The organism is Undibacterium sp. (assembly GCF_030683615.1).
GTDB classification, from domain to species: domain Bacteria; phylum Pseudomonadota; class Gammaproteobacteria; order Burkholderiales; family Burkholderiaceae_D; genus Undibacterium; species Undibacterium umbellatum.
The window spans coordinates 1-49,255 of record NZ_JAUXQE010000009.1; the positions used below are offsets into that span (position 1 = coordinate 1).

The window sequence follows — 49,255 nt, forward strand, 5'->3', positions numbered from 1 at the left end:
TATCGCCTTCCAGACCAATATCCTGGCCTTGAATGCGGCAGTGGAGGCCGCCAGGGCAGGTGAGCAGGGCCGCGGCTTTGCCGTGGTGGCGGCAGAAGTGCGCAACCTGGCGCAGCGTAGTGCCAGTGCTGCGAAAGAAATTAAATCGCTCATCAGTGATTCAGTAGACAAAGTCGATCAGGGTAGTAAGCTGGTAGATGAGGCTGGCAAGACCATGGATGAAATTGTCACCAGTGTCCAGCATGTGGCCGACATCATGAGCGAGATCACAGCAGCCAGCCAGGAACAAAGTTCAGGTATAGAACAAGTGAATCTGGCGATTACGCAAATGGATGAAATGACGCAACAGAATGCAGCCCTGGTTGAACAGGCAGCGGCTGCGGCAGAAAGCATGGAAGAGCAGGCTGTCGAACTGGCGCGTGCAGTGAGTGTCTTTCAACTGCCAAACCATCTGCAAGCTGCCGAAGGGGCTGGCTCGCAAGCACGTCGCTATACGCCCAGACAATTGGGGAATTAAGGTCAGACCTTGTCTCAATGTCTTGATGGGCGTTGAGACAATCTACAAAACCTTGCCGGGATTCATCAAATTCTGAGGGTCCAGCGCTACCTTGATAGCGCGCATCATGGATAATTCCAGATCAGATTTATACAGTTTGATCTCATCGCGCTTCAACATGCCCAGCCCATGCTCTGCAGAAATCGATCCTTTAAGTTGATGCGCGTGGTCGTGGACTATGCGATTGATGGAAGCTTGTTGCAGGATGAAGTCAGTATCGCTGCAGCCAACAGGTGCCGAGACGTTGTAGTGCAAATTGCCATCCCCCATGTGACCGAAGCAGACAATCTGGCAGCCTGGAAATGCTCTCTTTAATTCTGTATCTGTCACTTGGATGAAGCGGGGGATTTGCGAAACCGGGATGGCGATATCATGCTTGATGTTCTTACCTTCTTTGGCCTGTGCCTCGGAAATGTGCTCACGTAGCTTCCATAAAGACCTGGACTGGCTGATGGATGTCGCGCAGACGGCATCAGTGGCATGACCATCATTCATGGCCTGTTCCAGAACTTGCTCTATAAGTGCAATCGCATGGCTTTCTGATTCATGATCAGACATTTCCAGTAAAGCATAGTAGGGATAGCTGCGACCGAACGGATGCTGGAGTTGCGGGAAATGTTTAAGCACCAGTTGCAGGCTGAAATCAGATATCAGTTCAAACGCTGTCAGGGTAGGACCCAGTGCATATTGACTATGCTTGAGTAAGCCAAGCGCGGCATCTGGATTTTCCAGTGCCGCGAATGCAGTAATTTGCGCGCGTGGCTGCGGGAATAGTTTCAGCACGGCTGCCGTGATGATGCCCAGTGTGCCTTCTGCACCAATAAACAGATCGCGCAAATCATAGCCAGTATTATCCTTGCGCAAACCACGCAAGCCATCCCAGATTTCACCCTGGGCAGTGACGACTTCCAGGCCCAGGCATAACGCCCTGGTATTGCCATAGCGCAGTACAGCAGTGCCGCCAGCATTGGTTGAGAGGTTGCCACCTATGGTGCAGCTGCCTTCTGATGCCAGAGATAGTGGAAACAATCTGTGCTGTTCAATTGCTGCAGCCTGTACTTGCGCCAGCAGGCAACCTGCTTGCACGGTGATGGTGTTGTTGGCTACATCAATAGCCAACACACGATTCATGCGCTTCAGTGAAATGACCACAGCCTGCCCAGACTGATCTGGTACGCTTCCCAATACCAGGCCAGTATTGCCACCCTGGGGCACGCAGGCGACCTGATGCAAGGCGCATAACTGCACCAGACTGGATACCTCAGCGGTGGTTTGTGGTAAAAGTACAGCAAGTGCCTTACCCCGATAGCGCTGGCGCCAATCTATCAAATAGGGGTATTGGTTTGCTTCCTTAGTGATGACAAAATCATTTCCCAAAATGCTGATACAACTAGCAAGAAATTCTGTTTGCATGATGTCGCCCTCGTCTGCCTGTCTCACCGTTCTGTTGCCTCTGCTGCTTTCGCTTTCGCCAGCGCTTTAGCTGATTTTTTCAAAGGGCGTAAGTACAGAACGATGGCGATAAAAAATAGCAAGGACAGAGCAACTTCTGCCCAGGCCAGCGCCATGGACAAGGGTAGGCGGTCACTGTATGCCCTGACTACGCCTTCGGTGAAATACAGCCAGATAAGCATGGACGACCATTGCATGGTGTAGTTGTCGCGTTTTAGTACGCCGCGCAAAGGGATCAATAAAGGCAGGGCCTTGAGTATCATCCATGACCCGCCCTGGCGCAGTGGTGCCAAAAACCATTCCCAGCATATACATAGCAGTAATAAAGCGATCAGGCTGGCGGAAGCGAGCAGGTAATATTTTTTTTCTGTTGTTGCCGTGCTCATGCTGAAGCCTGTAATTTTTTGCTGACTTCAGCCAGACGTTTACCTAGTGCGACTGCCAGTTTGCGACTATCGTCCGAAATAGCTTGCGCACCATCCTGGCCTGCCCAATGGGTAGCGCCATAAGGGCTGCCACCGGTTGTTGTTGTCATCAGTTCGGGGTGGCTGTAGGGCAGGCCCAGCATCAGCATGCCATGGTGCATGAGTGGTAGCATCATACTGAGTAAAGTCGATTCCTGGCCGCCGTGCATACTGCCAGTGGAAGTAAATACACAGGCTGGTTTGCCAGTAAGGGTGCCAGATAGCCAGTCGGCTGCTGTGCCATCCAGAAAATACTTCAGGGCTGCAGCCATATTGCCAAAACGGGTGGGGGAACCCATGGCCAGTCCTGCACATTCTTTGAGGTCAGACAATTCCACATAGGGCGCACCTTCTGACGGGACGTCAGAGGCTGTTGACTCTGTCACTGTGGAAACGGCTGGCACAGTGCGCAAGCGGGCATTGCAACCGGGTACGCTTTCTATACCTTGAGCAATAAATTCTGCCATTTTTCTGGTATTGCCATGCCGTGAGTAAAATAAAACTAAAATCGTGAGTTCTTGTGTAGTCATGCTTGTATTATAGAAGTCTTTTTTCTTGGTCTCTCGTTAAAATCGAGGCATTTATATCTCTAGCTGCAAAAACTATGCGTGGTCTGTCGTGGAAACAAATATTCAATCTCTTCAAATTTGCCCTGCAACGCTTGCAGGAAGGTCGTTTACCACAGGTTGCAGGTAGCCTGACTTTTACCACTGTACTGGCTCTGGTACCGATTCTGACCGTGGCATTTGCCATTTTTACGGCTTTCCCGCTGTTCAATACCTTCCGCACTTCGCTGGAAGCGTATTTTATTCAAAGTTTGATGCCCAAGGGGATTTCCAATACCATTTTGGGTTATCTGACGCAATTTGCTACCAAAGCCACCCGTGTTTCTGCGATTAGTGGGGTAGCCCTGATGGTGACTGCCATTGCTACCATGGCAATGATAGACAAGTCATTCAACCAGATCTGGCAGGTCAAACGCTCACGCCCTGCCTTGCAGAGGCTGCTGGTGTATTGGGCTATCGTCACTTTGGGCCCCTTGCTGGTGGGCGTTTCCATTTCCAGTACTTCTTACTTGTTCACGGCCACCAGCGGTGTGGTGGGGGCTGTGCCGTTTCTGGGGGCGGTATTTTATACCCTGACTTCGATTGCGTTTACAACTGGCGCATTTACCTTGCTGTATCTGGTCGTGCCAAATCGCTCAGTTGAGTGGCGCGATGCTGCCTGGGGTGGCTTGTTCGCCGCGGTGGCATTTGAAATTGCCAAGCGTATATTTGCCAGCTTCGTCATACAGTTTCCTACCTATACCATTGTGTATGGTGCTTTGGCAGCCGTACCGCTATTTCTGGTCTGGATTTATGTTTCCTGGCTGATCATCCTCATTGGTGCAGTGATCGCTGCTGCTTTGCCTATTGTCAAATTTGAGCGCTGGTGGCATGTGCCTACACCGGGCAGTGCCTTCGAAGATGCGGTCAGTATCCTGCAGGTGCTGGTTGACGCGCGCCTGGCTGACACTACCGCAGCGGTCAGTGTCAATACCATCCGTACCGAGACCAGACTGGGTATAGATGAAATTGAAGGCTTGCTGGAACGTATGTCAGAAACCGGTTGGGCGGCAAGGGTGAATGTCAATACTACGGCTTCGCGCAGCCGCTTTTGGTTGCGCAAAAATGAAGCTGGAGCAGAATTGTGGATCATGCTGGTCAATCCTGCAAGTTTGCGCTTGTCGGATATTTATCGTCTGTTCGTCTTTGATGCTACCCGCCAGAGTCAATTATCCAGCCTGGTTGTCCAAAGTATAGAAAATGGTTTGCAACAAAGCCTGCAGACTTATTTTTATCCGTCGGAGCAGGCTTAAATGAAATTCCGTTTGATCAGGGCAAAAGAACTTGATGCGTCTTTGGCTGCGCGCTGGGCAGAGTTGCGCAGTCAAAACCTGATCTACGATAGTCCTTATTATGTGCCTGCATTCACTTCCATCATCGCCAATGCCCGGGAAGATGCCCGTATCCTGGAATGCGAAGATGCTGGCGTTGTCGTTGGTATCTGGCCCTTTCATGCGTTGAGTCGTTTTCGTGCTGTTTCCATAGGCGATTTCCTGGCTGATTATCAGGGGCCGATATGTGAAGCGTCTCTGGATTTGCAAATCAGTGAGGCCTTGAGCGCCATGCATTGTCGCTATTTTTCCTTTAATCATATGCCCAAGGAGTTGGGTAAATTCGGTCAATATGCCTGGGAGCATAGTCAATCGCATATTCTGGATTTGACGGGTGGTTTTGATGCATATGCTCAGCGCCTGACGGACAAGCGTGATGCCTCGTTATTGAAGAAGGTGGCAAGCAATGAGCGCAAACTCAGTAAGAAATATGGTGAGCTGCGTTTTGAGTTGCTAAGTAGCAGTGACGCAGATTTTGCAGCTTTGATAGCTGGGAAGAGCGATCAATTTCAGCGCACAGTTGGGGCTGAACACGATATCTTCAAGCTGGACTGGGTCAGGCAAGTAATGGATGAAATCAGGATGGTCGATACGCCTGATTTTGCAGGTATGTTATCGACACTGCATGCTGGTGACACCCTGATTGCGGCGCATTTCGGTATGCGTTCCAGTAAGGTATTCCATTACTGGTTTCCCTGGTATCACACTGACTATGCAGAGTATTCACCAGGCTTGGTATTGCTGGCGCAATGCGCCAGGTACGCAGCGCAAGCGGGTATAAGTACGATAGATTTGGGCAGGGGAGACCAGGCTTATAAATTGCGATTTGCCACAGGTGCACATCAGCTATGTGAAGGGGCTGTCAGTTCTCCTGCTGTCTTGCGCAGAGTGCCTGCGGGCCTCTATCATGGTAAACAAAAATTGAAAGCATCCAACCTGGGGCAATACTTGCTTAAATTGCGCAAGTCGCACCAAGGGATAAAATAAGTTTTGCTCAATAGGCGTTTTTATCGCCCAGCACAACCTTGACTGTGCGCCAGATAATGACGATGTCCAGCCAGACAGACCAGTGCTGGATATAGTAAAGATCATATTCAACGCGCTCTTCCATTTTTTCCAAAGTCTCGGTTTCACCGCGCAAACCATTGACTTGTGCCCAACCAGTGATGCCAGGTTTGATCTTGTGACGGAACATATAGCCACTCACCAGTTTGCGGTATAGCTCATTATGTTCAACCGCATGAGGACGAGGGCCAACCAGGCTCATTTCACCCTTGAGTACATTGAATAACTGCGGCAATTCATCAAGGGAAGAACGACGCAGGAAACGGCCAAACTTGGTGACGCGCGGATCGCCAACGGTGGCTTGTATCACACGCTCATTCGGGTTACTTTGACGCATGCTGCGAAATTTGTAGACATTGATGGGGCGGCCAGCTATCCCATACCTGACTTGTTTAAAAAGCACAGCACCTGGTGAACTCAGTTTGACGCCAATTGCTATCAGCAACAAAATTGGCGATAAAAAAATCAAGCCGAAGAACGAGCCGAACAAATCCAGTAGGCGTTTGGGTAAAGCTGCCAGGCCTATGAATGGGGTTTCTGTCGATGCCAGTACTGGTCGGCCAGCCAATTCACGCAGTTGTATGCCAGGCATGCCAAAAATCAGCGATTCAGGGACAAAGTAAGTGGATGCCGTGCTGTCCTCCAAAATGGCGATGATTTCTGCCAGTTCGGGCGGCTCTTTGGTGTTTAAGCCGATGAAGACCACGTCTACATTGACGCGCCCGGTATCGGCATCAACGATCCAGTCCGCCGCGTCACTCAAGTCTCCCAGTCTCTCCAGATTGCTGGGTGGGCGTGATTCATTCCTGTTGTCAAAAAAACCCACAAAATCAATCGCAGCCAGTGGCGTATTGCGGAGTGACTCTACCAGGTCGGCACAGGCAGAATTCGACCAGATCAGTACGGCCTTGCGTCTTCTAGTCGGATTGGAGTAATACAGCAACGCCAGCTTGCGCATGATCAGTGCGGTCAGCATGAGTGTAAAAGGCGTGCTGAATAGCCAGACCAGCATGACGGCACGTGACAGACGTTCGGTCGACTTGTCGACATAAGCGCTCAGTAATACCACCATGAAAACCACAAACCAGCGTGCCGTAATGCTGGGGAAAGCTGCAAAAATATGCTTTTCTTGCAGCGTCCCAAGTAGTTGTTGGCTGGAGAAAAGGATCATGCTGGTCAGGCAGGCGATCAGCATGCGCACACCAAATATCTCCGGGTCAGCATAGTCGGAATACAGAATGATTCCCAGAAGCGTCATGTAAGTCGTTGCGCCAAATGCAATGCCCGTCAGCGCAGCCAGAAGCTGTGCTGATTGTGAAGTGTTGGAGACGCGTGATGAGGCATTGAACATGGTCGTGGGGCTTTTCGCTTATATTTTTGTGCTATTGCTGAATTCAGTTTTTTTGCCCGGAAAAGAGTTTCTTGATCTGTCCTAACTGCCAGCGATGCAAGTGTTGGCGAAATTCCATATTGTCATATCTTGGGGCGCGTTTAATCGCTGCACCCAGGTAACCTGCAATGATGAGCAAGCCACCTATGACAAAAGGCTTTTCTCGCATACGAAAAACACCTGATGCCAGCGCATACAATGGGTGGTAGCCCATGAACCAGATGCCGCGTCCCCAGCGCAGGCGTCCGCGATACACATTTTTGTCGGACGAGCCCATCAAGCGATGATGCATGAGTATGGCGTCAGGATGTAAAAAACTCCTGGTCGTCCAGCCCTTCATGCGGGCTGTATGAACATCAATACCATCCCACAAGACTTCTTCGACAAAACCACCGATTTCTTCAAATGCTGTCCTGCGATACAGTTTGAACTGACCGGCGACATGTTCATCGATGATGATTTCTTCTATCTTTTGACCTTCTTCCTCACGAAAGACCTTGCCAGACACGGCTGCCAGCTTGGGTTCAAGGGCAAATTGTTCGAACATGCACTCCAGGTATCTGGGGCCAAAAGACATATCGCCATCCAGTTTGGCGATATATTCATAATCCTGATGCGCAATTTGCGTGATACCAAATTTAAATGCTGCCACTACACCGCCACCGACTTTGCGAAAACCACGGTCCGGGCGTTGCACCAGTCTGATAAAGGGATATTTGTCTGCATATTCGCGCACAATATCCGCCGTCCCATCCTGCGAGCCATCATCAACAATGATCCATTCGACCGGCTTGACGGTTTGTGCAACCATGGAATCAAGGGTTAGTTTGATTAAGTCGGCTTCGTCACGCACCGGCGCAATGATAACCAAAGGCACCACTGTTGCGGGAGCTGCTGATGGCTGTGCGGGCTGTGTGCTCAGGCTGGACATATTTTATCTTTCTTACTTGTAGTTGAATGTTAACTGAGCTTTGAGTTGCCCACAATTCAATAAAGGTTAATTTTTGTTATTAAATGGCAATAGTATTGTTGCTGGTATGGCACTGTTGCCGGTTTTGTTGTCCTGACAAAAATTTGCATCTATTCTTACTATTGCAATATAAAATGAAGTTCTTTCCATGAAATGTCTGAAGTCAGATGACAATTTGGTCCAAATTTTCTGCTCATCTTGAAATTGCCACCTGCAAACTGCTCTGTGCAGTGGCGGTGTTCGCTTTGGCCGGTCAGTTGCACGCACAAGAAGTCACGACTATCCCTGTCAATGGCATGAAACTGGAGAGCCAACTTTTACAGTTGCCTCAGACACCAGTAACGCAACCATCAGAAAAAACATCAATTCCAGCAAAGATAACTGATGATACTGTTAGCGAAGCGGCTTCCGATGTGATTGGTGAAGGCGATCAATTGCTGGTTACTGTCTTTGGCCAACCCGACCTTACTGCTGACGTCACCATAGGTGAAAGTGGTGTCATTACCTTGCCTCTGGTTGGTACTGTAGAAGTCAAGGGTAAAACTGCGACAGAAATTGCGTCTATCTTTGCAAAAAAACTGGAACAAGGGCAGTACATTAAAACCCCAAGGGTTTCCATCAAGGTCATACAGCAGCTTAGCAGGACTTTCTCTGTACTGGGGGAGGTATTGCGGCCAGGTCGTTATCCTCTGTTGGGGCAAATCAGTATTCTGGAAGCCCTGAGTCTGGCTGGTGGTGTTTCGCAAAAGGCCGAGAAAAGCTTGCGTATCTTGCGTCGCGAAGCCGGCAAGCCCGCTTCTGAGTTGCAGGAATACGCATCCATCAAGCTAGAGCTTGATGCCAGTAAATTGCCACCAGAACTGGCGCAAAAAATACAGCCGAATGATGTCTTGTTCGTGCCACAGCAGAAGAATTTTTATGTCTATGGAGAAGTGCGCCGTCCGGGCATCTACCCCATGGAGGAAGATTTGAATGTCATGCGGGCGCTATCCATAGGCGGTGGTATTACGGATAGGGGATCAGCAAGACGCATCATCATCCACCGCAAAACAGATGGTGGTGAATTGCGCGAAATCTCCGCAGGTATTGCCGACAGAGTCATGCCGGGTGATGTGGTGTTTGTCAAGGAAAGAATATTCTGACGCGTATGATAAAAACCTCTACGAGTGAATTGGTATTATCCTTTGCGCAAATTGGCGCAATGTTGCGCGCACGTCAGGTCTTGATTGCCGTGGTGATGATTGTTGCTGTTGTTGGGGCGGCGGTGACCAGTTTGATTTTGCCCAAAACTTATGTTGCGGTTGCTGATATTTTTATTGACTACCGCGTCAATGACCCTATTGGTGGCAGGCAGTTTCACCCCATGCAGGACGAAAGTTATCTGCAAACGCAATTTGATGTTATCAAGAGTGTACAAGTGGCTGAGCGTGTTATACAGGCGCTGGGCTTGCAGACAGCTCCTGAGGCCAAGCGCTTTGTGCAAAGATATGGCGAACAACGTGGTTTGCGGGCCCTGGCAGAAGCTATCGTCAGGAATACGGATGTAGCCCCACACAAGAATAGCCGTGTCATAGAAATTCAATATTCATCAGGTGACCCCAAGCATGCCAAGGATATGGCGAATGCCATAGTCAAAGCTTATATAGACTTGTCACTGGAGATGATGAATGCGCCTGCCAGGGCGCGCCGTGATCAATACAATGCGCAACTCGAATCCATGAGCAGGCAGATAGATGAATTGCAGAAAAAACTGACCGCCTATCAACAAGAGCACAAGATCGTCGATGTCGATGAAAGAGCGGACCTTGAGTCCAAGCAGATGAATGCGTTGAGTGTGCGTCTGATCGACATACAATTGCAAAGGGTTGAGGCGCAAGCCAAACGGCAGTCGCTGGAGAAATTGGTCAGGGAAGGAAGCCCCGAGTCAGATATCCCTGAAATTGCTGGCATAGGCCATATCTCGGGCTTGAAAGCTGCACTGATCTCACTGGATACGCAATTGGCGAATGCCAAAATCACTTTGGGTGCCCGTCATCCCAAATACATGGCAATCAATGATGAGCGCCAGGCCTTGATGGATAAGTTAAAGAGGGAGTCTGCCACCGCATTTGACATGCTGGGGGCGGCAGAGGCGCGTTTGATTCAGCAGGAAAAAGTCATAGAGTCAGAAATAGCCAGTTATCAAAAAAAGACCTTTGAAAATAAAATTCACAGGGACGTGATCAGTTCTTATCAGCGCCAGCTTGACAGCGTGCAAAAGATCTACAATGCCGCGATTCAAAAATTTGATGAATTGCTGATGACCAGTAATGTGGCAATCTCGAACGCTTCAGTCATGCAATGGGCTGAATTACCTGAGAAGCATGCTAAACCTTTGCTTCGCAATAATCTGGTGTTTGGCTTGCTGGCAGGATTGGTTTTTGGATTTGGTCTGGCTTTCTTGCTGGAGTTGATGAACCGGCGAGTGCGTTGTCTGGAAGATCTGGAACGTGAATTTGATGAACCCGTGATGGCAAAAATTGGATTTGATGAAAAACTGATAGGCAATGGACAAGGTGGTTTGCATGCAAGCAACTGAGCCCCTGAATCAAGCCGTTTCAAGAATTGGGCGACTCGGAGAGTTGTTCCTGCAAAAAGGTTTGCTCACACCAGAGCAAATCGATCAAGTTGCACAACTGCAAAAAGAAAAAAAACTCAGGTTTGGTGATGCAGCCCTGGCACTTGGTTATCTGAGCCAGACGCAGCTTGACCAGGCACTGGGCGAGCAATTCGGTTACTCAACCAAGGACTTGATGAACGGCAGCGCCGACAAGTCCCTGAAGTTTTTTTATTTTCCCTTCAGTAAAGAGGCTGAAGAAATTCGTCGCCTTCGCAGTGAACTGCTTTTGAAGTTCAGTGGTCAAGAAAAGATCAAGGTCACCCTGGTCAGCCCTGCGCGTCGCGATGGCAAGTCTTATATGGCGGCCAGTCTGGCGATCGCCTTGTCACAAGTAGGTAAGCGCACTTTGCTGGTCGATGCTGATTTGCGCAGTGGCAATCTGCATGAGTATTTTTCTCTCGGCAAGCCGGATGGTCTCTCGTCGGTGCTGGCAGGGCGCATCAAGGCAACTGATGCCCTGATACAGTTGATGCCGAATCTGTATTTCTTGCCTGCCGGACCACAGCCGCCAAATCCGCTGGAGATTTTACGCGCCCCTCGCATGCGTGAATTGCTGGAATCATGTTCCGAGCAGTTTGATGCGTTTGTCGTGGATACGCATACGGCGACTCTCGCATCCGATGCGCAAATGGTTGCCCATCAGACCGGTAGTGTCTTGCTGGTAGCCAGACAAGACCACACCTATGTCGATGAATTGCGTCAGGCAAAAGCAGATATGCAGGCTGCCGGTGTCGAAGTGTTGGGGACGATTTTCAATCAATATGAGTCTGCAGATGCAGCACACTTTGCCCCCTTTACCTGGGCATTGCGCTTGTTATCCAGATTGTTCCGTCGAAAAAACTGAGTTCGTATGACTGAACTCAGCATCTGTATTTGCACTTATAAGAGACCTGATTTATTGCGACGCTTGTTGCAAGCCATTTTGACGCAGACTTTGCGTGATGTAGCGATGGAAGTTGTGGTGGTGGACAACGATAGTCTGAAGTCGGCTTCTGCTGTGCTGAATGAAATGGTGGATAGCTTCGATGGTGCTCTAAAGGTATTGGCGCTGGCAAATTCAAATATTTCACTTGCAAGGAATGCTGCGATAGCTGCTGCCAGCGGTAACTGGATAGTCATGATCGATGATGATGAAGTTCCGGTGTCTGACTGGTTGGAGCAACTTCTGAATGTCCAAAAAACTGAGCAAGCCGATGTCGTGTTTGCGCCAGTCTTGCCTGAGTATTCTGAAGCCACGCCATTGTGGATACGAGAAGGTGGTTATTTTGACCGTCGCCGCATGCCCACCGGAACAAAAATTGACCACAGGGATGCCCGCAGCGGCAATGTCCTGATTCGTCGCTCAACACTGCAAGCTATCGCCGCATCGCAAAAAGATGGCATAGGCCCTTTTGATCCTGCTTATGGCACAACGGGTGGTGAAGATACCATGCTATTTCGCCGCCTGGATAAATTGGGAGCTGTCATGGTCTGGTGTGACGAAGCGCCAGCGCATGAATTTATTCCCGCTGAACGAGCCACGGCAAAATGGTTGTTGCAAAGGTCTTATCGTACCGGACAATTATTTATTCGCACTGAACTGGCGATGCAAATAGGTACAAGTAAAACCGCTGCCGCGCTGATGCTCAGTGCGCGTGCCTTTCTGCAATTTTTTCTCGCACTGCTGTTCGCATTGCTGCTATTGCCATTCAAGTCCTTGCGTAGCTTTACCTGGCTCAGAGTGGCCGCATCACAGTTGGGCAAGCTCAGCTATTTCTGGGGTGGCGTCGCGCATGCTTATGGCAACCTTGAAAAACAAAAAAAATCATAGCATTTTTCAATGCAAGCTTTTCCTCATTTGTGTAAGTAAGGTTTCAGTGCAGTGTTTTTTGCTGCGTTTTAATACCAGCCTGCGCTTGTAGTTTTAGTCTCCTGGTGGTGGAGGTAACCGCGACCATACTGAACATGAAGAAGACATTTTGAAAAACGAAACCACGGAATAAACTGCTTTCAGTGAAGTTCGTGGTGACGACGATGATCAGGATAGTGGTCCAGAATGCTGCTTGCTGGCGGTCAAGACGGGAGAGAACAACCAGTAGTCTCACCTGTGTTGCCAGTGTGAGTATCAGTAGTAATAAACCTATCAAGCCTTGTTCATTGAGTACGTCCAGATAGCCATTGTGTGACTGCAATGGTATCCAGTGCAGGGCATCAATGACAAATTGCGATAAGCTGTCTGGCCCAAGCCAGAATGCGCCATAGCCCAGCCCAATAAGATAGTGCTTGTTGATTTCCAGCCAGACCAGCTCCCAGATATCCGTCCTGCCAGTCAAATCCGTCCCCTTGCCAAACAAGCCGGCGATGGGGGATGCGGCTTCCTGCCAGGTTGGTAGGCGAGACTCCTGCATGAAGAATATGTAAATAATGACGACAAGCACGCAAAACAAAGCCAGCGCGGTCCTTGTCAGTGCATAGGACGACGACAAATAACGTTTGCGCAATAGATGAAATACGCCTGTTGCCATCAATGAAATAATCATACTGGTCGAACTTTTACTCATGACCAGCATAAAAAAGGAAAAAAGCAAGCCCAACATCAAGGGTTTGATACCCACGTTTTCGGTGCACGCCTTGACCTGCCATAAAAGTATGCTGAGTGCTGCGATCTGGCCCAATTCATTCTTTTGAGACAAGGCACCGCGCCATGCACCACCAAGCTCATAATCTACACCTATGCTGGGAATAGCAATCGCAATGAAAAAAGATAGCACCAACATGCACATCAAGGTGTACAAAATATGACTGACCATCATTTGTAGCGGCCGCGCGGCGAGTTGTATGCTCAAGCCTATCATGATCAGGCCATACAGTTGGATGGCGCGTTTGATGGTCGTAGCTGGCAAGGGCGACCAGATGCATGAGGCCAGGCACCAGATCAATACCAGCATGAGAAAGGGGTTCATGGCTCGTAAATCTAGCAAAGCCTCCGCCAGATGGCGGTAGAGTACGAAGGTGGCCAGCAAGAACAGGCTGCCCCACTGCAATTTGGTGGTCATTGACCCTTCCATTGTCAGCGCGGATGAGCCGCTATAGTCCCAGGAAATACCATAGGGCATCAAAGAAAAAACCACGAACAGAATGATCATCAGCCTGACGATTCTGGTTTCTAGCAGGCTCAGGCTGGTATTGCCGGGCAGTACGGGCAAATTTTGCATTTCTCAATACTAATGTCATGTGTTTGTGCGATATTCTAATGGCTACCTTGTCTGTTGCGACTCAAACTATGAAGTATTTTCAATTGCAGGTCATTTTGGTTTTCCGCTTGACGTTGCTGGGTCTCGTTAGTCTCTGTCCGTCTTTCGCGGCTGCTGGTGATATTGCCTGGTATCGTTTTGAAGTCAATGAAGATGCCTTGTCGCCAGTTGTGAGTTTTGCCGGTTTGAACCATGCTTTGGATGCTCGTGACAGGATATTCGTCAAAGAGGGGCATTTCTTCAAGGTAGGGGCGGATGGCCGACCTGGTACAAAGGACGATGCCCGCGTACGCTTCTTTGGCATCAGTTTTGCCAGCGCGGCCAATTTCCCTGAAGAGAAGGATGCGCAAAAAATTGCCCGTCGTTTGCGCAAGCTGGGATTCAATGCGGTGCGCCTGCATCATCTGGATAGTATCCTCAGCGATAGCCAGGATCAGCCCCGTGGTATTTTAACGACAGCAGCGTATCCTAGCTTCAACGAAACAGCTATGCGCCGTTTACGCGTATTTATTGATGCACTCAAGGCTGAGGGCGTGTACATCAATCTGAATTTGCATGTGGGTTATCAATTTCGCCCCGCTGTAGATCAGGTCACGCCTATGATGCCGGGTGAGAGGATGCCTTTCGCCAGCCATCCACTGCATTTATTTGAGCCGCGCATGATCAGCCTGCAAGCAGAATATGTGCAGCAACTAATGCGCAGGCTTGATCTCAGGGATGAGCCGGCACTGGCTATGGTGGAAATCAATAATGAATCTTCATTGTTGGGTGCATGGCAGCGCGGGCAGCTCGATGATTTGACTGGCGAATATGAAAGAGCCTTGCAACAGCTATGGCAAAAATGGATGTTGCGCCAACATGGTCACGCTGATAATGCCTGCAAGCTTTGGGATAGTTGTTCGTTGACGCGCAAGGGTGTTGTCAATGTCAAGTCATCAGAATCCGTCATACTTGAATATGGTGAGGGCTGGGTCGCCGGTATGCAGCGTTTTTCGCGGCGGGCTATTAATAAACTGGGGTGGGAGACTCCAGCCTCCTTACGGCAGCACTACCGTCCGCATCAACAGGGTAACGGGCGCAGGGTGCTGGATTACGTGCGTTTCTTATCTGATCTTGATCAGCAGTACTTAAATATCATCCGTAAGACCATCAGACAGGAAGCCGGTAATCTGGTGCCAGTGACGGGTACGCAGATGTACTACGGTGGTGTTGCACTTGCCGATGCGCAACAACACATGGATTATGTCGATGAGCATTTCTATGTTGATCACTATGATTTTCCGCATAAGGAATGGGATAGGAATGACTGGCGCATCCGCGATAGTTCGGTCTTGCGCGAAGGGTGGCAATCCTTGTTGCAGCGGGCTTTTGTGCGTGACGCGCGCAAGCCCTTCGTTGTCAGTGAATTCAATCAGGCTTTTCCGAATCGCCAGTCAGCAGAAATTTTGCCTGTCATGAGTGCGGTTGCCAGTGCACAGGATTGGGATGGCCTGTTTCTATATCACTATATTGATGGTGATCGCTGGCTTTCTGTTCCTGATAGTTTCGGTTTGAGTGGGCATAGCGGTCAATTGGTGCTCGCTGGCATGGCCGCGAGCATGTTCAGGCAATTTCAGGTGCGCCCCTTGCCGACCCAGATGAATATTAGCCTTACGCCTGAAGAGCGCACCATGCTGGGTGCTTTGCGCGACGGTGTCAGTGGTGGTGGTTTGCCTGCCTATTTGCAAGTGCAATATGGGCTCAATTACAAACATGCTTTTTATGCACGTGTAGCCATGTTGCATGGGATGCAGGCCAAATCACCTTGGCAAGCACATCATGCAGGTAAGCCCTGGCGTGAAGAAGACATGAGTTGGGCCGCACCTGGCGGGCAATTGCGCTATAGCGAATCGGGTCCATGGCTGGCGGCTGAAACTAGTTACACCCGCATGTTTGCTGGTCGCAGAGGAGCGAATGGTGCCGTTTTGGATGTAGAGAAATTTTTGCCATCATTTGCAGAAAAGGGGCGGCAATTCGGCGTCATGATGCTGAGCAGTCGAGATGCCTTGCCGTTAAACGAGAGTCGTCATCTGCTACTTGTATTAAGTGCTGCAACGACGACAACTCAGTCAGGTGTGCAAGCCGAAAGACCAAAGCAATTAATTAATTACGATGGACAGGCTGCATGGTGGACGCTGGAGCGTGATGTGGCAAACGCAAGTAAACCCTCAGGCTCACTGGATGGCGTAGCTCCGGCTTGGATGGAGCGTGTGCCCGTCGCATTATTCCATGCCAGCAAAAGCAAAAAAATCACGGTTTTTCCTTTGGATGGCAGTGGCATGCGCATGAAGGCTTTGCCGGCTAGTTCGGTAAAGAAAAAATCAGATGGATTTGAGCTGGTTTTTGACTTTCCATCACCTTGGTATGAAATAGTGCTGGAATAAGTCGGCAAACTTGAATAGAGCGTTGGACGATGGTGCAGAAATCAGTGATTTGCATAAGAAATTTGCAGTTCCTTGTGGTGATGTGAAACTTAATTTTCTTTGTGCAAAAAGTTGAATCGCCAAATTTTATAATGTGAAATCGATTTTTCATATTGTGAAAGATACCTGTCTCACTGCACAAATTATTTTTCTCATTCTAAGAAATATAATTTCACATCGCAAAAAATAGATTTTAAGTATTTGAATTTAAAAGAATTAATATTTGTCATATGTCTTATATAAGACCTTGTTGCTGCGCAAAAAATACTCTATTATTTCTCTCAACGGATTCACTTTTTCATTTGATTTGCCCACAGGAGAGAAACATGACAACTCGCGCACAACAAGTAGCTGAATTGCAAAAAGACTGGGATACCAATCCACGCTGGATCGGTATCAAGCGTAATTACACGGCAGAAGAAGTCGTTCGCCTGCGTGGTTCCATGAAGGTTGAGCACACTATCGCCAAAAACGGCGCGATCAAGTTGTGGGATCTGGTCAATAACGAGCCGTTCATCAACGCTCTGGGCGCATTGACTGGTAACCAGGCCATGCAACAGGTTAAAGCTGGCTTGAAAGCCATCTACCTTTCTGGCTGGCAAGTTGCAGGCGACGCCAACGTTGCCGGTGAAATGTATCCTGATCAATCCCTGTATCCGGCCAATTCCGTCCCACTGGTTGTCAAACGCATCAACAACACATTGACACGTGCTGACCAGATTCAATGGTCTGAAGGCAAGGACGACATCGACTTTTTCGCCCCTATCGTGGCTGATGCTGAAGCCGGTTTCGGTGGCGTATTGAATGCTTTTGAATTGATGAAGGCCATGATCGAAGCGGGCGCATCAGGCGTTCACTTTGAAGATCAACTTGCTTCTGTGAAAAAATGCGGCCACATGGGTGGCAAGGTTCTGGTTCCTACCCGTGAAGCGATTGAAAAACTGAATGCAGCACGTCTGGCTGCCGACATCATGGGTACATCCACTGTGATTTTGGCCCGTACTGATGCTGAAGCGGCTGATTTGCTGACATCTGATGTCGACCCCAACGACCAGCCTTTCTGCACAGGTGAGCGCACAGTTGAAGGTTTCTACAAAACCAAACCAGGTCTGGAGCAAGCGATTTCCCGTGGCCTGGCTTATGCAGAATATGCTGACTTGATCTGGTGTGAAACTGGTAAGCCTGACCTGGAATTTGCTAAAGCATTTGCTGATGCTATCCATGCCAAGTTCCCAGGCAAATTGCTGTCCTATAACTGCTCTCCATCTTTCAACTGGAAGAAAAACCTGGACGATGCAACGATCGCCAAATTCCAGAAAGAACTGGGCGCTATGGGCTACAAATTCCAGTTCATCACACTGGCAGGTTTCCATGCATTGAACTACGGCATGTTCAACCTGGCACATGGCTACGCACGTCGCCAGATGTCTGCCTTTGTTGAATTGCAGGAAGCTGAATTCGCAGCAGCAGAAAAAGGCTTTACAGCCGTTAAGCATCAACGTGAAGTTGGTACTGGTTACTTTGATGCAGTTACTCAAACTATCCAACAAGGCAAGTCTTCCACGACAGCTTTGCATGGTTCTACTGAAGATGAGCAATTCTTCGATGCAAAGAAGGTAGCCTGAGAAGTAGCGTAAGTATTTAAAGTAATCTCCCAAGAAAAAACCGCACAAATTGTTATTTGTGCGGTTTTTTTCATTGACTTTCACCGCGGACTTTTTTGAATGCCCACGGGACTTTTAGTGCATTTGCTTTTGTATTTTTCTCTCGCGCAGCAATAGCCCGACAAACCGCCAGGCTTGTGTCGTGTAGCGTTGCCACAAACGGCGCGGTTCGCTGGCAAGGCGCCAGAACCATTCCATGCCTATCTTTTGCATCCATAAGGGCGCACGTTTTTTCTGGCCCAATGCAAATTCCATGGCTGCACCTACACATAGTATCAATGGAACATTATCGGTAGTGAATTGCGCGCGATAGCGAAATGCCAGTCTTTCTTGCTTGGGCATGCCCAGGCAAATGAAAAGGATGTTTGGCTTTGTAGCCTGTATGTGCTGTATTGCGAGATCGCTTTCGGTTCCATCGGCGTTGAACTGCATGGACGGGCAAAAAATATCTACCTTGAGTCCAGGATAAGTACTGGCAAACGATTCCAGTAACAGGCTTTCTTGCCCGGGCATGCCGCCTAAAACAAAAATCGACAAATCTTTTTCTATGCAACCCCTGCATAGCGACACAAACAGGTCCGCACCAGTCACACGTTCTGGCAAGGGTAGAGCGCACATCTTGCTAGCCCAGATGATGGGCATGCCATCGGCAAAAATATAATCTGAAGTGGCATACTGGGTCTTGAACTCAGGCTCATATTCCAGCTTGGTCATATGATCCACATTCGGCGTCACTACCACACGGCTGGCATGATCACGGTTGCTGGCAACTTCCAGCAAATGCTGATTGGCTTCTGCAAAACGCATATTGCAGATGCCTAATCCAAATAGCCGGGTGATGGGCGGTTTTGTCGCAGGTGAATTCATGGTGTGTATAACTGAAATGGTAATTGATTATCGCATAGGACATACTTGTAATTGCTTAAGGAATAGAGGGTGAGGCGGATTAAACAGGTAAAATAAAGCAAATTCAAAATCGGCGATAAATATGCAGCAACACAGAACCAGAATAAAAATTTGCGGCTTAACCCGACCAGAAGATATGCGATTCGTTGTCACGTCTGGTGCTGATGCCCTGGGTTTTGTGTTTTATCCGCCCAGTCCGCGCTATGTTACGCCTGAAATTGCCGGGGCCTTGTTGCGTGAAATTCCGCCTTTTGTGATGTCGGTAGGTTTGTTTGTTAACATCGACGAGGCAGGCTTGCAAGAGGTCATCAGTAAGGCTCCCGTCCAGTTGCTGCAATTTCACGGCGATGAAATGCCTGAGCAATGCGCCAGCCTGGCGGCAAGTGTCAATCGTCCTTTTATTCGTGCTTATCGCGTCAAAGCTGACACAAGGCCTGAAGATTTGCTAGAATGTGAGCAGTCTTATCGTAAGGCTAGTCCTTTATTCAGTGGTTTATTGCTAGATACCCATGTTGATGGGTATGGCGGTAGTGGAAAGGTTTTTGATTGGTCTCTCATACCAAAAGAGCTCGCGCCTCGGGTCGTTTTAAGTGGTGGCTTGAGCGTACAGAACGCGACTGGCGCAGTTAGTCAGGTTCGCCCGTTTGCGGTCGACATCAGCAGTGGTGTGGAATCGGCAAAGGGTATCAAGGATGAGGTCAGCGTGCGCGCGTTTATTGCTGCGGTGCGTGTGGCAGACAATCAGGAATAGTGATGTTGCGTGGGGTAACTCCCTCAGTTCATCGCTTTCAAGCCAGTTTGAAGGAAAGAAAATGAAAGAACTTCAGTCTCTGGATGCTCAGTTCGAGCGCCAGTCTAACGCCAGCCAGGCAATTTATCAGTCAGCTCAATATCATTTACCAGATTCACGTGGTCATTTTGGTCAGTTCGGTGGTACCTTTGTGTCCGAGACGCTGACGCATGCGTTGTCCGAGCTTAAAGAAGCCTACGCCAAGTACCAGAATGATCCTGAGTTTTTGGCTGAGTTTCGCAACGAATTAAAGTACTTTGTCGGTCGCCCGTCGCCCGTGTATCACGCCAAGCGCTGGTCTGATCTGATGGGCGGGGCACAAATCTATTTCAAACGTGAAGACCTGAATCATACCGGCGCCCACAAGATCAATAATGTCATCGGTCAGGCTTTGCTGGCCAAACGCATGGGTAAACCGCGCGTGATTGCTGAGACTGGTGCCGGTCAGCATGGCGTTGCCACAGCAACTATCTGCGCCCGTTTTGGACTCGAATGCATAGTCTATATGGGTTCTGAAGACGTCAAGCGCCAGGCGCAAAATGTATATCGCATGAAGTTGCTGGGTGCAACCGTGGTGCCGGTGGAGTCAGGTTCCAAGACTTTGAAAGACGCTCTCAATGAGGCCATGCGTGACTGGGTAGCTAATGTCGATAATACTTTTTACATCATAGGCACGGTGGCCGGGCCACATCCTTACCCTATGATGGTCAGGGATTTCCAGTCCGTCATCGGTGAGGAATGCTTATGGCAGATGCCTGAGCAGACCGGACGTCAGCCAGACTATGTGGTGGCTTGCGTAGGCGGTGGCTCTAACGCCATGGGCATTTTTTATCCATACATTGATCACCAGCAAGTCAGGCTCATCGGTGTGGAGGCAGCAGGCGAGGGGCTGGAAAGTGGCAAGCATTCAGCCTCACTGACGGCAGGGTCCCCCGGTGTATTGCATGGTAACCGTACTTATTTGCTGCAGGATGATAACGGTCAGGTCATAGAGACCCATTCTGTGTCAGCGGGTTTGGATTACCCAGGTGTCGGTCCTGAACATGCTTGGTTGAAGGACAGTGGTCGTGCGCAATATGTGACGATTACTGATGATGAGGCGCTCAAAGCTTTCCATGATTGCTGTCGCATAGAAGGCATTATCCCTGCGCTGGAATCCAGTCATGCTCTCGCTTATGCCGCCAAGCTTGCTGCGACTTTGTCAAAGGATAAGATAGTCTTGGCAAATCTGTCTGGCCGTGGTGACAAGGATATGCACACCGTGGCCGAGCGGGCAGGGCTGAAGTTCTGATTCGCCCTTGAGCAAACGTGCAGGCATATCCATGTAGAGATGCTGCCTGCATGTCTTCATTTCCAAGGATTTAGATTGATGCCATTGCGTTGTTGGTAGCGCATCAAAAAGGACAGACAAGATGTCAAGAATTCAAAATACCATGGCTGCATTGGCAGCAAGTAATAAAAAGGGTTTAATCCCTTTCATCACTGCAGGTGACCCAGCGCCTGAAATAACGGTGCCTTTGATGCATGCCCTGGTCGAGGGTGGGGCCGATATTATCGAGTTGGGCGTGCCGTTTTCTGACCCGATGGCAGACGGCCCTGTGATACAGCGCGCGTCGGAGAGGGCATTGCAATTTGGAGTTGGCTTGCGGGATGTATTACAATTCGTCCGCGAATTCCGTCAAAGTGATCAAAAGACACCAGTTGTGCTCATGGGATATGCTAATCCTATAGAGCGCATGGGCCAGGATACCTTCATCGCCCAGGCAGCTGAAGTTGGGGTGGATGGTGTGCTGGTCGTCGATTACCCGCCGGAAGAATGTGAAGAATTTGCAAGTAAAATGCAGCAAAAGGGTATGGATACGATTTTCTTGCTGGCACCGACATCTACCGATGAACGCATTGCGCAAGTTGGTAAAATTGCCAGTGGTTATGTGTATTATGTGTCGCTGAAGGGTGTCACCGGTTCTGGCGCGCTTGATCTGGATGCAGTTGCAGCCATGATCCCGCGCATCAGAAAGCATGTCAAAGTGCCAGTAGGCGTAGGCTTTGGCATACGTGATGGTGCGACGGCGAAAGCCATTTCCACAGTGTCGGATGCGGTGGTGATAGGCTCGCGTATCATCCAGGAACTGGAAAATACTCCGCGTGAAAACGCAGTTGCTGCAGTGAAAAGCTTTATTTCTGGTGTCAGACAGGCTTTGGACGAGTAAAATACGCGCCTGACTGGTTCTTTTACCAGAATGAACCTGATGCCGGGTTGTTAAAAAGACAGCCTGGCGGCCATAAGGAGAAAACATGAGTTGGTTAGAAAAACTGTTGCCACCGCGTATACAACGCTCGGAATCTGCAAATCGTAAGTCGATTCCCGAAGGTTTGTGGGTCAAGTGTCCCTCTTGCGAAGCGGTGCTTTACCGTTCTGATCTGGAAGCCAATATCCATGTTTGCCCAAAATGCAGCCATCATTTGCGTATAGGTGCACGTGAGCGCCTCGATGCCTTGCTCGATGCAGGTGGTCGTTATGAAATCGGCCAGGAAGTATTGCCTATCGATACACTGAAATTCAAAGACAGCAAAAAGTACCCTGATCGCCTCAAAGATGCACTGGAAACTACTGGTGAAACTGATGCTATGGTCGTCATGGGCGGTTCCATTATGGCGGTGCCTGTTGTTGTAGCTTGCTTTGAGTTTGAATTCATGGGCGGCTCCATGGGTTCCGTTGTTGGTGAGCGTTTTGTACGTGGCGCGCAAGCGGCACTGGAGCAAAAGGTGCCTTTCATTTGCTTTACCGCCACTGGTGGTGCACGTATGCAAGAGGGCTTGCTGTCCCTCATGCAGATGGCAAAAACCACATCCATGTTGACCAAGCTGTCTGAAAAGAGGTTGCCTTTCATCTCTGTGTTGACTGACCCTACCATGGGTGGTGTGTCGGCTTCTTTCGCCTTCCTCGGAGACGTGGTGATTGCCGAACCCAAGGCATTGATTGGCTTTGCTGGTCCGCGCGTGATTGAAAACACTGTGCGTGAAAAATTGCCGGAAGGCTTCCAGCGTTCTGAATTCCTGCTACAAAAAGGCGCCATCGACATGATCGTTGACCGTCGCAAGATGCGTGAAGAAATCGCGCGTTTGCTGGCTTTGTTGCAAAACCAGCCTGCTGAAGCAGTATCATCCTGATTTATAGTGAATATCCAATAAGCCCGAAGCATTTTGTTCGGGCTTTTTTTATCTTATGACAAATTTACCTGCCACCCTGGCTGATTGGTTGGCCGTACTTGAAACCCGCCATTCCAAAGAAATTGATATGGGCCTCGATCGCGTTGCTGCGGTCAAGAACAAACTTTCCATTCACTACGATTGCCCCGTCATTATGGTGGCTGGCACAAATGGCAAAGGCTCCACCTGTGCCATGTTGGAAGCGGTGTTGATGCAAGCTGGCTATCGTGTGGGCTTGTACAGCAAGCCGCATTTCCTCGATTTCAATGAGCGTGCCCGTATTAATGGCGAAATGGTGAAGGACGATGTTTTTATCTCCACTTTCAATGCCGTTGAAGAAGCACGTAGCGATATCTCGCTTACCTACTTTGAATTTACCACCCTGGCAATCTGCAAATTGCTGGCAGACGCCAAACTTGACGTAGTGATCCTCGAAGTCGGACTTGGTGGTCGTCTGGATGCCGTGAATGTCATTGATGCCGATGTCTCCATTGTCACCAGTATCGATATCGATCATATCGATTATCTCGGTGATACCCGGGAAAAGATAGGCTTTGAAAAAGCCGGTATCTTCCGCCCAGGTAAGGCAGCCATTTGCGGTGACCCTTTGCCACCCCAGTCCCTGATTGATCATGCGAATACCATAGGTGCTGATTTGTGGTTGTTCGGTCGTGATTTCAACTATAACGGCGACAAGCAACAGTGGAATTTTGCTGGCCGTAGCCAGCGCCGCAATTCCCTTGGCTATCCCAGCTTGCGAGGTGCCAACCAGCTCCTGAATGCGTCTGCTGTATTGGCCACGCTGGAAGCATTGAAGCTGGCGTTGCCAGTAGGCGCGCAAGAGGTTCGTACCGGTTTGGTGATGGTGGATTTGCCAGGGCGTTTTCAGGTCATGCCAGGTCGCCCGACCGTGGTGCTGGATGTGGCGCACAACCCGCATGCAGCGGCTACGCTCTCGCAAAATCTCGACAATATGGGTTTCCATGCCTATACCTACGCAGTATTTGGTTCCATGCTCGATAAGGATATCGATGGCGTGATTGCGCAACTGAAAGATAAAGTAGATCACTGGTGTGTCACGGCCTTGCCTTTGCCGCGGGCGGCCCCAGTTGAGGTATTGAAAGACAAGCTGATCGCCGCTGGCGCGCTGGCAGATACCGAAAAAACTGTTACTGGTTTCGATACGCCAGAGCAGGCTTATTCGGCAGCCATCAGCAAAGCGGGCGAAAATGATAGAATAGTGGTCTTTGGATCTTTCCTGACGGTTGCAGGTGTGATGCGCGCCCGCCGTTCGGCACTCCATTGATGTTTTTGCCAGAGGGTTTGTTGATGACAAGCCCTTTGGCTAACTAACCAGAAATTTGCACATGGGTTTGCTCTCGCGTTTTACACAGAAGCAAGAAACTTCCGATACTCAGGATAGTGGTGAATTCCGTTCCCGCGCCGAAGAAGAGAGTATCGAAACTCGTTCCAGGACAAAGAAGGCCGAGCCCAGAAGGCGCTCCAAGGTCAACGACCCCATACTGCCCGAGAAAAAACGTGCCAGACGCCGCCTGATAGGTGCTGTTGCTTTGGCTCTGGCGGCCATCATAGGCTTGCCTATGATACTGGATTCTGATCCTAAGCCTTTGGCCGACGATATCAGTATCCGTATCCCATCCAAGGACAAGGTGGGGGATGCTGATGTAGTCGTGCCAAAGGCAAAGAATCCGTTGTCACCTGAACCTCCCGAAGAAATCATAGAAGTACCGTCTTTGCCAAAAAACAAAGTTGCTGGCAATGAAAATACGGACAGGCAGATAAAAACGGCCACTGCCGCTACCAATGCAGCCACAGCACAGCCTGCAGCGCAGGTCAAGCCTGAAATAAAAACCGAAACCAAGTCACTTGCGAAAGTGGATACCAAACCTGAGCCAAAAGTTGAGGTAAAGCCACTGCAAACTCCTCCAAAGCCGGTGGAGAAAGAAGCCGCAACTGCGAAGAGTGAAGTGAAAGGTGACGTCAAGCCAGTTAAATCTGAAGTCAAGCCTGTTGTTGCCAAACCTGGCAACGCTGACGACGAGGCTGCCCGTGCACTGGCCATACTTGAGGGTAAAGCGCCACCAGTAGCCAAGCCTGTAGTCAGCAAACTTGAAGCGGCTGAGAAGTCAGTTGAAAAATCATCTTACACAGTACAGGCTGGTGCGTTTTCTACCCAAGCCAAAGTGGATGAGGTACAAGCCAAGCTGAATGCTGCCAATATCCACTCTTATACGCAAAAGATAATAACGACGAATGGTGAAGTGATAAGAGTCAGGGTAGGCCCCTTTGCTTCCAAAGAAGAGGCGGATAAAATGCGCGCCAAATTAAGCAAGCTGGGCCTGAGTGCCAGCCTGCCACCTAACTGAATGCGTGAGGAATATCTGGCGTGACCGTGTTTGATTATCTTGTGCTGCTGATTCTGGTTTGTTCTATTGTCATCAGCACACTGCGCGGCTTGATTAAAGAAATTTTGTCACTACTTAGCTGGATAGTCGCATTTGTGATTGCCAATGCCTATAGTGATGTATTGGCGACCTGGTTGCCATCTGTCGTGCCAGGACAATTGTTGCGTCTGATCGTGGCCTTCATTGCCTTGTTCATTGGTGTGCGTCTGATTATGGCGCTGATCATGTTGGCAGTGGATGCCTTGATCAAGGCCAGTGGCCTGACTCTGGCCGATCGTGGCTTGGGGGGGTTATTTGGCCTGGCGCGGGGTTGTATTCTGGTGTTGGCGGGAGTCTTGCTCTGCGGTATGACCTCTATACCGCAGCAGGCATTCTGGACCGAAGCCTGGCTCAGCCCTCTCGCAGAAACTGCAGCGCGCACAGTGATTCCACTGTTGCCGACCTCTGTTTCGGAGCATGTAAAGTTTTAATTGTTTTTTTTAGGAGTCCACCATGTGTGGCATCGTAGGCGTATTCTCAAATAATCCTGTCAATCAATTGATTTATGACGCGCTACTGCTGTTGCAGCACCGCGGTCAGGATGCAGCCGGTATCGCAACAAATCATGGCAATAAGTTCGCCATGCACAAAGCGAATGGTCTGGTGCGTGACGTATTCCGTACCCGCAATATGCGTTCTTTGCCGGGTAATGTCGGTATCGGCCAGGTGCGTTATCCAACTGCTGGCTCTACCAGCGAAGAAGAAGCGCAACCTTTTTATGTCAATGCACCCTTTGGTATCGTGCTGGCACACAATGGTAACCTGACCAATGCAGTAGAGTTGAAGATTGAGCTATTCAAGAATGATCGCCGTCATCTGAATACGGATTCTGACTCTGAAGTCTTGCTCAATATCCTGGCGCATCAGATACAGGAAGTCACCAGTGGTTATTCGCTGGACCCTGAAGGTCTGTTTCGTGCGGTATCCATGCTGCACAGGCGTGTACGCGGTTCCTATGCTGTCGTGGCACAAATCTCAGGCTATGGTTTGCTGGCTTTTCGTGATCCTTTTGGTATTCGCCCCCTTTGCATCGGCGTCTCACAAACTGAAAGCGGTGCAGAATACATGATCGCCAGCGAATCTGTTGCTCTCGAAGGTCTGGGCTTCAAGTTCCTGCGTGATGTTGAACCGGGTGAAGCCTTGTTCATCGACATGGATGGCAAGCTGCACACCCAGCAATGTGCTGACAATCCTAGTTTGAATCCATGTGCATTTGAATATGTCTATCTGGCTCGTCCTGATTCCATTATCGATGGCGCTTCGGTGTATCTGACCCGTTTGAAAATGGGTGAGTATCTGGCCGAGAAAGTGCGCAATCAATTTCGCGATGGTGAAATTGATGTGGTCATGCCTATCCCAGATTCTTCCCGACCGTCGGCAATGGAACTGGCACTGAAACTGAACTTGGATTATCGAGAAGGCTTCATCAAGAATCGGTATATAGGCCGCACCTTCATGATGCCTGGCCAGGCTGTACGCCGCAAATCAGTGCGTCAAAAGTTGAACGCAATTGGTTCTGAATTCAAGGGCAAGAGCGTCTTGCTGGTCGATGATTCCATCGTCCGGGGAACTACCAGTCGTGAAATCGTGCAAATGGCGCGGGAATCCGGTGCCAAGCGCGTGATTTTTGCTTCTGCTGCCCCTCCGGTGCAATTCCCTAACGTCTACGGTATCGACATGCCTACCCGCAGTGAGTTGATCGCCTATGGCCGTAGCGAAGAAGAAGTTTGCCGCGAAATCACAGCGGACGCCCTGGTGTATCAGGATGTCGCTGCCATGAAACGTTCGATTTCTGATGTTAATCCGCGGTTGAAAAACATAGAAGCTTCATGCTTTGATGGTTTTTACATCACTGGTGATGTCACGCCAGCATATCTCGACAAACTGGAAACGGCACGCAATAGCCCACGTCCTGACACGGAGGACTTGCTGCGTTCGCAATTGAACTTGAATCTGGCCGTCGCAGATTGATGGGTTACGTGAGTTAAGCTGGTTCAGGATTTGGTAACGCAATGAAAGCCTGCACATTTGAATGTGCAGGATTTTTTCATTGCAGGTGAGTGGGGAAATGATAAATCTAGTGTTCTTCAGTGAATTTCATGCCTTAATGTAAAAACTTGTTGCTAACTGGCTCGTAGTTTTCAGACTTGTTTGCAGTAAAAGCATCGTTTGCACTACCATTGTCTGCACTGCTTCTTCAACAAAGGCATTCTCATGACAAGCGCGCTGCTGGATGTGCAACACTTGACCAAGGCTTATGCTGCTCGTAAGGTTGTTGATGATGTTTCTTTTTCTGTTGTGCGCGGGCAAACTTTGGGTTTGCTGGGGCCGAATGGTGCAGGTAAATCAACCACGGTCAGCATGATTTGTGGCTTGTTGCAGCCAGATCAGGGTAAGGTGTTGCTGGATGGGCAAACGATGGGGGCGGGTAATAATGCCGTCAAATTCAAGATTGGCCTTGTGCCGCAAGATTTGGCGCTGTATGAAGACCTGTCGGCCAGAGAAAACCTGAAATTATTCGGTGCTTTGTATGCATTGTCTGGTAGTAAGTTGCAGCAGCGTTGCGATGCCGTGCTGGATCTGGTTAATCTGCTCGATAGGGCAGGTGACAAGCCATCCACGTTTTCTGGTGGGATGAAGCGCCGCCTGAATATAGCGGCAGCACTTTTGCATGATCCTGAATTGTTGATACTCGATGAACCTACAGTAGGTGTTGATCCACAAAGTCGCAATGCGATTTTTGATAGCCTGGAAGTATTGAAATCACAAGGCCGTACGCTGATCTACACCAGTCATTACATGGAGGAGGTCGAGCGGCTGGCTGACCATATCGTGATTATCGACCACGGCAAAGTCATTGCCAATGAAACGCCAGCAGACCTGTATCGTCGCCTGCCCGCAAAAGCGGCACTAAAGCTGGATTTGCTGACCGCAATTGCAGAGACAGATGTGGCAGCCCTGAGTGTCTTGCCCGGCGTGGACAGCGTGCATATGTCTGACCATGGCAAGCATCTGGATGTGGCGCTGACTGAACATGAAGTGGCCCTGAGTTTGCTCAACTGGCTTGCCAAAGCGGGTTATAAGACCAGTCATTTTGCGACTGCGAAGACCAATCTGGAAGCGGTATTTCTGATGCTGACTGGACGTAGTCTGCGCGATTAAAATCATGTTGCTTAAATCCATACTGTAACAACGCAAATTACTGAGGGATGATGATGACCGCCTTGATTGCATTGATACGGAAAGACCTGATACTGTTTTTGGTAGACCGCCGCGCCTTGTTACTCAATTTGGTGATGCCTATCTTGTTGGGAGCCTTCTTTGGATTTGTCACTGGTGGCAAGGACACTAAAGATGCGGCAAAAATAGAGATCGCAGTAATCAGTCAGGATAATCATGTCATCAGTCAAAAAATACTAAAAGGCCTGAAAGACGAGCCTACTCTACTGGTCAAAGAACTGCCATTGGAAGAGGCCAAGGCCCTGGTATTGAAGGGTAAACTGAACATGGCAGTGCTTATACCTGAGAGATTTGGCGAGCATGCAGGCGGGGCATTATTCGGCGGCAAGGAAAAACCGGAACTTGCCATTTTCTATGATCCTTCGCAAACAGCAGTTCTGGCGATGGTCAAGGGCATGCTGACGCAGCAAGTCATGCAAAGCGTCAGTGCTGAAATGTTCAATGGTAAAAGCGGCAGCAACTTTGTTGACCAGACCTTGCAAGACCTGGAGAAAGTGGATAAGAGCAATAAAGGTGCCGGAGAATTGCATGACTTTCTTGGCAGCCTGAAAAAATTCCAGCTCAGTCAGCAGGCAGGTAAGGATGCAGGTGCCGCAAGCTCGTCAGCGGTTGCAAATGCAAATGCCGGATTGAGCATGCCATTTGTTACAAAGGATCAGGTGATGACTGCGGGCGATCCCATTACCAATAAATATAATGGCTACGCACACTCATTTGCAGGCATGAGCGTACAGTTTATTTTGTTCATGGCGATTGATGCTGGCATAGGCATACTGCTGGCCAGGCGCCTGGGTTTATGGAACCGCTTGTTGGCAGCACCGGTAGGCTTGAACACCGTGCTGATTGCCAGGGCACTGTCTTGTGCATTGATTGCCTGTTTCCTCATGTGTTTCATCTTCCTGGTCGCTGTTCTGGTGTTTAAAGTGCAAATTGCAGGGAGTTTGCCGGGGTTTATTGCTGTGGTCATTTCATTCTCGCTTATGGCCGCCAGCTTTGGTTTATTGATCGCCGCCTTTGGTAAAACGCCAGAAGCAGCGCGTGGGATTTCAGTATTCGCGACTCTGATTATGGTTATGCTGAGTGGCGCCTGGATGCCATCGTTCATGTTTCCGCAGTGGCTGCAAACCGCGACGTTGGTCGTGCCTACGCGCTGGGCGGTGGACGGTCTGGATGCCATGACCTGGCGTGGGCTGGGGCTCGATGCTGCCTTGCCTGCAGTTGGTGTGCAATTGGCTTTCACGGTTTTTTTTGGTGTTATTGCGTTATGGCGTTTTCGCAGAGGCTGATTAACCGTCATTGTTGTCGGGTATCGCAAAGTAACTGACACAGACATGTTGTTTCAATTCCATACAAATATGGAGCGGCCTTCGCTGGTATTCAGGCTTGCTTAAAAATACAATCTCGACATGAGAGCGCAGGACTTGCTTGCGCTCATGAGTGTTGTGTTTTTATGTTTGAAACCTATGTATCCAAAATTAAGATTGCGTACTCTGACACTGACAGTCGCCAGTGCTTTCTCGGTAAGTTCATTTGCGTATGCGCAAACAACTTCATCCGAGCCTGCTAAAAATTCGGAAGAAACCACGCAAGATGCCAAGGTCAAAGCAAAAGCAAAGTCTGATGACAAGAAAATAGTTGCGCCTTCAGCGAATGACGGGGTTCAGAAGGTCACCATCAGCGGTGGTCGTACTGATCAGGAAGCGCGCCGTCAATCAACAGCTGCCAAGATTATTTTTGGCCGGGAAGAATTGGATAGGAATGGTGACAGCAGCATCGGCGACGTGCTTAAACGTTTGCCCGGTGTAACAGTGGGCGGGCGTCCTGGCCGTGGTGGTGACATACGCATGCGCGGTATGGGTAATGGCTATACCCAGATATTGCTGAATGGCGAAAGAGCACCCCGTGGTTTTTCCATGGATAGCCTGACACCTGACCAGGTGGAGCGCATAGAAATTATCCGTGGCTCGGTTGCTGAATATAGTACCCAGGCAATTGCCGGCACGATCAACATAGTCTTGCGAGAAGAATATAAGCAAAAAGATATCGACCTGAAATTGTCCCTGGCTTATGAAGAAGGCAGGCTGGCACCAAATGTATCGCTGACCGTGCCTGGTGAAATTGGTAGTTTGTCGTATGCCTTGAGTGGTTCTGTTTTTCAGAATCGCCAGCATGATGATGGTAGTACGTTGACCAATGAAAAAAACCAGAATGGAGATGATACATTGATACAAGATCAATATGATCAAACCAATCGCAAAACGACCGGCATCCATTTAACACCGCGTTTCAACTACAAATTTGAAAATGGCGATACCTTGATGATGCAGCCGTTCCTGATGAATTCACGGAGTGATTCCAGTACTCAGAGCACGGTCAACGAAATTTATCGCTCTCCTAAAGCAGACCCTAACACGAATACTGTTGAGGAATTTGCAGTGGCAACCGGATCTGCTCGTTCGGAAACAACATTTTTGCGTGGTTTTGGTAACTGGCAGCATAAGTTCGAGGGTAACTCGAAACTGAATATCAGATTTGGTGGTGGTCTCGGCAAGATGGAAAGCAATTCCTTGCGCTACCAGTTTGATAAGAATGGCAAGCAGATAGACGTGATCAGTGACGTCAACAATACCCGGGACAGCAGTATCAATACCGGTGGTAAATTCACCATGCCCTATGGCGAAGGCCACACTTTGGCAGCAGGTTGGGACCTGGAAATGGGCAAGCGCAGTCAGACCCGTATTTCACTGAATAATGGCAAGGCGCAGTTTGCAGAGTCTGGTGATAACCTGGATGCAAATACCCGCCGACTGGCTGTTTTTGCGCAAGATGAGTTGGATATCAACGCACAGTTTTCTGCCTACGCAGGTTTGCGCTGGGAGGGCATCAGAACCAGCAGCATCGTTGCGGGGCAGTCAATAGAAAATGCCAGCAGTGTCTGGAGCCCAGTCTTACATGGCGTCTGGCGTATTCCTGGTGCTGGCAAAGATCAGATCAGAGCCAGTCTGACGCAAAGTTATCGTGCGCCAGCATTGAATGATTTGATTGCTGTGACCAGTATTTCCAATCAGAACAGTGTTTTTCGCCCTGATCGCACTGGCAATCCATACCTGAAACCAGAACTGTCCAAGGGCATTGATATCGCCTATGAACATTACCTGACACGGGCGGGTATTATCAGCGCCAATTTTTTTGTCAGAAATATCGATAATCTGATTCGCAGAAACACAGAGGAAGTTCAATTTTTGGATCCGGCTGATGGCAAGTACAAGCCACGTCAGGTGTCCAAGCCTGTGAATATCGGTCATGCAACGACCAAAGGCATAGAGCTGGAAGCGAAATTTCAACTGCAGGAATTTTTCCCTGATGGCCCGGCTATTGATGTGCGCAGCAACTACAGTCATTTCTGGTCCAGTGTGGATGATATTCAGGGGCCAAACAATCGCCTTGATCAGCAGCCTACGCAAACTGCAAATTTTGGGCTGGACTATCGTCCGGCAGGCACCGCGCTGACGGTAGGTGGCAATATCAACTGGACGCCTGCATATGAGATGCAAAGCAGCAATATCCAGATCAATCAGACAGGTATAAAGCGTCAGCTTGATCTGTATGGCTTGTGGAAATTCAACCCGAACTTGCAAGTGCGTTTGTCTGCCAATAATCTGCGGGCCAATGATTATGAGAGCGGCAGCATCATTAACTCTGATTCGCTCAACCGTATTGACTACAACACATCCAAAACCTACACCACCTGGACTTTGCGTGTAGAGATGAAACTGTAAGTCATGCCATAAAAACAAAGGATCGTGCAGTGCAGCACGATCCTGTCACGAAGAGTACAATACTTGCAGAAGGCGGTGTATAGGCAAGTAATTCCTGGCTAAAACAGGCAGTCCGGGGAAAAGATGAAGACCGTCAGCCTGATTTTCATCGTATTCATCATGTTATCTCCAGAACTAAATGCCGATTTGCATAGCCATTCCATCGTCTCTGATGGTGTGCTGGCACCAGCCCAACTTGCCGTACGTGCCAAAGCTAATGGTGTTGACGTATGGGCGCTGACTGATCATGATGAGGTGCGCGGCATTCCCGAGGCGCGCGAGGCGGCTCTTGATCTGGGGATGATTTATATTCCCGGAGTAGAAATTTCTATCACATGGGCTGGCAAGACTATCCATATCGTCGGACTGAATCTCGACGAAACCAATCCTGATCTGGTAAACGGCTTGGCGCAAACTCGCTCGGGTCGAGAGCGTCGGGCGCGCGATATGGCTGCCGAACTGTTAAGCAAGGCTGGTATAGCGAATAGCTATGAAGGTGCGCTTAAGTACGTTGGCAATCCAGACCTGATTTCACGTTCGCATTTTGCCCGGTACCTGGTCGAGATTGGCGCTTGCGCCACAGTGTCCGATGTTTTCCGGCATTATCTGGCAGATGGCAAGCCAGGTTTTGTGCCGCACCGCTGGGCAACGCTGTCTGAGGCAGTAGGCTGGATACGCGGCGCCGGTGGTATGGCGGTGGTGGCGCACCCGGGACGGTATGACCTGAGTCCGCTGGCATATGATGCCTTTTTCACTGAGTTTAAAAACCTTGGTGGTCTGGCAATAGAAACAGTGACGGGTAGTCACACGGTCGATCAATATGATGAGTACACCAGGATAGCGGCTCATTATGGCTTCTTGTCTTCACGTGGCTCAGACTTTCATTCTCCTCAAGATGCAGAAGTGGACATAGGTCGTTTGCCGGTTTTGCCAAAAATGGCCAAGCCAGTATGGGAGCAGTGGTCGCTACCTTGAAACGCAGCCTTGAAAATGCGGGCTTAAGCCATATCTAACAGGGCATGAATCGTGTGTTCCCAGTGGAGGTATTCATGAAACGTATAGTCCTGTTTTTGCTGACAAATCTGGCGGTTGTCGCCGTCATGTCCGTGGTCTTGTCTTTGCTGGGCGTTAGCCGGTTTTTGACGGCTAACGGTTTGCAACTATCGACGCTGCTGGCCTTTTCCCTGGTAGTGGGTTTTACGGGCGCCATTTTTTCCTTGCTGATCAGCAAGCCCATGGCAAAATGGTCAACAGGTGCCAAGGTCATAGAGTCACCCTCTACATCGACAGAGTTGTGGCTGGTCAATACTGTTAAGGCTCTGTCAGAGAGAGCCGGTATCGGCATGCCCGAGGTAGCGATATATAATGGTGAGGCGAATGCCTTTGCCACGGGTGCTTTTAAAAACTCGGCCCTGGTAGCTGTTTCTACAGGTTTGCTTAACGGTATGACACGGGAAGAAGTTGAAGCCGTACTAGGGCATGAAGTTGCCCATATCGCGAATGGCGACATGGTGACCATGACGTTGATACAGGGCGTAGTGAATACTTTTGTAGTATTCCTGGCGCGTGTAGTTGGTTATGTTGTCGATAAAGCGGTTTTTCGTAATGGTAATGATAGCAGGCCGGGTATTGGTTATATGATCACAGTGTTTGTTTGTGAGATTGTGTTTGGTATTGCTGCATCCATGATCGTTGCCTGGTTTTCCCGTCAACGTGAATTTCGTGCAGATGCCGGTTCTGCCAAATTGCTGGGCAACAGTCAGCCCATGATGCACGCTTTGGCAAGACTGGGTGGTTTGCAGCCAGGTGCATTGCCACAATCCATGGCGGCGTCAGGGATTAGTGATAAACCAGGTTGGAGTGCTTTGTTTTCTACCCATCCTCCGCTGGAACAACGTATTGCCGCATTGCAGAATATGCGTTAATTTTCGGTAATTAATTTTGTGGCGGTAGCAGAGCTACCGCCTTTCTTCTTTTTATGAGCCAATTTTTTCAAATTCATCCTGATAATCCGCAACTGAGATTGATCAAGCAGGCAGTGCAGATTATCGATAATGGTGGCATCGTTGCCTTGCCTACGGATTCTTGCTATGCGCTGGTTTGTCACCTGGACGATAAGGATGCCGTCACGCGCCTGCGCAAAATCCGTGGCGTCGATGAAAAGCATCATCTGACTTTGCTCTGCCGTGACCTGTCTGAGATTTCTCTATATGCCAAGGTTGATAATCGCCAGTACCGCATGTTGAAGGCAGCCACGCTTGGGCCTTATACCTTTATTCTCGAGGCGACCAAGGAGGTGCCACGCCGCCTGAGTCACCCTTCTCGCAAGACCATAGGTTTGCGCGTGCCTGAAAATTCCATTACCCATGCCTTGCTGGAAGAGTTGAAGCAGCCTTTGCTGGGTGCGACCCTGATTTTGCCAGACGAGGAAGAGCCTTTGACCGACCCTGAGCAGGTCAGGGAAAGACTGGCGAAACTCGTCGATCTGGTCATCGATGGCGGTGCTTGCAGCCTGGTGCCAACCACGGTAATAGATATGACTGGCGATGCGCCGGAACTTGTGCGTCAGGGACGCGGGGACGTTGCCTTGTTTGGGCTGTAATCTGTCAGTCTGACCAATCTCGCGACTGAGAATTTTCTTGCATTCTAACGACTTAGAACTACTTAGAGCTGATACATGAATGAATTGATACAAACCGTTTTGGTTTATGCCTTGCCTGTTATTTTTGCCATTACCCTGTATGAAGCGGCGCGTGGTTATGCTGCGCGCTATTTTGGCGACACAACTGCGAAGGCGCAAGGGCGCTTGAGTTTCAATCCCGTGGTACATATCGATCCCATGGGAACGCTGGTCATTCCTGTGGTTCTTTATCTGGTGACTCAAGGGGCATTCTTGTTTGGTTATGCTAAGCCCATGCCTCTCAATTACTCCATGTTGCGCGACCCAAAAAAGAATTTGAAATGGATAGCATTGTCTGGTCCGGCAGTTAATCTGCTGATGGGATTTGCCTGGATGTTATTGTCTATTCTGCTCGTAGCATTGTCTGTCAAAGAACCATTTTTCAAGGAAATGGCGACAGCAGGTGTGTTGACCAATCTAGCCATGTTTGCGTTTCATTTATTGCCGATTCCACCTCTTGCAGGCGGACAGATCATACTGAGTTTGTTGCCCCATGCGCAAGCCTACAAGTATGCAAAGATAGAGCCGTACTGTTTCTTTATCCTCATAGGTCTGGCCCTGCTTCATGTTTTGCAATATTGGATGATTCCTGTGATGACCGTTGGCAACTTTGTTTTGCAGTTGCTGGCATCACCTTTTATTGCGTTGCTGACTTAAATATGCGGTTTGATGAAGGAGAGGATTATTGACGAAGCAGGTGAAACATCATGGGAGCTGTGCGCAGCAGACTGATATGGCTTCCTCCTGGTTAATGCGGTTTTCTCATTTGCTGAGACCGCAGAATGGGGTCATGTTGGATCTGGCCTGCGGTAGTGGTAGAAACAGTTTTTACTTGCGTGAACTAGGTTCGTCCGTTCTGGGGTTGGACAAAAGTGATCAGGGATTTCCTGCCTTGAACGCGGCGGGTATCGAAACACAGTTACATGATTTAGAGTCTGGTGAGGCCGGTTACGATTGGCCATTTGCTGAGCATAGTTTTGCTTCCATCATCGTTTGCAATTACCTGCACCGCCCATTATTCCCGCATTTGCTCGCCAGCCTTAAACCAGATGGCATTTTGATTTACGAAACCTTTGCTGCTGGCAATGAAAATTTTGGTAAACCCTCTAATCCGGCTTTTTTGTTACGTCACGGCGAACTTCTCGCGCAAATGCAGTCTAACTCCCAGGTGGAGATGAGCGTTATTGCTTACGAGGATGGCTATGTAGAGCAGCCCAAACCAGGCATGGTGCAGCGTATTTGTGCCAGAAAGACTGGAAAGATCACTGTTTTGGATAGGCTTTGAAGCAAATGCTCACAAGTTTAGAGGCTTATTCCAGCTATTTGCGCCCAGATTAGCAGTGTATCCGCTACAATCAGGGTTTTACTTTTTTCTTGCATTAACATGACAAAGATTCAGGGTAGTCTGGTTGCGATCGTAACCCCCATGCATGCAGATGGCAGTCTTGATTTGCCATGTTTGCGCAAATTGATAGACTGGCATATCGACGAAGGCACAGACGGTATCGTGATCGTTGGTACGACGGGTGAGTCTCCCACTGTTTCTGTTGAGGAACACTGCGAATTAATACGCGTGGCGGTCGAACATGCCAACAAGCGCATCCCTATCATTGCTGGTTCTGGCGGCAATTCAACTGAGGAAGCAATCAACCTGACCAAGTTCGCAAAACAGGCTGGTGCCGATGCGTCTTTGCAAGTCGTGCCTTATTACAACCGTCCTACCCAGGAAGGTATGTATCAGCATTTCAAAAAGATTGCTGAATCTGTTGATATTCCTATCATTTTATACAATGTGCCCGGCCGTACAGTGGCAGACATGTCGAATGAGACTATACTGCGCCTTGCGCAAGTGCCTGGCATCATTGGTGTCAAGGATGCAACTGGTAATATTGCCCGCGGTACGGACCTGATACGCTTGGCACCTGCTTCCTTTGCCGTGTATTCAGGTGATGATGCAACTGCAGTCGCGCTCATGTTGTATGGTGGCAAAGGCAATATCTCCGTAACGGCCAATGTTGCTCCAAAAGCCATGCATGAATTATGTGCAGCTGCCATGCGCGGTGATGTCAAGGAGGCTGTTGCCATCAATAACCGCCTGATTCCCTTGCATAATAAATTGTTTATTGAGCCCAATCCATTGCCAGTGAAATGGGCGATGGTGGAAATGGGTCTGATACCAAGCGGTATTCGTTTGCCTCTGGTGACTATGGCTGAGCAATATCATGAAACCGTTCGCGCAGCGATGCGTGAAGCTGGTGTACTACAATGATTTCTCCTGAACGGCTAGGTAACTCGCACGTTTGCTTCACGCAGTTTTAATTGATAATAATTCGTAGGGACTTTCACATGGCAAAAAGCTTTGTTGCTAAAAACGGCATCATAGGCGCATTGGCGCTGGCAGGTTTGACTGGCTGTAGTTCAATCGGCAATATTCTCGAACCAAACAGGATCGACTATAGAAGCGCCAGTAAGACAACGTCCGCATCCCTGGAGGTGCCACCCGATTTGACGCAAATTCGACGCGACAATCGTTTTTCTATCCCAGAAGCAAACAAAAGCAGTGCTACAGCATCCGGCTATAACCTGGAAAAAGGAAACAAAGTTGCCAGCAGTGGTAGCGGTGGCATAATCGCAGCCAAGCAAGTCCAGAATATGCGCATAGAGCGCAATGGTACAACTCGCTGGCTGGTGGTAAAAGACACGCCTGAATCGCTATGGCCACAGTTGAAGGACTTTTGGCAAGAACTGGGATTCCTGATCAATGTTGAGAATCAGGAAGCTGGTGTCATGGAAACCGATTGGGCAGAAAATCGTGCCAAAATCCCTCAGGACATTATCCGCAATACTCTGGGTAAAGTACTCGACTCACTGTATTCCACAGGCGAACGTGACAAATTCCGTACCCGTCTGGAACGTGGTGCCAATGGCGAGGTAGAAATCTACATCAGTCACCGCGGCGCTCAAGAAGTATTGGTCGGTGCACAAAAAGATGGAACGGTATGGACGCCTCGTGCAGTCGACCCTGGTTTGGAAGCAGAATTTCTGTCCCGCCTGATGGTGCGTCTGGGTACTGATGGTGAAAGAGCTAAAACTGCTGTGGCTGCGCCTAGCACACCAGGCAAGGCTCGTTCGCAATTGCTGAAAAACGATGGCAAAACCTATGTTGAAGTAGATGAGGCATTTGAACGCTCATGGCGTAGGGTAGGTCTGGCACTGGATCGCATTGGCTTTACTGTTGAAGATCGTGATCGTTCGCAAGGCTTGTACTTTGTCCGTTATGTGGATCAGGACATTGATGCCAAGACCAAAGGTGCCAGCGAAGGCTTCTTCTCGCGTTTGTTCTCGTTTGGCTCATCCACTGATGCAGTAAAAAATGCGCAGAAGTATCGTATTTTGGTCAAAAATGCTGCCAATGGTGAAATCAGCCATGTGTCGGTACATAATAGTGATGGAAAAGTGGATTCATCACCAGTCGCAGAGAAAATCCTGCAATTGTTGAATGACCAACTGAAATAAGATGTATGTATGATGAAAAAGCGAGGCCTGGCCTCGCTTTTTTGCTGTCGGCGCATACGCAATTAAGGTAAGCATCGCCAAACTTAACTGCAGCGTATCTTCAACGATTCTATATAGGCTTGCCCATCCGGCGGCAAACCTGTCCTTTGTGAATTCCATATCATTTCACCCAGGCACTCCATGATTTCATGGTGTGCCTCATGCTCAGACTGATGCTTTCTGGCCAGTATCTGAAATGCCTGCTTCACCCCTGGAGGTTGATCCACCGAGATTTGCTCAGCTATCGATAAATGCATGGAGAGATGCAAAAACGGATTGGTTTGCCCTTGGTCTACACTGTAACTGGCTTCAAGAGCCTGCTCTATATCGGCGAGGTCAATATCATACTCAGGATGCTGTCTGATCCAGTCAGAGGCAATGATTTCCAGTGGCGTCAGTATCAGGTTTTCGCGGGTTTTCCTGAAGGTTTCACAAAAAAAACGTCGTACATCGTGCTGGCTAGGGGTGAACATGAAAAGGTCCAAATTAAAAAGTGCGCCTATTGTAAAAGGTATTTTCTTTTGTCGCCCTGAAGCTTTTCATGACATGGGTTATTATCCACCGATTATTTGAAAGGAATACTCCATGTTATCCAAAGACGCTCTCCATACCTTGTTTACAAATGCACGCACGCATAATGCCTGGCTGGATAAGTCAGTCACTGATACGCAATTGCAAGAAATATATGATTTGATGAAATGGGGTTCCACTTCTGCCAATTGTTCGCCAGCGCGTATCGTATTCGTTAGGTCTGATGCTGAAAAACAAAAATTGCTGGGTTGCGTTTCCCAAGGTAATTTTGAAAAAACCAAGACTGCACCAGTGACAGCCATCATAGGCATGGACATGGAGTTTTTTGAAAAGCTGCCGCAATTATTCCCGCATGCAGATGCCCGTTCGTGGTTCGCTGGCAACCAGTCCAATATCGATGCGACCGCTTTCCGTAACTCATCCCTGCAAGGTGCCTACTTCATGCTCGCGGCACGCGCAGTGGGACTGGATTGTGGCCCTATGTCGGGTTTTGATGCAGACAAGCTCAATGCCGCTTTTTTTGCTGGCACCACGGTTAAAGTGAACTTCATTTGCAATCTGGGTTATGGCGATGCGCAACAACTTTTCCCACGCTCACCTCGCCTGAGTTTTGATGAGGCTTGCAAGATTGTCTGATCATCTTGCGTGGTAGTGTGACATTAAAGTAAAAAGAGCCTGCAATTATTCTTGCGGGCTCTTTATTTTTGAATTGGTGCCTTGTCGGTAGCTTACACCGTTTCAGGTAGTGGTGTTTTTTGCTTGAACTCACAGAGATCGGCAATCATGCAATTCCAGCACTTGGGTTTTCTGGCGATACAAGTGTAACGGCCATGCAGTATCAACCAGTGATGTGCATCTTGCTTGAATTCTGCTGGTACAAGTTTCATTAGCTTCTGTTCAACAATATCAACATTCTTACCCGGCGCAATGCCAGTGCGGTTGGATACGCGGAAAATGTGTGTATCCACGGCGATAGTCGGTTCACCAAATGCCGTATTCATGACCACGTTGGCGGTCTTCCTGCCAACGCCAGGCAGGGCTTCAAGAGCTTCGCGCTGGCGCGGCACTTCGCTGTTGTGTTCAGCCATCAGGATGCGGCAAGTTTCGATGACATTCTTGGCCTTGGTGCGGAACAGGCCTATGGTTTGTATGTACGGAATCAGTCCATCTACACCCAGCGCATGGATTTTCTGGGGGGTGTTGGCTGCCGGATAAAGCAGGCGTGTCGCTTTGTTCACTGACACATCAGTGGCCTGTGCCGAGAGCAGCACAGCAATCAGTAATTCAAATGGCGTTGTGTATTCCAGTTCTGTAGTTGGGTGAGGATTTTGTTGTCGCAAACGTTCAAAAATGACCTGGCGCTTTGCTGCATTCATTCTTTATCACCTTCTACTTTATCTTCGGATTTCGCTTGCAGTTTTTTAATGCGCGCTCTTTCTATGGCTGCTGCAATGATGGCTTTCTTGCGTTCTTTACTGTCAATTTCTTCGGCGCTCATTGCAGGCTCAGCTTCCAGTGCAACCAGCTTGGCCGCAGCCTTAGCAGCCAGGCGATCATCATTCTCCTGTTTTTCGCGTATCAGGCGCTGATTGCGCAAGGTATAGACTTGGCGAGACTGATCGGCCTGTTCTTGGCTCCAGGCATCCCAGCCAGTTTTGCCTGTGGTAACGGGTAGCATGCTGATGCAATCAACAGGACAAGGAGCGACGCATAGATCGCAGCCGGTACACAGTTCATTGATGATGCTATGCATTTGCTTGGGGGCACCGATAATTGCATCTACTGGGCAGGCTTGTATGCACAGGGTGCAGCCTATGCAGTAGGCTTCTTCTATTCTGGCTACGGGGCGTTCACGCTCAAGTCCGTGGCTGATATCGAGTGGAATGACAGCTTTGCCCAGTATGCTGGCAAGACGTACTACACCTTCCTGTCCACCTGGCGGGCATTGATTGTAGTTGGCGGTGCCATTGGCCATGGCTTCGGCATATGGCCGGCAAGCGGGGTAACCGCATTTGGTGCACTGAGTTTGTGGCAGGGCGTTTTCCAACAGGTCTGCGAGAGAATCTGACACGATGTTAAAAAAGTACAATAAAGAGCGTGATTATCCCCCTAAACACCAGAGGCCACAAACAAAAAAGCCACGACGCTTTTTACTGTCGTGGCTTGTGCTTGGTATGGGCAGATCAAGAATGCTGCTTGATGAATTCGCCGATTTTTGGACAAATGATATCGCGCCAGCGACGTCCAGAGAAAATGCCGTAATGTCCTGCGCCCGGTGCGACATAATCCTGTTTCATATTGGCAGGGATGCCACTGCACAAATCATGGGCCGCCTGGGTTTGGCCAGGGCCAGAGATATCATCGAGTTCACCTTCTACCGTGAACAGGGCAACGTTCTTGATATCTTGTGGTCTAACCAGCTTGCCTTCAACTTCCCAGGTGCCAGTCGGCAGTCGGAATTCCTGGAAAACTAGTTTAATGGTTTCCAGATAGTATTCAGCTGGCATATCCAGTACGGCGTTGTACTCATTGTAGAATTTGCGATGCTGCTCGGCTGATTCGTCATCACCCTGTATCAGATGCTGGTAAAAGTCCCAGTGACTCTGCGCATGACGGTCAGGATTCATGGCAACAAAGCCGGTATGCTGCAAGAAGCCTGGGTAAACCTTGCGGCCATAGCCAGGATAATTTGCCGGCACACTATAAATAACCGTGTTTTCAAACCAGGAGAATTTCTTTTCCGTCGCCAGATTGTTGACCTGAGTCGGTGATTTGCGTGGATCAATAGGGCCACCCATGAGTGTCATGGTTTTTGGCAACAAAGGATCTTTGGCAGTCGCCATCAGGGATATCGCAGCAAGCACCGGCACAGTTGGTTGACATACGGAGATCACATGCGTACCAGCACCCAGGTAATGGATAAAGTCCTGGACGTAATAAATATAATCATGCAGATGGAAAGGGCCAGCAGACAAGGGCACCATGCGTGCATCAGTCCAGTCAGTGATATACACATCATGCTTGGGCAACAAGCCGCGTACAGTATCGCGCAACAGCGTTGAGTGGTGACCAGACAGAGGAGCAACCAGTAATACTTTTGGCTGGTTCAGTTTTGTCAGTTCTTTGTCGCTCAGGACTTTTTTAAAGTGCAGCAATTTGCAGAAAGGCTTGATGACGGCGGTGCTTTGCGCGATCTCGACTTCTTGTTTGTCTATGGTGGTAGACGTAATACCGAATTCTGGTTTTTCATAGTCTTTGCCCAGGCGGAACAATAGTTCATAGCCTGCTGCTATGCGCTGCGAATAAGGCGAGTGCGCCAAGGGTGAGACCGGATTGGTGAACAGTTTTGAAGATGCTTCTGCCCATTGAGTCAGGGGATTCAGAAAGGCGCGATTGAGCTCGTGAAATTGATAAAGCATAGTGAATCTTTCAAATAAGGGGCCACGCATTCACTCGGCAAAAACAGGATCGCTGAGGCCAAATGACACAGGCCGAAGCAAGCTTAGAAAAAACACTTAATCGAACTGTTGCAATGCATCATAAACCAGTTTTTAATTTTTTTGGCTGAGCAAAAGACTTGTGTAAGTTGTTGGTGTGAATTAATGTTAAATTATTGATTTATATGCAATGATTTCTTGTGGGAATGTTGAAATTTAAGTATTTTTCAAGAATTAGCTGCATCCTTTTCAGCGTTAAAACTGAATAGTGTTTTATTTGTTCATTTATTCGATGAAAAGACACAGTTACTGGCGATGTTTTTCCATAAGCCTGTATCTGGCATTAATATTGTCGTAAATGTCAGATCGAATGAAAAAAGAGTTTTGTACCCGTGCTGAAGACCCTGGAAGCAAAGCCATGTTCCAGGTTATTTTGATATTTCAATGCATCATTTCTTTCTGAAGAGCTGAGCAGAATGAGTAAAGATAGTTCTCTAGCAGAAATCCATTGGCGTGAGCTTTGTCTGGATGCCCTGGACCTGATGCGCGACAACTCTGCAGATGGCCGCAAGATTGCCGACAGCCTGCGCCTGCAGGAACCTGGCAAATCCAACCCCGCCAGATTGATCGCAGCGGATCTTATCGATGCCTTTGCTGATTATTTTGATGATCATATGGAGCAGGCTGCTCCCATTTTTGAGCGTGCTGCCACTTTGTTTGAATCGGTGGATGAGCATGAAGGTATGGCATTCGCCCTGTTTGGGACAGTGGCAGTCTGGCGTCGCCGCGGTCAGGTGCAGGATGCTTATGCACTGTGTCACTCCCGCATCGTGCCTGCATTGCGCATGAAGGTCAGTCGCATATCTATTGTTGTCTACAATACCCTGGGTATCTTGTCACAAGAATTGGGGTATACCGAAGAAGCGATCCGCCATTTTTACACTGCACTGAATGATGCGCGCGTCTTGCAAATACCAAACCGGGTGGCGCAGGTGACGGCCAATCTAGGGGAAATTTTTTACGTCAGCGGCAATGCTGAAGATGCTGAAGTGTTATTGCAGGAAGCAAGGGATATTGCTGTCACATCCAGTGAGCGCTGGCTGGCCCCCTTTGTGTCTACCATGCTGGCTTTATGCAAGGTATCGCTGGACAAGTATGAAGAGGCCTACCAGACCATTGCTTCTTACATAAGTGGTATCAAAAGCGGTGAAAATGCAGATAATTCCAGCCGTGCATTTTGCCTTTCAGTGGCAGCATACACGTTGGCCATGCGCGGGCAACTGGAAGAGGCAGACAAACTCAGTGAAACAGCCATGAGTTTGCTGGACAGTTTCGAAGACAAGCATTTGAAGCCATATAGCTGGTGGGTCAGCGGTCATTTGCATCGTAGCCACAAACGTTATCCTGAGGCCATACGTGACTTGCGCCGCGCAGTGGATGAAGTTGGGGGCAATGGCTATATCTATATGCCGCTGCGGGCAATCAAGGAATTGTCTGAAATTTTTACTGAACTTGGGGACTGGAAAGAAGCCTATAACGAGCAAAAACGTTATCTGGACTTGTTTGCCAAAGCACAGGGGTTGGCTACCCGCGTTCACGTGCAAACCCTGCACATCAGGAATGAATTGAAAGAAGCAGAGCTGGCCAGGCGCATGGCAGAGCGTGCTATGGTTGAGCGCCGTCAACTCGAGGACGAGCTCAAACGCATGCTGGCCGAGCGTGAAACCGTACTGGAAAATTCCATTGTCGGCATGGTTTTTCTGAATAACCAGGGCCGTGTGCAATGGGTAAATACTCCCTTGTGCCAGATATTTGGTGTTGAGCGCGAAAAAGTCCTAGGCTCTTCACTGGAGCCTTTCTACGAATCGCGCGAGGCTTATCTCGAATCTGGCGCAGCGGTCAGTCAATCAGTCTTGCTGGGTGAAGCCTACGAGGCTGAACTAAAGATGCGGCGCAGCGACGGCACTGTGTTCTGGGTGCACTTTTCGGGGCGGGCTGTTGATAAAACCAATCTTACCCATGGCACGGTGTGGGTGGTCATGGATATTTCTACCCGTCGCCAGTTGGAAGAAGACTTGAGCAAGTCTGAACAACATTACCGCCAGCTTATCAATAATGTGACGGAAGGCATATTGGTCGTGCAGGATGGCCGCATCGTGTTTGCTAATCCACGCGTACAAAGCCTGACAGGTTACAAAGCAGATGAGTTGGCGCAAATGTCTTTCATCACCGCAATTTATCCTGATGACCGGCCTTTGGTAATAGACCACCATACCAGACGCCTACGTGGTGAAGAGGTTGAGCAGTATTACCACTTCCGTATTGAAAATCATCAAGCCCGGTCTATCATTTGGGTTGAGTTGTCTGCGGTCATGATAGATTGGGAAGGCCGTCCAGCTACCCTGTCTTTTGTCTCGGATATCACCCAAAGAAAACTGCTGGAAAGCCAACTCAAGGAAAGTATGGCAGAGCAAATACGCCTGCAGACTTTACAAATGCAAAATGAGTTGAAGGAAGCGGAAATGGCACGGCGTCATGCGGAAGAGTCGACGGAAGCCAAGTCCATGTTTCTCGCGAATATGAGTCATGAAATCCGTACGCCTATGAATGCCATTATAGGCATGGCACATCTGGCCTTACGCACTGAACTTAATCCCAAGCAAAAAGATTATGTAGAGAAAATCCATAAGGCAGGTATTTCCTTGCTTGGCATCATCAACGATATTTTGGATTTTTCCAAGATAGAGGCAGGTAAACTGAGTATCGAGCAGGTAGATTTTAATCTGGATGATGTGCTCAATAATATCTCGGCAGTCACGACAGACAAGGCTGATGAAAAAGGCCTGGAATTTCTGTTCCGCGCACCGCCGGATATTCCACGTTATCTGAATGGTGACCCACTACGGTTGGGTCAGGTCTTGATCAACCTCATCAACAATGCGATTAAATTTACTGAGCGGGGAGAAATCTATGTCACCTGCCGGACGCTGGAAGTAGCTGGCGGCAAGGTTAAACTCAAATTTGAAGTGCGTGATACTGGTATAGGCATGTCTGAAGAGCAGTCAGAAAAATTATTCCGCCCCTTCAGTCAGGCGGACGAATCAACGACACGCAAATTTGGTGGTACGGGATTGGGCTTATCAATTTCCAAAGGGATGGTCGAATTGATGGGGGGGGAGATTGCCCTGAGCAGTGAGGCAGGGCGCGGCACTTCCGTGTATTTTACGGCCTGGTTTGGCATAGCCCAACCGGTAGTGCAACGCCAGGTGATACCGGGTGCAATCAATGGTATGCGCTTGTTGATTGTTGATGATAACCCTGCTGCTGCCGAGATTTTGCAGGAGATATTATCCGAGTTGCCAGTGGATATCGATGTTGTCAATAGTGGCGCTGCTGCCTTGCAGGCGGTCATGGAGTGTAACCTTACCCATCCCTACGGCGTGATCTTTACTGATTTGCGTATGCCGGAGATGGACGGGCTTGAATTGATTACTTACCTCAAGCGTGATGGGTCACTGCAACCGGCACCCTTGATGGTGCTGGTCAGTGCGCATGGACGTGAGGAAGTTAGTTACCGTGATGACATCGCCTTGCCAGATGGTTTCCTGACCAAGCCTGTGAATGCTTCTACTTTGGTAGATTGCATGGTGGAGCTGTTTTCCAGCACTAATTACGCCATTCCTAGCAACCATGGCTTACTAGTACCCAAATATACTGATTTGCGGGTCTTGCTGGTGGAAGACAATGAAATCAATCAGCAAATCGCTCGCGAATTGATGGAGGCGGCTGGCGTAACCGTGGATATTGCCGGGAATGGGAAAATAGCATTAGAAATGGTAGGTAGGGCTAGGCCGGACTACTATGGGGTGGTGTTCATGGATGTGCAAATGCCAGAAATGGATGGACATCAAGCCACTAAATTAATACGTGCAGACGCGAATTTTGCCGATTTGCCGATCGTCGCGATGACTGCCCATGCGATGGTCGAAGAGCGCGAGTCGTGCTTTGCATCTGGCATGAATGCCCATCTCGCCAAACCTATCAACCCCAAAGAGTTATATCACGCGATTTCACATTGGTGCCCGGAACATGTCTCTGGTAGCAATTTTGACAACGTGCAATTACCTTTGCAGGATATTGGCAATAGTTTGCAAATAGAGGGTATTGATGTTGAAGAGGGGTTGAGCCGCACTTTAGGTAATCGCTCCTTTTATCTGGAATTGTTATCCCGTTTTTGTGATGATCAGCGCAATGTTGTAGAACATATTCGTGATGCGGTGGAGGCTGGTGATAACTTATTGGCCGAGCGCCTCGCGCATACCCTCAAAGGGGTAGCGGGCTTGATTGGCGCAAAAACCATACAACCATTTGCTGCAGAACTGGAGCTTAAGTTGCATGACCAGATCAGTATGGCAGAGATGGAACAAGTGCTGGTCGAAACCGCCCGAGCAATGCAGATCACCATCAATGCCATTGATCAGGTATTGGCGCAGGAAAAATCCATTAATAAACCCGACACCAAGGTGCTCGACTTGGCACCGGTTGACCACGAATTGATGCAGAATTTACTTGTAAAATGCTGTAACTTGTTGCGTGATTACGATGGCGAAGCGGTCGACTTGCTGTTAGAGTCAGGAGAAATGATCGCCAATGCCTTTGGTGTGGATGTGCAAAAGCAAGTCATGCGTGCGGTCAGGCAATTTGACTATGATGCAGCCTTGAATTTATTGAGCAATAGCGCAAAAAACCTCGGTTATGAAATACTTTGATTTGATGAAATCCAGTTCCGTACATGGCATCCACATGAATGTGGTGCAGTTACTTCTTATCGGGGTGATCTATGAGTGAGGTATTCGATCAAAATGCCAAACAGGTTATTTTGATAGTAGATGATACTCCGGACAATATTTCACTCTTGTCCGGATTGCTAAAAGATCAGTATAAGATCAAGATTGCCACCAACGGCCTGAAGGCCTTGCAGATTGCCTCTAGTCTGCCCGGCCCCGATTTGATCTTGCTGGATGTGATGATGCCTGAGATGGATGGCTATGAGACTTGCCGCCGCCTGAAGGCTGATATCGCGACGTCCGACATACCGATTATTTTCCTGACAGCTAAAAGTCAGGTGCAGGATGAGGAAATGGGTTTGCGTTTAGGGGCAGTTGATTACATCAGTAAGCCCATCAGCCCCCCCATCGTGCTGGCAAGGGTGGCGACGCAACTGAATTTGGTGCGTGCCCGCCACTTATTGCAAGACCAGAACAAGCATCTGGAAAGCCTGGTGCAGGATAGAACCCGCAAGCTGGCCAAGATGCAGGATGCCATCATCATGGCTATGGCTTCGCTGGCTGAGACACGCGACAATGAGACCGGAAATCATATTCGACGCACACAAAATTATGTCGCAGCACTGGCTCGCAAGTTAAAAGGTCATGTACGTTTTAGTAATGACTTGACGGAAGAAAACATAGAATTGTTGTTCAAGTCAGCGCCACTTCATGATATCGGCAAGGTCGGGATTCCCGACAATATTTTGCTTAAACCGGATAAATTGACATCAGAAGAGTTTGAGGTCATGAAGTTGCATACGGTGTACGGGCGGGAAACCATCATCTCTGTAGAAAAATACCTTGGGGAGAGTAATGAATTTCTCCGCTTCGCCCGTGAGATCACGTATTCGCATCAGGAGAAATGGGATGGCTCAGGTTATCCGGAAAACCTGGCAGGCGATGCCATACCCCTGTCTGCGCGCCTGATGGCGGTAGCTGATGTATATGATGCTCTGATTTCACGTCGGGTCTACAAACCCGCATTTTCGCATGAAGAGGCGATCGGTATCATGCGCAAGGGACACGGCACGCATTTCGATCCTGATGTTCTGGATGCCTTTCTGGAGATTACTGAAGAGTTCCGTCAGATCGCCAATCAATTCAAGGAGTCGGATTCGCATGTGCCAGTGAATTAAGGAACTGGGCGATAAAGTTTCAGGAATAAAAAAGCGCAAAGAAAATCTTCGCGCTTTTTTGTTTTGGTGGTTCGAAGATTAATCGAAAACCGGTGTTTCCACGCCCAGGATTTTGTGCAGCTTTGGCGAAGTCGTGGTGTATTGCATGTGGATTTTCTTGTCAGGGAAAATATACGGTGCAGCACCGAACGCAGCCAGTGCAGCTTCATGGAAGCCGGACAGGATGAGTTTTTTCTTGCCAGGATAGGTGTTGATATCACCGACGGCAAAAATGCCAGGTACATTGGTTTCAAACTTCTCGGTATTGACGACCTTCAATTGCTTGCGTTCTATGTCCAGACCCCATTCGGCGATAGGGCCGAGTTTTGGTGACAGACCAAAGAAGACCAGCAAAGTATCGAGTGGCATGCGACGGGTCACGCCATCAGCACCGGTAACCTTGATTTCGGACAGCAAATCGTCCTTGGTTTCTATGCCTGTGACCTGGCCTATGGTGAGTTGCATTTCATAGTTGTCGCAGAGTTCTTTCATCTTGGCGACAGAGGCTGGTGCAGCGCGGAAGTCTTCGCGGCGGTGCAGAACTACGACCGATTCAGCTTTGCCTACCAGGTTCAATGCCCAGTCCAGCGCAGAGTCGCCACCACCGCAGATTACCAGGTTTTTACCATGGAACTGGGTAGGGTCTTTTACGCGGTAGAACACCTGTTTGTTTTCAAAAGCTTCTATGCCTTCAACCTTTAAAGTGCGCGGCTGGAAGGAGCCAACGCCAGCAGCGATGAAAATGGTTTTGGTGATGAAGCGTGTACC

41 protein-coding genes and 1 pseudogene are annotated in these 49,255 nt (G+C 49.1%); 30 read left to right on the forward strand and 12 right to left on the reverse strand.

Annotated features, from left to right (window positions below):
* Positions 1 to 517: methyl-accepting chemotaxis protein (locus tag Q8K39_RS05475; protein ID WP_305258624.1), on the forward strand; the 517-nt coding region annotated here is incomplete at its 5' end.
* Between the two features lie 42 nt (positions 518 to 559).
* Here Q8K39_RS05475 and Q8K39_RS05480 read toward each other — a convergent pair.
* From Q8K39_RS05480 to wrbA, 3 genes are read right to left on the reverse strand one after another with little or no spacing between them, the layout of a single operon-like run.
* On the reverse strand, positions 560 to 1,969 hold the full coding sequence (locus tag Q8K39_RS05480; RefSeq protein ID WP_305258625.1) for an FAD-binding oxidoreductase: 1,410 nt from the start codon (positions 1,967 to 1,969) through the stop codon (positions 560 to 562).
* 23 nt (positions 1,970 to 1,992) lie between these two features.
* A complete protein-coding gene (locus Q8K39_RS05485) occupies positions 1,993 to 2,394 on the reverse strand; it encodes a DUF2069 domain-containing protein (protein WP_305258626.1) in 402 nt (133 codons plus the stop codon).
* Entirely contained in the window at positions 2,391 to 3,002 is a 612-nt protein-coding gene (gene wrbA / locus Q8K39_RS05490; protein ID WP_186951711.1) for an NAD(P)H:quinone oxidoreductase, read from the reverse strand. Before wrbA ends, Q8K39_RS05485 begins: the two co-directional genes overlap by 4 nt.
* 74 nt (positions 3,003 to 3,076) lie before the next feature.
* On the opposite strand from wrbA, the gene Q8K39_RS05495 reads away from it, so the two are divergent.
* Positions 3,077 to 4,330 carry a YihY family inner membrane protein gene (locus tag Q8K39_RS05495; protein ID WP_305258627.1) on the forward strand — a complete coding sequence of 418 codons (1,254 nt, stop codon included), beginning with the start codon at positions 3,077 to 3,079 and terminating at the stop codon, positions 4,328 to 4,330.
* A complete protein-coding gene (locus Q8K39_RS05500) occupies positions 4,331 to 5,395 on the forward strand; it encodes a GNAT family N-acetyltransferase (RefSeq protein WP_305258628.1) in 1,065 nt (354 codons plus the stop codon).
* A 7-nt stretch (positions 5,396 to 5,402) separates the two neighbouring features.
* Here Q8K39_RS05500 and Q8K39_RS05505 read toward each other — a convergent pair whose 3' ends face one another.
* Both Q8K39_RS05505 and Q8K39_RS05510 read right to left on the reverse strand, forming a co-directional pair.
* The gene (locus Q8K39_RS05505) at positions 5,403 to 6,824 is read right to left on the reverse strand and encodes an undecaprenyl-phosphate glucose phosphotransferase (RefSeq protein WP_186951708.1); all 1,422 of its coding nucleotides are present in this window, start codon (positions 6,822 to 6,824) and stop codon (positions 5,403 to 5,405) included.
* Between the two features lie 43 nt (positions 6,825 to 6,867).
* A complete protein-coding gene (locus Q8K39_RS05510; protein ID WP_305258629.1) occupies positions 6,868 to 7,794 on the reverse strand; it encodes a glycosyltransferase family 2 protein in 927 nt (308 codons plus the stop codon).
* Positions 7,795 to 8,000: 206 nt separating this feature from the next.
* Between Q8K39_RS05510 and Q8K39_RS05515 the strand changes: the two genes are divergently transcribed.
* Genes Q8K39_RS05515 through Q8K39_RS05530 form a run of 4 tightly spaced genes read left to right on the forward strand, consistent with a single transcriptional unit; the run spans position 8,001 to position 12,302 of the window.
* Entirely contained in the window at positions 8,001 to 8,975 is a 975-nt protein-coding gene (locus Q8K39_RS05515) for an SLBB domain-containing protein (RefSeq protein WP_305258630.1), read from the forward strand.
* Between the two features lie 5 nt (positions 8,976 to 8,980).
* A complete protein-coding gene (locus Q8K39_RS05520) occupies positions 8,981 to 10,411 on the forward strand; it encodes a Wzz/FepE/Etk N-terminal domain-containing protein (protein ID WP_305258631.1) in 1,431 nt (476 codons plus the stop codon).
* Complete coding sequence (locus Q8K39_RS05525) at positions 10,398 to 11,336, forward strand: polysaccharide biosynthesis tyrosine autokinase (RefSeq protein WP_305258632.1); 939 nt, start codon at positions 10,398 to 10,400, stop codon at positions 11,334 to 11,336. The genes Q8K39_RS05520 and Q8K39_RS05525 overlap by 14 nt, the downstream gene beginning before the upstream one ends.
* A gap of 6 nt (positions 11,337 to 11,342) precedes the next feature.
* Positions 11,343 to 12,302: a glycosyltransferase family 2 protein gene (locus tag Q8K39_RS05530; protein ID WP_305258633.1), complete on the forward strand. Its 960-nt coding sequence runs from the start codon at positions 11,343 to 11,345 to the stop codon at positions 12,300 to 12,302.
* Between the two features lie 43 nt (positions 12,303 to 12,345).
* Here Q8K39_RS05530 and Q8K39_RS05535 read toward each other — a convergent pair whose 3' ends face one another.
* Entirely contained in the window at positions 12,346 to 13,686 is a 1,341-nt protein-coding gene (locus Q8K39_RS05535; protein WP_305258634.1) for an O-antigen ligase, read from the reverse strand.
* Between the two features lie 68 nt (positions 13,687 to 13,754).
* Here Q8K39_RS05535 and Q8K39_RS05540 point away from each other — a divergent pair, with 68 nt between their 5' ends.
* The gene (locus tag Q8K39_RS05540; protein ID WP_305258635.1) at positions 13,755 to 16,148 is read left to right on the forward strand and encodes a cellulase family glycosylhydrolase; all 2,394 of its coding nucleotides are present in this window, start codon (positions 13,755 to 13,757) and stop codon (positions 16,146 to 16,148) included.
* Between the two features lie 365 nt (positions 16,149 to 16,513).
* Positions 16,514 to 17,812 carry an isocitrate lyase gene (aceA, locus tag Q8K39_RS05545; protein ID WP_186951700.1) on the forward strand — a complete coding sequence of 433 codons (1,299 nt, stop codon included), beginning with the start codon at positions 16,514 to 16,516 and terminating at the stop codon, positions 17,810 to 17,812.
* 114 nt (positions 17,813 to 17,926) lie between these two features.
* On the opposite strand, the gene Q8K39_RS05550 is transcribed toward aceA, so the two are convergent.
* Positions 17,927 to 18,658 carry a WecB/TagA/CpsF family glycosyltransferase gene (locus tag Q8K39_RS05550; RefSeq protein ID WP_305258636.1) on the reverse strand — a complete coding sequence of 244 codons (732 nt, stop codon included), beginning with the start codon at positions 18,656 to 18,658 and terminating at the stop codon, positions 17,927 to 17,929.
* 172 nt (positions 18,659 to 18,830) lie between these two features.
* Here Q8K39_RS05550 and Q8K39_RS05555 point away from each other — a divergent pair.
* The 18 genes and pseudogenes from Q8K39_RS05555 to bamC all read left to right on the forward strand — a co-directional run.
* Positions 18,831 to 19,508: pseudogene (locus tag Q8K39_RS05555) on the forward strand (phosphoribosylanthranilate isomerase); the annotation flags it as partial.
* Positions 19,509 to 19,569: 61 nt separating this feature from the next.
* Positions 19,570 to 20,838 carry a tryptophan synthase subunit beta gene (gene trpB / locus Q8K39_RS05560; protein WP_305258637.1) on the forward strand — a complete coding sequence of 423 codons (1,269 nt, stop codon included), beginning with the start codon at positions 19,570 to 19,572 and terminating at the stop codon, positions 20,836 to 20,838.
* A 121-nt stretch (positions 20,839 to 20,959) separates the two neighbouring features.
* Positions 20,960 to 21,757: a tryptophan synthase subunit alpha gene (gene trpA, locus Q8K39_RS05565; RefSeq protein WP_305258638.1), complete on the forward strand. Its 798-nt coding sequence runs from the start codon at positions 20,960 to 20,962 to the stop codon at positions 21,755 to 21,757.
* Between the two features lie 85 nt (positions 21,758 to 21,842).
* Positions 21,843 to 22,718 (forward strand): acetyl-CoA carboxylase, carboxyltransferase subunit beta, encoded by an 876-nt coding sequence (gene accD / locus Q8K39_RS05570; RefSeq protein WP_186951695.1) that lies wholly within the window; start codon positions 21,843 to 21,845, stop codon positions 22,716 to 22,718.
* Between the two features lie 55 nt (positions 22,719 to 22,773).
* Positions 22,774 to 24,063: a bifunctional tetrahydrofolate synthase/dihydrofolate synthase gene (gene folC, locus Q8K39_RS05575; protein ID WP_305258639.1), complete on the forward strand. Its 1,290-nt coding sequence runs from the start codon at positions 22,774 to 22,776 to the stop codon at positions 24,061 to 24,063.
* Positions 24,064 to 24,124: 61 nt separating this feature from the next.
* Positions 24,125 to 25,144 carry an SPOR domain-containing protein gene (locus Q8K39_RS05580; RefSeq protein WP_305258640.1) on the forward strand — a complete coding sequence of 340 codons (1,020 nt, stop codon included), beginning with the start codon at positions 24,125 to 24,127 and terminating at the stop codon, positions 25,142 to 25,144.
* Positions 25,145 to 25,164: 20 nt separating this feature from the next.
* On the forward strand, positions 25,165 to 25,653 hold the full coding sequence (locus tag Q8K39_RS05585) for a CvpA family protein (protein ID WP_305258641.1): 489 nt from the start codon (positions 25,165 to 25,167) through the stop codon (positions 25,651 to 25,653).
* Positions 25,654 to 25,675: 22 nt separating this feature from the next.
* The gene (purF, locus tag Q8K39_RS05590) at positions 25,676 to 27,193 is read left to right on the forward strand and encodes an amidophosphoribosyltransferase (protein ID WP_305258642.1); all 1,518 of its coding nucleotides are present in this window, start codon (positions 25,676 to 25,678) and stop codon (positions 27,191 to 27,193) included.
* Between the two features lie 243 nt (positions 27,194 to 27,436).
* Entirely contained in the window at positions 27,437 to 28,384 is a 948-nt protein-coding gene (locus Q8K39_RS05595) for an ABC transporter ATP-binding protein (RefSeq protein ID WP_305258643.1), read from the forward strand.
* Between the two features lie 47 nt (positions 28,385 to 28,431).
* Positions 28,432 to 29,748, forward strand: a complete 1,317-nt coding sequence (locus tag Q8K39_RS05600) for an ABC transporter permease (protein WP_305258644.1) — start codon at positions 28,432 to 28,434, stop codon at positions 29,746 to 29,748.
* 177 nt (positions 29,749 to 29,925) lie between these two features.
* Positions 29,926 to 32,241, forward strand: coding sequence for a TonB-dependent siderophore receptor (locus tag Q8K39_RS05605; RefSeq protein ID WP_305258645.1), 2,316 nt, complete (start codon positions 29,926 to 29,928; stop codon positions 32,239 to 32,241).
* Positions 32,242 to 32,364: 123 nt separating this feature from the next.
* Positions 32,365 to 33,255, forward strand: coding sequence for a 3',5'-nucleoside bisphosphate phosphatase (locus Q8K39_RS05610; protein ID WP_305258646.1), 891 nt, complete (start codon positions 32,365 to 32,367; stop codon positions 33,253 to 33,255).
* Positions 33,256 to 33,329: 74 nt separating this feature from the next.
* Complete coding sequence (gene htpX, locus Q8K39_RS05615; RefSeq protein ID WP_305258647.1) at positions 33,330 to 34,205, forward strand: protease HtpX; 876 nt, start codon at positions 33,330 to 33,332, stop codon at positions 34,203 to 34,205.
* Positions 34,206 to 34,258: 53 nt separating this feature from the next.
* Positions 34,259 to 34,882, forward strand: a complete 624-nt coding sequence (locus Q8K39_RS05620; protein WP_305258648.1) for an L-threonylcarbamoyladenylate synthase — start codon at positions 34,259 to 34,261, stop codon at positions 34,880 to 34,882.
* Positions 34,883 to 34,957: 75 nt separating this feature from the next.
* Positions 34,958 to 35,617 carry a site-2 protease family protein gene (locus Q8K39_RS05625; protein WP_186951685.1) on the forward strand — a complete coding sequence of 220 codons (660 nt, stop codon included), beginning with the start codon at positions 34,958 to 34,960 and terminating at the stop codon, positions 35,615 to 35,617.
* 133 nt (positions 35,618 to 35,750) lie between these two features.
* Entirely contained in the window at positions 35,751 to 36,245 is a 495-nt protein-coding gene (locus tag Q8K39_RS05630; RefSeq protein ID WP_305258649.1) for a bifunctional 2-polyprenyl-6-hydroxyphenol methylase/3-demethylubiquinol 3-O-methyltransferase UbiG, read from the forward strand.
* Between the two features lie 99 nt (positions 36,246 to 36,344).
* Positions 36,345 to 37,229 (forward strand): 4-hydroxy-tetrahydrodipicolinate synthase, encoded by an 885-nt coding sequence (dapA, locus tag Q8K39_RS05635; RefSeq protein WP_305258650.1) that lies wholly within the window; start codon positions 36,345 to 36,347, stop codon positions 37,227 to 37,229.
* A 77-nt stretch (positions 37,230 to 37,306) separates the two neighbouring features.
* A complete protein-coding gene (gene bamC / locus Q8K39_RS05640) occupies positions 37,307 to 38,476 on the forward strand; it encodes an outer membrane protein assembly factor BamC (protein WP_186951683.1) in 1,170 nt (389 codons plus the stop codon).
* Between the two features lie 83 nt (positions 38,477 to 38,559).
* Here bamC and Q8K39_RS05645 read toward each other — a convergent pair whose 3' ends face one another.
* Positions 38,560 to 38,988 (reverse strand): DUF1841 family protein, encoded by a 429-nt coding sequence (locus Q8K39_RS05645; protein WP_305258651.1) that lies wholly within the window; start codon positions 38,986 to 38,988, stop codon positions 38,560 to 38,562.
* Positions 38,989 to 39,100: 112 nt separating this feature from the next.
* Here Q8K39_RS05645 and Q8K39_RS05650 point away from each other — a divergent pair, with 112 nt between their 5' ends.
* Positions 39,101 to 39,682 carry a malonic semialdehyde reductase gene (locus Q8K39_RS05650; RefSeq protein ID WP_305258652.1) on the forward strand — a complete coding sequence of 194 codons (582 nt, stop codon included), beginning with the start codon at positions 39,101 to 39,103 and terminating at the stop codon, positions 39,680 to 39,682.
* A gap of 92 nt (positions 39,683 to 39,774) precedes the next feature.
* Here the strand turns inward: Q8K39_RS05650 and nth are convergent, their stop codons facing one another.
* The 3 genes from nth to Q8K39_RS05665 all read right to left on the reverse strand — a co-directional run bounded on the left by nth (position 39,775) and on the right by Q8K39_RS05665 (position 42,465).
* Entirely contained in the window at positions 39,775 to 40,422 is a 648-nt protein-coding gene (nth, locus tag Q8K39_RS05655) for an endonuclease III (RefSeq protein ID WP_305258653.1), read from the reverse strand.
* Positions 40,419 to 41,117 (reverse strand): electron transport complex subunit RsxB, encoded by a 699-nt coding sequence (gene rsxB / locus Q8K39_RS05660; RefSeq protein ID WP_370868567.1) that lies wholly within the window; start codon positions 41,115 to 41,117, stop codon positions 40,419 to 40,421. Before rsxB ends, nth begins: the two co-directional genes overlap by 4 nt.
* Positions 41,118 to 41,229: 112 nt before the next feature.
* The gene (locus tag Q8K39_RS05665; protein ID WP_305258655.1) at positions 41,230 to 42,465 is read right to left on the reverse strand and encodes a polyhydroxyalkanoate depolymerase; all 1,236 of its coding nucleotides are present in this window, start codon (positions 42,463 to 42,465) and stop codon (positions 41,230 to 41,232) included.
* Positions 42,466 to 42,959: 494 nt separating this feature from the next.
* Between Q8K39_RS05665 and Q8K39_RS05670 the strand changes: the two genes are divergently transcribed.
* Entirely contained in the window at positions 42,960 to 47,252 is a 4,293-nt protein-coding gene (locus tag Q8K39_RS05670) for a response regulator (protein WP_305258656.1), read from the forward strand.
* A gap of 71 nt (positions 47,253 to 47,323) precedes the next feature.
* Positions 47,324 to 48,448: an HD-GYP domain-containing protein gene (locus Q8K39_RS05675; RefSeq protein WP_186951676.1), complete on the forward strand. Its 1,125-nt coding sequence runs from the start codon at positions 47,324 to 47,326 to the stop codon at positions 48,446 to 48,448.
* A gap of 78 nt (positions 48,449 to 48,526) precedes the next feature.
* Here the strand turns inward: Q8K39_RS05675 and Q8K39_RS05680 are convergent.
* Positions 48,527 to 49,255 (reverse strand): NAD(P)/FAD-dependent oxidoreductase (locus Q8K39_RS05680; RefSeq protein ID WP_305258657.1); only part of this gene is annotated, 729 nt, incomplete at its 5' end.

Excerpts from the sequence above, each read along its gene's own strand:
- Q8K39_RS05620 (WP_305258648.1), top strand. The coding sequence starts at position 34,259 with ATGAGCCAATTTTTTCAAATTCATCCTGATAATCCGCAACTGAGATTG.
- Q8K39_RS05520 (WP_305258631.1), top strand. The coding sequence starts at position 8,981 with ATGATAAAAACCTCTACGAGTGAATTGGTATTATCCTTTGCGCAAATT.
- Q8K39_RS05580 (WP_305258640.1), top strand. The coding sequence starts at position 24,125 with ATGGGTTTGCTCTCGCGTTTTACACAGAAGCAAGAAACTTCCGATACT.
- folC (WP_305258639.1), top strand. The coding sequence starts at position 22,774 with ATGACAAATTTACCTGCCACCCTGGCTGATTGGTTGGCCGTACTTGAA.
- wrbA (WP_186951711.1), bottom strand. The coding sequence starts at position 3,002 with ATGACTACACAAGAACTCACGATTTTAGTTTTATTTTACTCACGGCAT.
- Q8K39_RS05540 (WP_305258635.1), top strand. The coding sequence starts at position 13,755 with ATGAAGTATTTTCAATTGCAGGTCATTTTGGTTTTCCGCTTGACGTTG.
- htpX (WP_305258647.1), top strand. The coding sequence starts at position 33,330 with ATGAAACGTATAGTCCTGTTTTTGCTGACAAATCTGGCGGTTGTCGCC.
- Q8K39_RS05485 (WP_305258626.1), bottom strand. The coding sequence starts at position 2,394 with ATGAGCACGGCAACAACAGAAAAAAAATATTACCTGCTCGCTTCCGCC.
- Q8K39_RS05535 (WP_305258634.1), bottom strand. The coding sequence starts at position 13,686 with ATGCAAAATTTGCCCGTACTGCCCGGCAATACCAGCCTGAGCCTGCTA.
- Q8K39_RS05630 (WP_305258649.1), top strand. The coding sequence starts at position 35,751 with ATGTTGGATCTGGCCTGCGGTAGTGGTAGAAACAGTTTTTACTTGCGT.
- Q8K39_RS05530 (WP_305258633.1), top strand. The coding sequence starts at position 11,343 with ATGACTGAACTCAGCATCTGTATTTGCACTTATAAGAGACCTGATTTA.
- Q8K39_RS05495 (WP_305258627.1), top strand. The coding sequence starts at position 3,077 with ATGCGTGGTCTGTCGTGGAAACAAATATTCAATCTCTTCAAATTTGCC.
- Q8K39_RS05600 (WP_305258644.1), top strand. The coding sequence starts at position 28,432 with ATGATGATGACCGCCTTGATTGCATTGATACGGAAAGACCTGATACTG.
- Q8K39_RS05670 (WP_305258656.1), top strand. The coding sequence starts at position 42,960 with ATGAGTAAAGATAGTTCTCTAGCAGAAATCCATTGGCGTGAGCTTTGT.
- dapA (WP_305258650.1), top strand. The coding sequence starts at position 36,345 with ATGACAAAGATTCAGGGTAGTCTGGTTGCGATCGTAACCCCCATGCAT.
- purF (WP_305258642.1), top strand. The coding sequence starts at position 25,676 with ATGTGTGGCATCGTAGGCGTATTCTCAAATAATCCTGTCAATCAATTG.
- trpB (WP_305258637.1), top strand. The coding sequence starts at position 19,570 with ATGAAAGAACTTCAGTCTCTGGATGCTCAGTTCGAGCGCCAGTCTAAC.
- Q8K39_RS05625 (WP_186951685.1), top strand. The coding sequence starts at position 34,958 with ATGAATGAATTGATACAAACCGTTTTGGTTTATGCCTTGCCTGTTATT.
- Q8K39_RS05480 (WP_305258625.1), bottom strand. The coding sequence starts at position 1,969 with ATGCAAACAGAATTTCTTGCTAGTTGTATCAGCATTTTGGGAAATGAT.
- Q8K39_RS05605 (WP_305258645.1), top strand. The coding sequence starts at position 29,926 with ATGTATCCAAAATTAAGATTGCGTACTCTGACACTGACAGTCGCCAGT.
- Q8K39_RS05665 (WP_305258655.1), bottom strand. The coding sequence starts at position 42,465 with ATGCTTTATCAATTTCACGAGCTCAATCGCGCCTTTCTGAATCCCCTG.
- Q8K39_RS05675 (WP_186951676.1), top strand. The coding sequence starts at position 47,324 with ATGAGTGAGGTATTCGATCAAAATGCCAAACAGGTTATTTTGATAGTA.
- bamC (WP_186951683.1), top strand. The coding sequence starts at position 37,307 with ATGGCAAAAAGCTTTGTTGCTAAAAACGGCATCATAGGCGCATTGGCG.
- Q8K39_RS05525 (WP_305258632.1), top strand. The coding sequence starts at position 10,398 with ATGCAAGCAACTGAGCCCCTGAATCAAGCCGTTTCAAGAATTGGGCGA.
- Q8K39_RS05515 (WP_305258630.1), top strand. The coding sequence starts at position 8,001 with ATGACAATTTGGTCCAAATTTTCTGCTCATCTTGAAATTGCCACCTGC.
- Q8K39_RS05550 (WP_305258636.1), bottom strand. The coding sequence starts at position 18,658 with ATGCGTTTTGCAGAAGCCAATCAGCATTTGCTGGAAGTTGCCAGCAAC.
- Q8K39_RS05650 (WP_305258652.1), top strand. The coding sequence starts at position 39,101 with ATGTTATCCAAAGACGCTCTCCATACCTTGTTTACAAATGCACGCACG.
- nth (WP_305258653.1), bottom strand. The coding sequence starts at position 40,422 with ATGAATGCAGCAAAGCGCCAGGTCATTTTTGAACGTTTGCGACAACAA.
- Q8K39_RS05595 (WP_305258643.1), top strand. The coding sequence starts at position 27,437 with ATGACAAGCGCGCTGCTGGATGTGCAACACTTGACCAAGGCTTATGCT.
- aceA (WP_186951700.1), top strand. The coding sequence starts at position 16,514 with ATGACAACTCGCGCACAACAAGTAGCTGAATTGCAAAAAGACTGGGAT.
- Q8K39_RS05510 (WP_305258629.1), bottom strand. The coding sequence starts at position 7,794 with ATGTCCAGCCTGAGCACACAGCCCGCACAGCCATCAGCAGCTCCCGCA.
- Q8K39_RS05500 (WP_305258628.1), top strand. The coding sequence starts at position 4,331 with ATGAAATTCCGTTTGATCAGGGCAAAAGAACTTGATGCGTCTTTGGCT.
- Q8K39_RS05505 (WP_186951708.1), bottom strand. The coding sequence starts at position 6,824 with ATGTTCAATGCCTCATCACGCGTCTCCAACACTTCACAATCAGCACAG.
- trpA (WP_305258638.1), top strand. The coding sequence starts at position 20,960 with ATGTCAAGAATTCAAAATACCATGGCTGCATTGGCAGCAAGTAATAAA.
- Q8K39_RS05645 (WP_305258651.1), bottom strand. The coding sequence starts at position 38,988 with ATGTTCACCCCTAGCCAGCACGATGTACGACGTTTTTTTTGTGAAACC.
- Q8K39_RS05610 (WP_305258646.1), top strand. The coding sequence starts at position 32,365 with ATGAAGACCGTCAGCCTGATTTTCATCGTATTCATCATGTTATCTCCA.
- accD (WP_186951695.1), top strand. The coding sequence starts at position 21,843 with ATGAGTTGGTTAGAAAAACTGTTGCCACCGCGTATACAACGCTCGGAA.